General features: G+C 40.5%; 44 protein-coding genes and 1 other RNA gene (2 of these 45 cut by a window edge). 32 read left to right on the forward strand and 13 right to left on the reverse strand.

Annotated features, from left to right (window positions below):
* From oleC to FJ709_RS06025, 4 genes are all read left to right on the forward strand, one after another.
* Window positions 1-582, forward strand: the final stretch of a protein-coding gene (oleC, locus tag FJ709_RS06010; protein WP_226414394.1) for an olefin beta-lactone synthetase. The gene continues 1161 nt to the left of window position 1, outside the view; 582 of the gene's 1743 nt are visible here — the last part of the coding sequence; its start codon lies off the left edge, out of view; it ends in the stop codon at window positions 580-582.
* Window positions 582-1652, forward strand: a complete 1071-nt coding sequence (oleD, locus tag FJ709_RS06015; RefSeq protein ID WP_226414397.1) for a 2-alkyl-3-oxoalkanoate reductase — start codon at window positions 582-584, stop codon at window positions 1650-1652. The genes oleC and oleD overlap by 1 nt, the downstream gene beginning before the upstream one ends.
* A 147-nt stretch (window positions 1653-1799) precedes the next feature.
* On the forward strand, window positions 1800-2315 hold the full coding sequence (locus tag FJ709_RS06020; protein ID WP_226414400.1) for a hypothetical protein: 516 nt from the start codon (window positions 1800-1802) through the stop codon (window positions 2313-2315).
* 293 nt (window positions 2316-2608) lie between these two features.
* Complete coding sequence (locus FJ709_RS06025; protein WP_226414403.1) at window positions 2609-3793, forward strand: trans-sulfuration enzyme family protein; 1185 nt, start codon at window positions 2609-2611, stop codon at window positions 3791-3793.
* A 24-nt stretch (window positions 3794-3817) separates the two neighbouring features.
* On the opposite strand, the gene FJ709_RS06030 is transcribed toward FJ709_RS06025, so the two are convergent.
* On the reverse strand, window positions 3818-4543 hold the full coding sequence (locus FJ709_RS06030) for a tRNA (adenine(22)-N(1))-methyltransferase (RefSeq protein WP_226414406.1): 726 nt from the start codon (window positions 4541-4543) through the stop codon (window positions 3818-3820).
* A gap of 178 nt (window positions 4544-4721) precedes the next feature.
* On the opposite strand from FJ709_RS06030, the gene FJ709_RS06035 reads away from it, so the two are divergent.
* The 3 genes from FJ709_RS06035 to FJ709_RS06045 all read left to right on the forward strand — a co-directional run bounded on the left by FJ709_RS06035 (window position 4722) and on the right by FJ709_RS06045 (window position 8883).
* On the forward strand, window positions 4722-7940 hold the full coding sequence (locus tag FJ709_RS06035) for a DEAD/DEAH box helicase (RefSeq protein WP_226414407.1): 3219 nt from the start codon (window positions 4722-4724) through the stop codon (window positions 7938-7940).
* Window positions 7941-7958: 18 nt separating this feature from the next.
* Window positions 7959-8279 (forward strand): hypothetical protein, encoded by a 321-nt coding sequence (locus tag FJ709_RS06040; RefSeq protein WP_226414409.1) that lies wholly within the window; start codon window positions 7959-7961, stop codon window positions 8277-8279.
* 76 nt (window positions 8280-8355) lie between these two features.
* Complete coding sequence (locus FJ709_RS06045; protein WP_226414412.1) at window positions 8356-8883, forward strand: tRNA-uridine aminocarboxypropyltransferase; 528 nt, start codon at window positions 8356-8358, stop codon at window positions 8881-8883.
* A gap of 202 nt (window positions 8884-9085) precedes the next feature.
* Here FJ709_RS06045 and FJ709_RS06050 read toward each other — a convergent pair whose 3' ends face one another.
* From FJ709_RS06050 to FJ709_RS06070, 5 genes are all read right to left on the reverse strand, one after another.
* Complete coding sequence (locus FJ709_RS06050) at window positions 9086-11173, reverse strand: MtrB/PioB family decaheme-associated outer membrane protein (protein WP_226414414.1); 2088 nt, start codon at window positions 11171-11173, stop codon at window positions 9086-9088.
* A 12-nt stretch (window positions 11174-11185) separates the two neighbouring features.
* Entirely contained in the window at window positions 11186-12172 is a 987-nt protein-coding gene (locus FJ709_RS06055; protein WP_226414417.1) for a DmsE family decaheme c-type cytochrome, read from the reverse strand.
* A 103-nt stretch (window positions 12173-12275) separates the two neighbouring features.
* Entirely contained in the window at window positions 12276-14252 is a 1977-nt protein-coding gene (locus FJ709_RS06060; protein WP_226414419.1) for an OmcA/MtrC family decaheme c-type cytochrome, read from the reverse strand.
* Between the two features lie 278 nt (window positions 14253-14530).
* Window positions 14531-16666, reverse strand: coding sequence for a multiheme c-type cytochrome (locus FJ709_RS06065; RefSeq protein ID WP_226414421.1), 2136 nt, complete (start codon window positions 16664-16666; stop codon window positions 14531-14533).
* A gap of 328 nt (window positions 16667-16994) precedes the next feature.
* Window positions 16995-17795: a hypothetical protein gene (locus FJ709_RS06070; RefSeq protein WP_226414423.1), complete on the reverse strand. Its 801-nt coding sequence runs from the start codon at window positions 17793-17795 to the stop codon at window positions 16995-16997.
* Window positions 17796-18057: 262 nt separating this feature from the next.
* Here FJ709_RS06070 and ffs point away from each other — a divergent pair.
* An RNA gene (gene ffs, locus FJ709_RS06075) (signal recognition particle sRNA small type) lies at window positions 18058-18155 on the forward strand.
* Between the two features lie 116 nt (window positions 18156-18271).
* Here ffs and FJ709_RS06080 read toward each other — a convergent pair.
* From FJ709_RS06080 to dinG, 6 genes are all read right to left on the reverse strand, one after another.
* A complete protein-coding gene (locus tag FJ709_RS06080; RefSeq protein WP_226414425.1) occupies window positions 18272-18592 on the reverse strand; it encodes a late competence development ComFB family protein in 321 nt (106 codons plus the stop codon).
* Between the two features lie 78 nt (window positions 18593-18670).
* Window positions 18671-19579, reverse strand: coding sequence for a histone deacetylase family protein (locus FJ709_RS06085; protein WP_226414427.1), 909 nt, complete (start codon window positions 19577-19579; stop codon window positions 18671-18673).
* Between the two features lie 6 nt (window positions 19580-19585).
* A complete protein-coding gene (locus tag FJ709_RS06090; RefSeq protein WP_226414429.1) occupies window positions 19586-20290 on the reverse strand; it encodes a DUF2057 domain-containing protein in 705 nt (234 codons plus the stop codon).
* Window positions 20291-20299: 9 nt separating this feature from the next.
* Window positions 20300-20962 carry a primosomal replication protein gene (locus FJ709_RS06095; protein ID WP_226414431.1) on the reverse strand — a complete coding sequence of 221 codons (663 nt, stop codon included), beginning with the start codon at window positions 20960-20962 and terminating at the stop codon, window positions 20300-20302.
* On the reverse strand, window positions 20959-21732 hold the full coding sequence (locus FJ709_RS06100; protein WP_226414433.1) for a sulfite exporter TauE/SafE family protein: 774 nt from the start codon (window positions 21730-21732) through the stop codon (window positions 20959-20961). The genes FJ709_RS06095 and FJ709_RS06100 overlap by 4 nt, the downstream gene beginning before the upstream one ends.
* Window positions 21733-21740: 8 nt before the next feature.
* Window positions 21741-23816, reverse strand: a complete 2076-nt coding sequence (gene dinG, locus FJ709_RS06105; protein WP_226414435.1) for an ATP-dependent DNA helicase DinG — start codon at window positions 23814-23816, stop codon at window positions 21741-21743.
* 74 nt (window positions 23817-23890) lie between these two features.
* Between dinG and FJ709_RS06110 the strand changes: the two genes are divergently transcribed.
* The 8 genes from FJ709_RS06110 (at window position 23891) to FJ709_RS06145 (ending at window position 35559) form a co-directional block, all read left to right on the forward strand.
* On the forward strand, window positions 23891-26395 hold the full coding sequence (locus tag FJ709_RS06110; RefSeq protein ID WP_404830046.1) for a DNA polymerase II: 2505 nt from the start codon (window positions 23891-23893) through the stop codon (window positions 26393-26395).
* A 483-nt stretch (window positions 26396-26878) separates the two neighbouring features.
* Window positions 26879-29737: a TonB-dependent receptor domain-containing protein gene (locus tag FJ709_RS06115; protein ID WP_226414439.1), complete on the forward strand. Its 2859-nt coding sequence runs from the start codon at window positions 26879-26881 to the stop codon at window positions 29735-29737.
* A gap of 870 nt (window positions 29738-30607) precedes the next feature.
* Window positions 30608-31390 (forward strand): DUF3450 domain-containing protein, encoded by a 783-nt coding sequence (locus tag FJ709_RS06120; protein WP_226414442.1) that lies wholly within the window; start codon window positions 30608-30610, stop codon window positions 31388-31390.
* Entirely contained in the window at window positions 31390-32745 is a 1356-nt protein-coding gene (locus FJ709_RS06125; protein WP_226414444.1) for a MotA/TolQ/ExbB proton channel family protein, read from the forward strand. Before FJ709_RS06120 ends, FJ709_RS06125 begins: the two co-directional genes overlap by 1 nt.
* The gene (locus tag FJ709_RS06130; protein WP_226414447.1) at window positions 32745-33272 is read left to right on the forward strand and encodes a MotA/TolQ/ExbB proton channel family protein; all 528 of its coding nucleotides are present in this window, start codon (window positions 32745-32747) and stop codon (window positions 33270-33272) included. Before FJ709_RS06125 ends, FJ709_RS06130 begins: the two co-directional genes overlap by 1 nt.
* A gap of 13 nt (window positions 33273-33285) precedes the next feature.
* Window positions 33286-33690 carry an ExbD/TolR family protein gene (locus FJ709_RS06135; protein WP_226414450.1) on the forward strand — a complete coding sequence of 135 codons (405 nt, stop codon included), beginning with the start codon at window positions 33286-33288 and terminating at the stop codon, window positions 33688-33690.
* A gap of 1 nt (window position 33691) precedes the next feature.
* Window positions 33692-34312: an energy transducer TonB gene (locus FJ709_RS06140; RefSeq protein ID WP_226414452.1), complete on the forward strand. Its 621-nt coding sequence runs from the start codon at window positions 33692-33694 to the stop codon at window positions 34310-34312.
* Window positions 34312-35559, forward strand: coding sequence for a tetratricopeptide repeat protein (locus tag FJ709_RS06145; protein WP_226414455.1), 1248 nt, complete (start codon window positions 34312-34314; stop codon window positions 35557-35559). Before FJ709_RS06140 ends, FJ709_RS06145 begins: the two co-directional genes overlap by 1 nt.
* Before the next feature lie 69 nt (window positions 35560-35628).
* On the opposite strand, the gene FJ709_RS06150 is transcribed toward FJ709_RS06145, so the two are convergent.
* A complete protein-coding gene (locus FJ709_RS06150; protein ID WP_226414458.1) occupies window positions 35629-36138 on the reverse strand; it encodes a diguanylate cyclase domain-containing protein in 510 nt (169 codons plus the stop codon).
* Between the two features lie 74 nt (window positions 36139-36212).
* On the opposite strand from FJ709_RS06150, the gene FJ709_RS06155 reads away from it, so the two are divergent.
* The 16 genes from FJ709_RS06155 to FJ709_RS06230 form a co-directional block, all read left to right on the forward strand.
* Window positions 36213-38051 (forward strand): DUF885 domain-containing protein, encoded by a 1839-nt coding sequence (locus FJ709_RS06155; RefSeq protein WP_226414461.1) that lies wholly within the window; start codon window positions 36213-36215, stop codon window positions 38049-38051.
* 76 nt (window positions 38052-38127) lie between these two features.
* A complete protein-coding gene (locus FJ709_RS06160; protein ID WP_226414463.1) occupies window positions 38128-38406 on the forward strand; it encodes a peptidylprolyl isomerase in 279 nt (92 codons plus the stop codon).
* Between the two features lie 84 nt (window positions 38407-38490).
* Window positions 38491-39021 carry a GNAT family N-acetyltransferase gene (locus tag FJ709_RS06165; protein ID WP_226414465.1) on the forward strand — a complete coding sequence of 177 codons (531 nt, stop codon included), beginning with the start codon at window positions 38491-38493 and terminating at the stop codon, window positions 39019-39021.
* A 176-nt stretch (window positions 39022-39197) separates the two neighbouring features.
* Window positions 39198-39431 (forward strand): FeoA family protein, encoded by a 234-nt coding sequence (locus tag FJ709_RS06170; RefSeq protein ID WP_226414467.1) that lies wholly within the window; start codon window positions 39198-39200, stop codon window positions 39429-39431.
* Window positions 39428-41737, forward strand: a complete 2310-nt coding sequence (gene feoB / locus FJ709_RS06175) for a Fe(2+) transporter permease subunit FeoB (RefSeq protein WP_226414469.1) — start codon at window positions 39428-39430, stop codon at window positions 41735-41737. Before FJ709_RS06170 ends, feoB begins: the two co-directional genes overlap by 4 nt.
* Before the next feature lie 154 nt (window positions 41738-41891).
* Window positions 41892-43562, forward strand: coding sequence for a glutamine--tRNA ligase (glnS, locus tag FJ709_RS06180; protein ID WP_226414471.1), 1671 nt, complete (start codon window positions 41892-41894; stop codon window positions 43560-43562).
* Between the two features lie 68 nt (window positions 43563-43630).
* Window positions 43631-44770: a 4-phosphoerythronate dehydrogenase gene (locus FJ709_RS06185; protein ID WP_226414473.1), complete on the forward strand. Its 1140-nt coding sequence runs from the start codon at window positions 43631-43633 to the stop codon at window positions 44768-44770.
* 167 nt (window positions 44771-44937) lie between these two features.
* Window positions 44938-45954, forward strand: coding sequence for an aspartate-semialdehyde dehydrogenase (locus FJ709_RS06190; protein WP_226414475.1), 1017 nt, complete (start codon window positions 44938-44940; stop codon window positions 45952-45954).
* Between the two features lie 267 nt (window positions 45955-46221).
* Entirely contained in the window at window positions 46222-50448 is a 4227-nt protein-coding gene (locus tag FJ709_RS06195) for a FimV/HubP family polar landmark protein (RefSeq protein WP_226414477.1), read from the forward strand.
* Window positions 50449-50542: 94 nt separating this feature from the next.
* Window positions 50543-51328, forward strand: coding sequence for a tRNA pseudouridine(38-40) synthase TruA (truA, locus tag FJ709_RS06200; protein ID WP_226414479.1), 786 nt, complete (start codon window positions 50543-50545; stop codon window positions 51326-51328).
* Window positions 51329-51352: 24 nt separating this feature from the next.
* A complete protein-coding gene (gene folC, locus FJ709_RS06205) occupies window positions 51353-52648 on the forward strand; it encodes a bifunctional tetrahydrofolate synthase/dihydrofolate synthase (protein WP_226414481.1) in 1296 nt (431 codons plus the stop codon).
* A 15-nt stretch (window positions 52649-52663) separates the two neighbouring features.
* Window positions 52664-53329 (forward strand): cell division protein DedD, encoded by a 666-nt coding sequence (gene dedD / locus FJ709_RS06210; RefSeq protein WP_226414483.1) that lies wholly within the window; start codon window positions 52664-52666, stop codon window positions 53327-53329.
* A 202-nt stretch (window positions 53330-53531) separates the two neighbouring features.
* Window positions 53532-54020, forward strand: coding sequence for a CvpA family protein (locus tag FJ709_RS06215; protein ID WP_226414484.1), 489 nt, complete (start codon window positions 53532-53534; stop codon window positions 54018-54020).
* A gap of 35 nt (window positions 54021-54055) precedes the next feature.
* Window positions 54056-55570: an amidophosphoribosyltransferase gene (purF, locus tag FJ709_RS06220; RefSeq protein ID WP_226414486.1), complete on the forward strand. Its 1515-nt coding sequence runs from the start codon at window positions 54056-54058 to the stop codon at window positions 55568-55570.
* A 269-nt stretch (window positions 55571-55839) separates the two neighbouring features.
* Entirely contained in the window at window positions 55840-56385 is a 546-nt protein-coding gene (locus tag FJ709_RS06225) for a hypothetical protein (protein ID WP_226414488.1), read from the forward strand.
* A 384-nt stretch (window positions 56386-56769) separates the two neighbouring features.
* Window positions 56770-57671, forward strand: partial view of a hypothetical protein gene (locus FJ709_RS06230; protein WP_226414490.1) — the 5' end (the start) only. It continues 2605 nt past the right edge of the window; the window shows 902 of its 3507 coding nt (coding positions 1-902); its start codon is at window positions 56770-56772; its stop codon lies off the right edge, out of view.

Genomic DNA, 57671 nt, shown 5'->3' on the forward strand with positions numbered 1-57671 from the left:
ATAATCGATATCGTTGAGGCGCCAATAGCCCATTGGACAGACGATTTAATATTACCCGCTAATCAAATAGGCGAAATTGTGGTGAAAGGTGGCATGGTCAGCCAGGCCTACTATCAACGTGATAGCGCCACCGCAGGGGCAAAAATACAAGACGGCACGCAGATGCGTCACCGAATGGGTGATGTTGGCTACCTTGATGAGAATAACCAACTGTGGATGTGCGGCCGAAAAGCCCACAGAGTAGATGCCAGCGTGAAGGGCCAGTATGAAAAACGGTATTTTTCTATTCCTTGCGAGCGCGTATTTAATACCCATGAGCAAGTGAAACGTTCAGCGTTAGTGCCAGTGACTATTGATGGCAGTATTGTGCCACTCTTATGTATAGAACTGAATAAAGGGGTGGTGTGCTCAACCTCAAAAGTGCTGTATCAAGCCCTACTCGAACTTGCTAATGCTCATCCACATACCCAGGGGATAAGCCGCTTTTTAATTCATCCAGAATTCCCGGTTGATGTGCGTCATAATGCTAAAATATTTCGTGAAAAATTAGCAGTTTGGGCTCAAAAAGAATGGAAAGAATAATGTTTGAACAACACACTATGCTGACAGATTATCCAATTGAAGAGCAAGTTGCACTAAATCAACTCAAGCAAAAGGTGGCGAAGGTTTTTGTCACAGGTGCAGGGGGTTTTTTAGGTTTTGCTATCTGTAAACGACTCATTGCCGCAGGTATTGCCGTGGTGGGTTTTGCAAGAAGTGATTACCCTAAATTAACTCAGATGGGCGTGCACTTAATTCAAGGCGATATTGCTAACCCTGAGCAAGTGACTGAGGCGATGCAAGGCTGTGATCTGGTATTCCATGTGGCGTCTAAGGCTGGAGTTTGGGGCAGTAAACAGAGTTATTTTTCACCTAATGTTGATGGCGCAGATAACATTATTAACGCCTGCCAACGATTAAATATTCAATACTTAATTTATACCAGTACCCCAAGTGTGACCTTTGCCGGTGAGGATGAGAATGGTATCAATGAACAGGCACCCTATGCCAAAAGCTATTTAAATTATTACGGTGAGTCTAAGGCGATTGCTGAAAAAATGATGCTAGCGGCTAATAGTCCACATTTAAAGACTACCGCGTTAAGACCGCATCTTATCTGGGGGCCGAATGATCCCCACCTTGTCCCACGGGTGATTGAACGAGCCAAAGCAGGGCGCTTAAAGCTGGTCGGCAAGCAGGATAAGTTAGTCGATACTATTTATGTCGACAATGCGGCCTATGCGCATCTTCTAGCGGCGGTTGATTTAACCTCAGCGGCAAAATCTGCGGGTAAAGCGTATTTTCTCAGTAATGATCAACCTATTACCATGGCGCAAATGCTCAATAAAATATTAGCCTGTGTTGATTTACCTCCGGTGAGTAAGCGAGTACCAGCGGGATTAGCTTATGGTGTAGGCGCCTTGCTTGAATCTGTTTATTTGGCATTAAATAAAGCCGAAGAACCAATCATGACCAAGTTTGTCGCTAAGCAGTTATCAACCAGTCATTATTTTGATATTAGCGCCGCTAAAAAAGACTTAGGTTACCAACCTCTGGTATCGATTGACGAGGGGATGCTTCGATTAGCTGACTCACTAGTCAGTACGCGGTAATTGATTTACGTTATCAGCTCAAGTCACTTTCATACACAGACTGATATGCAGACTTTAGTGTATTTACTGTTGACGATTTTAAGGTATGCTTTGCGCTAATTTACCTTCACACCCTATTTATGATCAATGCTATAAGGAAGTAGTGTTATGCATATCAAATCCGTTCTCTCATCTTCAAATGTTCTATTATTAGCTTGCCGTTGTAGTTTATTACTGATTCTTGTCAGCCTGACTATAGCTCAAACGGGGCAAGCTATTCCGTTAAATACTCAGCTTGAAGTGTTTTATGCTGAACAGGAACACGTTGAATCTAATCCATTAATCGGTACATGGCAGCTAGTGTCAGGTCAATATCTTGATGACAAGCAGCAATGGATCGATTATAAAAGTCTAGATTTAACTTCGATCAAAATAATATCTAAAAGTCATTTCAGTTTTACCACGATGAAGTCTGTCCAGGGCTCTAAACAATTTTGGGCTGCGGGAACCGGTACTTATCATCTTACCGATAAATATTATATTGAAACCCCGGAGCTTAATTCGTTTGGAGTAGCTGAAGATGTAAGCTTCAAATTTGAATATCAGCTTAAGCAAAACCAACTGCATACAAAGCGCGTTGAAAATGGTGTGTTAAAAGAGACCGAGATTTGGCGACGGATCTAAAATTATTTTATATCTTTTGGCTCAGGCTTTACCCTAAATTGTTTAGTCTAAAGCTTTTAATTTGTTGCTTTTAGTTCAAAGCATCAGATATATGGTTAAGGCTTGAGTTAACTTAGGCTTTAATCAGTAACATGCTCTACTCATATCGCTATCATCTAGGTTATGTAACATTGTATTTACATCTTGCCCGAAACTATTTTGCTTATCCATATTGGTTATATCTTATTCCACTGTATCTTAAATCGGCTCACTACCTTATAACTACTACAACTAAAGTGAGCTAGGAGAACAAGATGCAAGACAACAAGCAAAGCAATTGGGATTTAGCGACACTCACTATTCACGGTGGTCATCAGCGTGAAGCCTTTGGCGCGTTAGTTACCCCGCTTTACCAAAGTGCCACATTTGTATTTGATAACGTAGAACAAGGTGGAGCACGCTTTGCGGGAGATGAAGCTGGCTATATTTATACCCGTTTAGGTAATCCAACCACTTCAGAGCTTGAACGTAAGATGGCACTGCTAGAAGGCGCTGAAGACGCCGCAGCGTGTGCCTCAGGTATGGCGGCGGTATCAAGTGCTTTGCTTACCCATTTGCAAGCTGGTGATCATTTAGTGGCTTCTAAGGCCGTTTACGGTTGTACCTTTGCATTAATGACAATCCAGCTGAACCGTTTAGGCATAAAAGCCACCCTAGTTGATTTTGCTGATTTAGCGGCGATAGAAGCGGCGATTACCCCGCAAACTAAAGTACTTTTTTGTGAAACACCGGTAAATCCGCACTTAGAGGTGTTTGATTTAGCGGCAATGGCTCAAATCGCTAAAAAACATAACTTGGTATCGATTGTTGATAACACTTTTATGACGCCTTTATTGCAGCAACCGCTGGCAATGGGGATCGATATGGTGATCCACAGTGCGACTAAATACCTCAATGGTCATGGTGATGTCATAGCCGGCATTGTGTGTGGCAGTAGTGAGCATTTACATAAACTTAAATATGAAATACTGAAAGACTTTGGCGGGGTGATATCACCGCATGATGCATGGTTAATATTACGCGGTTTAAAAACCTTAGATGTGCGTTTAGCGCGTCATTGTGACAATGCTGAGGTATTAGCTGAGTATTTAGATAAACATCCGGCCTTTGGCAAGGTGTTTTATCCAGGTTTAACCAAACATGCCGGACATAAGTTCATTGGCACTCAAATGAAGCGTGCTGGCGGAGTTATTGCCTTTGAGTTAAAAGGTGACAAGCAAGATGCGATGAAATTTGTTAACCGTTTAGGCCTGTTTACCATTGCCGTTAGCTTGGGCGATGCCGAATCACTTATTCAGCACCCAGCGTCGATGACTCATTCTCCTTATTCTCCCGATGCAAGACTGGCAGCAGGGATCACTGACAATCTGTTACGAATTTCAGTGGGTCTTGAAAATGTGCAAGATCTGATTGATGACATCGAGCAAGCACTGAGTTAATTGCGAGATGTTAACGATTAGTCTTTAGACTTCAGACGCTAGCTGAAGGCTGTCGGCGATGTGCTGATAGCCTTCATATAAGCTGATATCCATTGCCGATTTACTGTTGGCTGTTTTTCTATAATGAATAAGCATATTCTTTAGGTAACGCTCGATAACAACCGATTGCTCAGCGCAATGACTTTGCCAAATCTTATCGCCAAATAAGCTTATCAATGGCGCTAATGTTTGTTTTACCAGGTTAGTTGCCGGCCGACGGACGTAAAGTAACTCATAGTAACGGCGGTTTTCGCTGATAAGTTGCTCATCAATCAATTGGCAATGGTTAGCATTGAGCATTGCCCTGAGTTTTGCGACATTATTAACTGAGCACAGTAAAAAATCTAACGTTAAAGACGGGTGAGCATTAATAATGCCTGCCACCATTTGCGTCATTAAATTGCCTCCTATACCGGCAATAACAATTAAATGCTGTCCCTTAAAACTGTCTAACGGTAGCTCTGCGACATCTAAACAATGTACCTGCCAGTGAGATTCTGTGTGAGGCGTAATCGGATAGAAGTGGCTTAATTTTTGTTCTAACTGTTGCATCAACTCAGGCACAATATCAACAAAGTGAACCTGCTTGGTTAACTGGCGGTTGAGCAACTCAGTGCCTAACAAACCATGATCACAACAACAATCCCAAATATGGTCATAGTGTGATGAGGTCATATTAGCAAGACTGGATAAACGGTGGCTGAGTTTCATATGACCTGTTTCAGTGAGTGTGGCTTTGAAAAATACGATTGTAACGACAAAGATACTTGTTCGCTAGCGCAGATAATCTCGATTTATATAGATATTAGCGTGATTCTTCCATAAAATGGCAAGTTAACTTTTTTGCCGCTATCTTGAGCATTTTCAGCGGCGCACCTGGGTGTAATGAATGTCGGCTAAACTGTTTAATCTTCCTATCAAGTTATCTCATGAATTATTGGCTAAATTGTTTACCGCTATTCAAATTCAAAAAGCGCAAAACTACTTGATCCAGGGGCGTGTGCTGGAAGTGACCGCTAGCCACGACAACCACAATATAGAAGCCTATACCCAAGGTGCTGCGGATGAGCCGTATAGACAAGACATTAGCTTAGTCAATGTGAATCACAAAGTGATTATGCGCTCTTATTGCACGTGTCCCGTTAGGCGAGACTGTAAACATGTTGCAGCAGCCTTGTTAGCACTAATAGATAATAAACCGGTTGAAGAACAAAGGGTTTTCCAGTGGTTAACCCAGCTAGATGGATTAGATAAACTCTACGCTAATTCTGATGAGGAAGCAGTTCTAGATCGTATTATTTACTGTTTATCAAGTGATCCCCAAGGCGTATATGTTGAGTTAAAAAGTAGCAAGCTGAATAAAAAGGGCATGTACAACCGCGGTAGTAAACTCGCCATTAGTGACTTACGTTTGCATCTGCCTTGGTGGGTAGGGCCGGAAGATAAGCAAATTATTGGGTTACTATTTGCCAATAATTTGCAAGGTAACAAGGTTTACCTTGAAGGCGAAATTGGCTATTTAGCCTTAATGAAAATGATGAAAGCTGATGTGGCTTTTTGGGAAGATAACCGGTTCCCGCTAGTTTCCTGTGACGGCATTACCCCTGAGTTTATATGGGCCGATATGGAAAAAAACCACACTCAAATGCAGATGACCATGCCAGGATTAAATAACTGGGAGTTTATTGCAACTGAGCCGCCATTGTTTATCGAACTCGACTATTTAAAGCTAGGGCAAATTGACACTGATTTGTCGGTTAGTCGACTCACTTTATTGCAAAAAATGCCCCCGGTACCCAAAGGTAAGTTGGATGTAATAAGCCATGCTTTATTAAAACATTTCCCGTCTAAAATAGTGCCCATTCCGAGTGAAATTGAATTTCAAGAAATTAGCCAAGCGCTGAAAACCCGGCTGACATTTTGTTTGATTAATCGCACTGATAGCCTGTTAAAGCAGCCTGCAATAAGGGTTGAATTTTGCTATGGGGATCTTCGTTTTGATGCCAGTGAGCAGTTTGAACACATCAGTTTGTTCAAAAAAAGCAATGTGCAATATCAAGTCCATCGCCAGGTTGAGTTTGAAAAGCAGCACTTGAGTGAATTACATCAACTGAATTTACTTCCTGTGTTAAATGAGCTTTTAGATTTAAATCAGGGCAAACGCTATTTTTTAAGCCAAGGTTTATTGCCCGAAGCCATTTTGGCCTGGGCTGAATTATCAACTGAAGGAGCTGAGGACCTTATCGAAAAAGGGTTTGATGTTCGGTTTGATAATGACTTTGACTTACATATTATTGATGCCGAGCTGGCGGTCGATCTTGTCGATGAAGATGAGTCAGGTTGGTTTTCGTTGTCGTTAAATGCCGATATTGATGGCCAGCGTATTTCATTATTAGCGCTGGTAGCAAAATGGTTACAGCAACATGGTGAACCCGATGACGAACAAGAGCTGATATTACCCAGTGATAATGGTCGCTTTATTAAAATTAAAGCCAAATCAATTAAGCCATTGATCTCAGTGATCCAAGAGTTATTTAATCGCAACTCTAACGATACAATTCAAATTCCACGCAATCGTGCTCATTTGTTAAATGATCTTACCGCCAGTGAAGTACGCTTACTCAATGGCGAGCGGATACGTTTACTTGCCAGCAAGTTAGCTTCTTTTAACGGCATTACGCCGATTGAATTACCCCAAGGCTTAAATGCCACTTTACGTGATTATCAAAAGCAGGGAGTGGACTGGTTATGTTTTCTTAAAGAATACCAACTAGGGGGTATTTTGGCTGATGACATGGGGCTAGGTAAAACAGTTCAGGCGTTAGCATTTTTATTGTATGTGAAACAGCATACCGCCGTTAATGATCGTAAACCCAGCTTGATTATTTGTCCTACCAGCCTGGTGGGTAACTGGCAAAAAGAAGCTGAAAAGTTTACTCCTAGTTTGAAAGTTATAGTGATCCATGGCAGTCAACGCCATCAATGGTTAAACAAGCTAGAACAGTACGATGTGATAGTGACCACTTACCCATTAATTATGCGTGATGAAGATATTTACCATGAACATGTTTTTGAGCACATTATATTAGATGAGGCTCAACAGATTAAAAATGCCCAAGCTAAAGTGACTCAAGTGATTAAAACCTTGAAAGGACGTTTTAGATTGTGTTTGTCAGGTACGCCACTGGAAAACCACCTAGGCGAACTAAAATCATTAATGGATTTTTGCTTGCCAGGGCTGCTCGGCCAGCACACTTATTTTAATAAAGAGTTTAGAGGCCCGATTGAAAAACAAGGTGACGCCGATAAGTCGACCTTATTGAGTAAGCGTATTTCACCGTTTATGTTAAGACGGACTAAAAAGCAGGTGGTTGCTGAGCTGCCAGAAAAAACTGAAATTATCCAGTCATTGGAACTTGAAAAAGATCAACGTAATTTGTACGAGTCTATCCGTCTTGTGATGGAGAAAAAACTGCGCGAATTGTTTGCTAAAAAAGGCGTGTCGAGTAGTCATATTGAGTTTTTAGATGCGTTATTAAAGCTGCGTCAGGCCTGTTGTGATCCTAGATTAGTGAAATTAGAACAAGCACAAAAAGTAAAAGATAACGCTAAGCTCAACTGGTTAGTGCAAAACTTGCCAGAAATGTTAGAAGAAGGGCGTAAAGTACTTATTTTTAGCCAATTTACTTCAATGTTAACGCTTATCGAGCAAGAACTTAACGTATTGGGTATTAGTTACAGTAAGTTAACCGGCCAAACCAAACAGCGCCAAAATCAGATTGATGCCTTCCAAGAAGGTGATAACTCAGTATTTTTGATTAGCTTAAAAGCGGGTGGCACAGGGCTTAACTTAACGGCGGCTGATACTGTGATCCATTATGATCCTTGGTGGAACCCAGCAGCAGAGCGCCAGGCAACCGATAGGGCGTATCGTATTGGTCAGCAAAACCCCGTTTTTGTGTATAAGTTAATTGCCGAGGGCACAGTGGAAGAAAAAATCCAAGCTATGCAGCAACATAAGCAAGGACTAGCAGACTCTATTCTTTCCGATGGCCAAAAAGGCCCTTGGAAAGGCAGTGCGGATGATTTATTAGCGCTGTTACGTTAATCAAAACTGGAGTGGCCTATGCGCTATGTTGATAAGGTAACCATTTTAATAGCATTTATGTTGTTGGGGTGTAATGACGCTAACGCGCCTAAAGTGTTAACCATTCCACCAGGTGATCAAAGTGTTAATGCCATTCAAATACTATGTTCAGATGCTTGGTATCAAAAAGTTGAAGCAGTGTTAACGTCGGGTGATGGTCAAGGCCACGGGCCTGATATTGGCGGTAACGAATGGCAAAGTGTTGTTGAATTTAAGTTAGGTGTTAGAGGCGATAAGTCAGTTCCTCAACGCAGTACAGATGAATGGTGCGCCTTTATTGATGAACAACTTCAGCATTAATAACCATTGTACTTTCGATAACAATAACAGTATCAGCGCTTTACTTTCTACGCACCAGAAATACGTAAAGGGTTAAATGAACATTATATTACTCACCCATCAACGAGAGTTAGACCGTAAAACCAATTCGGGTAAGTTGGTTCGCGAGGTGATGTTGGGTCAAGTTAAGGTTGTTGTGTGGGATAGAGTTAACCCCAATCCTTATTTACTCGATAAGTTAGCGACTAAGCAGGTAGGCTTATTATTTCCCAAACAAGAACACTCGGCATTAAATCATATTCAAGCACCGCAGCAACGTTTTATTGATATCGATAATGACAATGCACACAGGTTAGCCGAATTTAGCCATGTGATTATTATTGATTCAACATGGCAAGAAGCACGTAAAATATATAATCGAAGTGATTATTTGCATCAATTGACTAAGATTACCCTAGTGAATGAACTCCCATCGATTTTTAGTTTAAGAAGAAATCAAATTGAAGGAGGCTTGTGTACCGCAGAGTGTGCTTGTTTGCTGTTATCTTATTGTGGATTATCAACAGAAGCGGATGTGTTGCGGGAAAAACTGATTAATTTCAATCCAAAACCTGGGTCGGTTTAAAGGCATAAATAAATCTAGGCAAGTTCCATTTGCCCAAATTTCAATCACAAGATAATTCATTTGTTAATATAATGTTAATTGATAGTGTAATGCAAGAGCTTTACAAAAAAAACGCTAATCTTGATGGTAGATTAGCGTTTTTTAGCTTATTTATTGTTCTAACTTTGGGTTCTAACTTAGTTAGTTGCTATTCCCACAGTCGTTATAGCTTATAGCTCATACTTAGCATGATCATATGTGCTGTATAGTCATGGCTATTACTACCAAAGCCAACGATATTCCAAATAGCATCTGGGGCGATGTCGTTGGCGGCATCATTATCTAGGTACTTTTCAATTTTATAGTCTAAACGTAAACCCATTTTGTCAGTAGCTTGATACTGCGCATAAAGGTTAACATTATGCACTTTGGCAAAGTAATCACCATAGTCGCCGGTTATACCTTGCCTAACCTGTGTGGTGCTATCCGAATCTGAGTAGGTGTAGTCTAGGCCTAGGCGTAAACGGCTATCCATTAAGTTGTTGTAACTTAGCCCAGCACCCATTACATCAACCGCATCTTCAATATTAGCCTGCCAAGTCGCGGTAGCGAAGTTACTGCTACCCGATTGAGCTGACTCGATAACTTGATGATTATAAAATGCATTTAGCATCACATCGGCACTGAACATGTAGCTTAAGTTTGCGTCGTAACTGGTGTCTTTAGATTCAGTTAAACCGATTTCGGTATTGGTGTAATCATCAAGTGCATAACGCGCACCAAAATCGATAGTTAGCTCATCAATTGGCGTATGACTTACACGAACTTCAACCTGACTTCTGTCCCTGTCAGCGAGATAGTATTTACGCAGTAATTGATTCTGCTCTTTTGATGTCCATTCAGAGACTTCATAGTCTGATCCATCTCGTTGACTAAAGCTGCCTTTAACCCACATGTCCCAATTGTCGAAACTATTGACACGAATTCGGGCCCAAAGGTTATTATCGTCAGTGATTTCACGATCTTGATAGCTTCGCTCATCACGTTTGAATTCATAACCCCCGTCTAATTTAATACCGTAGTTGATTCGATAATCGGCAGCTAACTTAGCGCGATGTGAAGTGTGATCATAGGGCGTATTATAAGCCACTTGACCGTTAACATTATTGATACTAATTTGAGTCCACTGCTCAATTTGAGTGTTGTTTTCTCTGTCGTTGTAATCATAACTGCCATTAAATCTTAGCGTACGGCTAATTCTGCTGACTGCTTTTAAGTTTAAGCCTGTTATATCAACGCTGGCATCTAATGACTCAGACGGCAGCTGATATCCGTAACCCGATGTTACAAATTCCTGGTCTTGACTCATTTGCCCCAGCATTAAGCGACCCGATACCGCAGTCACAGAGTCATTGAACTGACCCATAAGTGATACGCTATGGGCTTCATTATCTGGGTCTAATGACATGTAACCACGTGTTTGAGCACCGAAGGTAGGGTTAAAGGTACTGTCATAACTTAATTGGTTGTTAGCATTTTTAAATGATGAACCATTGTAGTTTAAGCTAGTAAACCAATTGTCACCTTTAAGCTTAATACCGGCTTCTAGTGTGTCTGTGGTGTAATCCACTGGCTGCGGTAGCATGATAGATTGGTTGAAAAAACTCCCCGATGCTTGCTTAAGACCCGTTTTATCTTCACGCTGATAATTAACAAAGGTTGTGAACAGTGACTCCGTTTGGTATTCAATGCCTAAACCGGTTTTTTCACGTTTAAGTGATAATTCAAATGGATTTAAGCTTGAGTAAAGCATAGGCATTTGTGAGCTTGAACCCGCGGTTATCCAGTTGTCGGCTAAGGTCAAATCGCTGCTACCAACGCCTTGGTAGGGCGTCTGTGCGGTATTGGTTTTATAGCTAGCAATTGAGCGATAATTGAAATTTAGGTTATAGGTTCCCAGCTTACCCACATTAATATCAGCACGACCATTGTCCATGCCAATATCGGTAGCGTCTAACTGTGCTCGATAACCTTGAGTACCGCGATAATTGATATCGGCATCTAACTTGCCTGCAAATTTATTATCACTTTTGAAGGCATTAGCTGACTTTATGTCGCTTTGACTGTTATGACCCACACCAACGCCAATACTGCCAGTTGTGCTAGTTGCAACAGCACATCCTTTACAAGCCCATGCATCAAATTTTACATTATCAGTATTAGCATTGGCTAAGCCATAACCTCCGGCCATAGCGGTAAAGCTGGCTGGCGCTAATAAGGCTAGGGTAATTAAGTTTAATTTGTACTTCATAGTGTTAACTCCCTAGCGCTGTAATAGCTTACCCGATGGATGGTTAGAACCATGTACCTGGCTGTGACAATTTAAGCAACTGCGTCCGCCTGTAAATGCATTGTCACCCACACTTGAACCCATACCTGTGTTACCTAAATAAGCGTTACTTGCATGGCCATCGCTGGTATGACATTGCTGACAAAGTTGCGGTGCACGGGTTTTAAGCATGGCGTCATTCACGCTGCCGTGAGGATTGTGGCAACTGACGCAATTTTCGGTCACTGGAGCATGTTCCCAAAGTTTAGGGCCACGTTTTTCGGTGTGACACTCGTAACAGGTTTCATTAACGCTTGGTTTAATTAAGTCAGCCTCCGCTAAGCTACCGTGTGGATTATGACAATCACTACAGGTCATTTGATTCCACTTCATTGGGTGGCTAGAGCGTTTATTCATGTCGGTTTTTTGCTTAGTGTGACAGCTTGTACAGACTTCCATTTCCGTTTGCTTAGACAGCACCGGATCTTTGGCTGTATGAACACTGTGACAAGATGCACAAGAAACATCAGCATTATCATGGTGGCTGGTATTCCAGGACATGCGTTTGTCATCTAAGTGACAACTCATACACACACTGTTTTGTTTATCTGCTGGCAGGGTAGAGTTTGGGCCAAAGGCTATCATCGGCTCTTTACCACCCTTGTTATGCGAGCCTTGTGGGCCATGACAGGCTTCACATTGCAAACCCGCCATTGGACTCTTGCTGGAGTCAATCGCACCATGTACGCCTTTAAAAAGATCCATGACCTTTTCTGAACGCTTATGACACATTAAGCAAGAGTCAGCACCTTTAGGTGAGTATTTACCTTCAGCAAATTTTGTATCTAATGTCGCTTCCACTTCGGCAGGCGTCATTTTTTCATCCCATTTTGCTGCACTAGCAGGGCTTGCTAAACCCATTAGCAGCACCAGTGAAAACAAGGCTGATAACAAGATTTGAGATGTTGTTTTGGTCTTCATAAGTAGACTTCCTAATTTGTCCATAAAAGCGCTATATCGCTAAATCATTAAGCGCATTGCCAATAAGTCAGGGAGAAGTGATCAGCTTCTCCCTGTGGGCAATTTAAAACTTCATAGCTGTATGGTTTTCAATGCTGGGGACATGACAACCTAAACAGAATTCAAGTTGCGCAGCGTCATTAGCTTGCTGGTAAGATCCATTAACTACCGCGCCTTGTCCTTCAGCGTGTGCTTTGATTTCATCGAACCCATGACAAGAAGCACAGGTTGCAGTGATTGGAGTTGTGTAGCTATCTCCACCGCCGGCAGTGGCTAATGCGCCTTTAAGCTTGAATGCATCAAGGCTGAAGTCATTATGACATTGGGTACAGTCACTAATGATGTCTTGTTTGCCATGTACACTGTGCAACTTCATTTCAATTGCACCCTGGTTTGCGCCTGAAGCATAAGTCCCATCCGGTGTATGACAAGCAACACAAGCATCGACTCCAATAATCACTTTACCATCGACTTCACGACCTAATTGTTCGGTCATGACAAAACCTGCATGATGGCCTTTATGGATTTCAAAAGTTTCACCATGACAGTTTTGGCAAGTACTGAAGTTAACCGAATTAGTGTGACGATAACTTGGTGCCGCTCCTGATAATGTCCCATGGGTTAGTTCAGCTTTCATTGATGTTGTCGCCACGCCGTCAGCACAATCAATAGCTTGCACTCCGTCATTACACATTTCTAATCCAATCATTGTGAATGCGGTATCAGTATCACCGGCACCAAAAGGAAGTTTGGCGATATTGAAGCGTAACACACCATCAAGGATAGTGACCTTATCTTGAACTAAGCCACTGTTAACTAAGTCTTGAGTGACTTTTTTGTAACCTGTAACAGGATTTGGATTGTAGCCCATGATAGGGAAGTTAGGGCCAACGTTGGTGATAGTTTCAAGGCGCTTAATTTTACTAATTAAGGTGTTAGCATCAATCTTAGCCCCATTAGTATCAAGTATGGTAACTGATAGTGTTGCAGATAAGTCATCTTGGTCAGCTTTGTTTGCAACCAAAGTTGCGCTCATGCCATACATGTCAATAAAAGCGGCTTTTTGGGTGAAGGGACTTGTATGAATTTCTTCAGTCCAGCTAGCGTTATGGCAGGCAATACAGTTTGAATTATCAAGTTGTTGTGAGTGGCCATTACCCGCTTTAAAGTCAATATCAGAGTGACAACTTGTACAAGTTTCCATGGTGGGTATACGAGACCAATTCTGCCACTCAGATAGATTTTCATCTTCTACATGACAAGACTGGCAGTTATTTTCGATTAAATGCTCAGCTGCTGCACCTGTGTATTCTTTACCATTTTTATCAGTAAAGGTTTTTGAGGTATTATGAATATTGTGCACCAAATGATTCCACTGACTTTCCATAGACATCGAGCTGCTATGACATGTTGCACATGTTTCTTGGGTGTAGTAATTGCTATGGCGAGTGGTTAAAGGTTTATCTTCAGCATGGCAACTTGTACAGGTTGCATGCGACACGATATTTTTGGTGTACTGTGCTTGATAGCCATTACCGTCGAAGTCTTCGACTATTTCTTTTCTAGGCACCGCAGTTACACCGTTAAGTAAGGTGGAACCTTGTCCGCCCGCATAAACATTATAACGTTGAGTCAGTGCTTGGTTATAACCAGCTACTTCGAATGTAAAAGTATAATGACCATTTTTCAAGTCGGTATAATTGGCTATGCCAGACACTCTAGCAGTACGCGTCCACTGGGCACTGTTACCTGCTCCTGTGGCGCCAACGGGCGTTAATTGCGCTGCAGTAATGCCTAAATCTTGTAAACCAATAATGGGCATATCTTCTTCGTTAGTCGCAAAGACATCGATAACCGGTTTGCCGTCTACATAAGTGACGTTAGTGACATCTAGGTTAAGTACTTTAATATCAGCAGCTGGCTCGCCGCCGGGTAACCCTGGTGTGCCCGGTTTACCATCATCTCCACCACCACAGCCCGCTAACGTTAATGTTGTTGCGGCTAGTATTAGTGCTATTTTTGAGTATTGTGTGTTCATCATATTTCCCTGCAAAGGTAAAACATATTCTTAACTGTCAGTATTTTCTGCGTTCTACGTCAAAGCGTGTTGTTTTCAGTTAAGTCGATGTTGGAAAACGTTGTTAATAATAAGATTACGTTATTAAATCGAGTAAATCTTCATCGGTCTTTACATTATGTGAAGCCGGTCTTCCTATTTATAAAGAGGTATATTAATTGCTCATATAGACACGCATAAATGTAACCTTAGATAGCAAAGCCGCTCTATCGAGCGGCTTCATTTTATCTTTACGTTAACCGTTAATGACCGCCCCAATTTGAATGAGACTGAAGAATTCTAGTATCCGTGTGACACGTTGAACATGTCTCTTGAACATTCATCGCCCCATAGTCAGCGGCAGGAACACCAAGTTGATTTATAGTGCCAACCACTCCGCCATTACTTTCAATATGGCCAATCGTTGATTCACTTAATCCATAAGGCGGTAAGTGGCAACTTACACAGGCAGCTGTTTGCGGTGACACCACTAATAAGCCACCATTACTGTCTTTACCAAATGCGACTGGCGATGCCGTTGTTTTGATATTTTGGATCGAGAATCCATCATCACCATGACAAGATTGGCATTCGGTTTTTTTGAAGAATAAATCACCGTTTGAGTCATAAACATAGTGCTTAGCGTGTACCTTAATAGCTAAGTTTGAGTTTGACCGAGTACCATTATGGCAAGATGCACATCCATCAAGATCATTAGAATAACGGTGGGTGATTTCTGTGGTATGACATTGTTGGCAGTCAGTCATCTTAGCGTGTTGCATGCGTGGTGATGAGTTAACCGGGCTGCCATCTAGGTTGTAGTAGAAAGTATCAGAGGTAAGATATGGCGCATATTGTTTGCTTCTATCGCCATCTGCTCGGTTTAAGTCATCTACAACACAATCTGCAATAACGCCTTTTTTAGAACAGACATGAAGTTGGCTGCTCAGTGCTATGGTAGATTTAGCATCAATGAGTGTTTTGATATTGAAGCTAGTTGCACTAATTAAAGCATTGATAGAACCATCACTTTGTTGAGTGAAGGTATTAATACCAACTTTTTGATAGTTAACCAAAAAGTCATCGCCTAAAGTACCATTGATAACAATCGCGCTATTAAAACCGCCATATTTGTAAGGACGAGGATCAATTTGCTTAAGGGTAACCAGTTCTGAACCATGTTTAACGGTAAAATTAGCCGTAATAGATGATTCATCAGCTGCAACCGTCATTGAGTTAAAGGTGACTTTTAGTGTCGATGCTAAGTGAGTACTGTTGAGTGAGTAGTGTGCATCTTCTGCACCACGGCCCCGTTCTTCACCACCATGACAAGCAAAGCAGTTTTCGCCTTGATGATGTGAAGCTTTTGCCCCTGCAGCTTCAGCCGCTGGGCTAGGGCTATGACAGCTCCAGCAAGATGTGGTATCTATATCTGCCTTCCAGCTATCAGTTAGGTTGAATTCTTGATTTGGGTTATGGCAGGTTAAACAGTTTGATGTCATTTGCGGGTATACACCCACGGTTGAAGCATGTGAATTAGTGTGAATACTATGAACCATGCCTTTGATTGAACCGTCATATGCATATGCTTCACCAATCACATTACCGGCAGAATCTTTATCTTCTTTGAGGTATCGGTTGTAGTCGGTATGACAAAATGAACATGCTTCTTCAGTATTATGCTTGCTGCCATGCATTGATAACTCGCCAGCCTGTCCTTCTCTATGACAGCTTTGGCAGTCAGCGTTAGCAAGGATTTTTAGTGGTTTGTCAACTTGCACATCGGTTGCGGGTACCCAATAAAAGAAGCTATTGTCGACCATGGTTTTTGATAAGTTATTTATTGTTTTGATTGATAAATAGACACCATTTGTCGTATCGGCAACATAGTCATATTTACCTAATGTATCGATAGCTTTATCTATTTTAATTGAGTAATTGCCGTTATTGTTATCAACAAAACAATCAGTGCACTGACTTTTTGTGCCGTCAAAGTAACTAGATCCTGTAAAGTATCCTTCCCCTTTATCTTTATTGAAGTAACTTAACCAGATTTTACGTTCCGGATTAGGGCTAACAATTTCATTTTCACCCAGTTCAGTAGCCGCTCCTACACGGCCAAAAGAAATTGTAGCAATATCTGTTTGAACAAGACCTAAAATAGCGGCGCCGTTAGCATCGGTAAGATTAAAGCTGAGAGTAAGTCGTTTGTTTTCGTCGACATCTGCTGCAATAATAGTGCTTTTGATATTGGTTGCTGATTTTATTGGTGTGCCTATAGGACCATCAATACCGTTCTCACCATCTTCACCATCGCTACCACAACCCATAAGTGCAAATGAGAGTATCCCCGCACTGAACACAGCTTTTGCTGTGGTATTTAAATTTAATCGTTTCATCATATTTCCCTGCAATATTCTTATCACTTCAAATGCTATTCATTATAAAGTGTATGGTTTTTACCTATGGACAGTGTAGCCAACCTTAAGTACTTGTTCAGCTTGATGATGTAAGAGTTGTGAACTATGTCCATCTATTCCTTTAGTGGTATTTTTTTCATTGTGACAATGGTTACTTATGTGAGTTTTTGAGCAAAAATTATCTATCTTTGCAAACTACAGAACGATTGATGGAAACTTTTTGGTAACAAATATATTACAAAGTTTACACGCTTTAGACGTTTGAAGAGGGGGATTTTTAAGCTATCTTCTCAGAGTGAGATATTAGTCACATTTTGTAACTAACTGATAGTAGGAGTAAGTGAGAATGAATCGTATTGATGTCAATTGGAGTGAGTATGGTAGTTTTTCTGGTATTTAAAAGTGGCGTTAGTGCTTTTTTCTCAGATATGATCCAATTCAAATGTACATTGAGATTATTGTTCACTTCAAAACCTGCGTAGGTATTAATTTGTTGGCGGGGAAAGTCAGTTTGCTGTGTTAGGAAGTTATTTAGTTGATAATTCACACCTATGATCAATTTATTATTCAATAAGTTGTGCATCGAAATTTCACTGCCGATAATACTGTTTTCACTTATGGCTGTATTTTCAAACTCAAATGCAGAGTTTGAGTGTTCAGCTTGCCAGTTTATTGAGTAGGCTCTACGTATTAAAAAACTACTAACCATGAAATCCGAAGTGATTTTCCATTGTGATTTGATACCCGCTTGAGCATTAGCACGTACATAAGTCGGGAAAAGACTGCTTTGTAATTGATGGCTTTGTGATATGTGATTTGGTAATAGATAGTTTTGTAATGGACTGTTCAGTAATGAATCGTAATTATCATCCGGATTTATTTCACTTAGTAAGCTGACAGAAGGGATAAAGCCGAACTCTTCAGCCTCATTCGATATTACTTGTTTAGTTACAAGCGTATTTTCAACTCTGCGGTTATCTATAAATAGCGCGTGGGAGTTGAGGTTGTGGATTGCTGAATAATGTACATTAAACTGAGCTGCTAACACTGGTAATTGGATCAAAAGAGAAATCATAAAACAGAAAGTGATTGATATGAGATTTTGCATTCACTTTCTCCTTAAGATTATCGGTAATGACTTTAAAATTGTTAAGTCAGTATTTTACGGCGAACACTTTATCTACAGAGTATAGAAGATGTTCTTATACCTTGATTGAAAATAGTAAAATTGAGTGATCATTGTGCAAGTAAGCCATTAAAGACAAAAAGACCAGACTTAGGGCTTGATTGCATTGGAGGGTTAAGGGATAATCCTTGGTGTTCTAGATGAGTTTGTTTTTATTTAGCTTATTTAGAAATCTATGGTGACCCTAGGGTCCCCCCGCAATGATAACTTGTGAACTCGGCCAGGCCCGGAAGGGAGCAACCGCAGCAAGTGACTCGTGTGCCGGGGTGTCGGCTCTAGGGGAGCCTCCAACAATACTCCCCGCAAATAATAAGTAAATAAGTCCTATTTTATAAGACTTATTGATATACGTTTCATGCCTATTTAACTGCTGATGTTTTACTCAGCAAGCCTAATTATTACTCATTGTGACCTAACTGTATGACTGGTTCGGTTAATAGCTCATTTTCTTGTATTAATTTATTGTGTAAATTGGCTTTTAAAAAGGCTCTTGAACGCTCTAAAGCGGAGCTTATTTCATTTTTCATCTGTTTAAGTTCGTTGTAGTCTTCGAAAAAGTAAGTATCAACGAGATGTCGAATATAGCGTACTGGTAATTGATTTAAAGTCACACAACAAAGATCCGCAAGATAATCTTCAGGTAATTCATCCATTAAACCTTCATCGCGCAATATTTCCAAAAGTAAGACTTCATAATAATTACGAAATTCTAAATGCATGGTCTTCTCCATTATGTGTCGTGTTGGCTTTATCAGTCATTATAGTAGACAACAAAAACGTTTATCATTAGTTTATTTTTACACCCAAACGTGATTTGCCGCAATCAGCAATTGACTATGTCTTTGTGTTAACTTATCTGCCTGCTGGCTATATCCACCACCGATTACCGCGGCAACAGGAATGTTGTGATGTTTGGCTAGGGTTAATACTAGCTTATCTCTTGCGAGAATGCCCTGCGTAGATATATTTAAGTACCCTAAATCATCATCTTGATGAATATCAACACCAGCATCATAAATAATAAGGTCGGGTTGGTGAAGTTGTATTAAATACCCAAATACACTGTCAATGTATGATAAGTATTCCTCATCGGAGCAGCCCTTATCAAGTTCAATATCATAATCTGAAATAGGTTTTCTGGATGGGAAGTTTTGTTTGCAATGAATTGAGCAACTAATGATATTGGGGTTACCCTGGCAGAGTGTTGCTGTACCGTCACCTTGATGAACATCACAATCAAAAATTAAAACTTTATCAACTTGTTGTGTTTCTATTAGGTGACTAGCCGCAATAACTAAATCATTGAAGATGCAAAATCCACTGCCAAAATCATGATGAGCATGATGGTAGCCACCCGTAAAATGCACCGATATTTGATGGCTAAGGGCTAGTTGGCAGGTTAATAATGTGCCATTCACTGCATGCAAAGTGCGTTTTACTAAACTTTCACTCCAGGGAAAGCCTATTCTGCGTAGCGCTTTAGGGTGAATGGAACCATTGATAAACGCATCAACATAATCAGCATTGTGCACTTGTTTTATTAGACTAATATCAATTCTATTGGCTTGATGATGCATGCTTGGACAAACTAAATTTTGCTCAATAGCATAATCAAACAAGTTTTGATATTTACTTGTTGGAAATCGATGCTGAGAAGGTAACGCCAGCTGTGAGTAACTGGCGTGATAAACAAAGGGGATTTTCATTAACTATTACAGTTGTTTTATTGCCCAGCCCATAAATTCTTTACGGGTTTTGTCATCGGCTTGTAACCACCAATATTGCAACATTTGTTCAGCTTGGGCTGGATTAGTGGCTTTTGGCGAGTGATCTGTATTTAATTTATTCACTGTGACAGCGGTTGCGGCTACCGTTGGTGAAACTGGGACTGAAGTCGTTGCTGTATAATTAACAGCAGGATGACTACTTGTTGCATGTGCAGACATGGCATCGATGTCCGCGACTTTGTTGCCGCCAAACAAATTTGCAATAAAAGAGGCCTCTTCAAGTTGAGTATTTTCAACCGAATAACTGACTGTGCCTTTGTCTTGACGAGTAATGATAATGTCAGGTTTTTTGGCAAAAGATTTTGGCCGTTTTACGACTCCACCTTCGGCAGGGGAAAGAGTGTAATTAAAATCGCCATCAACATTAAGGGTGACAATAAAAGGCGCTGATTTTATGAAGCTTTGGCTATCACTGAAGTCATCTTGAACCATGTCGTGATATCTAATGGCAATTTTATGGCTGCCAGTGGTTAAATTTAAATCAGATTTATGTTTAAACGAATTTGTTTCTATCTGCTGACCATCTAAAGCCAAATATTCAAATGACATTGGAATGGTAAGATTAGCTGCCATCAGTGAGGATGATGAAAGTAATGCCAAAATTGCACTGGTGGATACGAATGATTTCATTGTAGCTCCTTAACGATTTAAACTTTGGCGTGGTCGCTCAAAGTGTTGTATCCGCTCTTCAATATAGCTAATGGCTTGGCGGCACTTACCTAAACGACGATGCATTAAAAGAATGTCATTTTGCAATGTAATTTTTTCAGCAGCATGACACACCTCAAGGTTTGATTCCATCTGTTGAATTTTAAATTCAATTTTATTAGCCCAAGCAAAATGTTTATTCAACTCTTGATAAAGTTGATGACTGTTTTGCATGATGTTATTTGCTATCCAACCAAAGCCACTATCCTGTACCGACTGCTGTTGTTTTTTAGCATATCGCGCACGATTACTGGCTTTTTTCTGCTCAGCAGATTTTAAGTTTAATCCTGTCGTCAGCAAAGCACGCCTTAATGCGGTAAACCTATCTTGAATGCGCTGGCAGCTAAGTTCAATAGTGTTTTTAGCTAAGTTAAGCGTTAACTGTTTTTCTAACTGAGCAATATCCTTTCTAAGTTGCACAATGCAAGGGCTTAATTGAGCACCTTCTTGGATAAAAACGCTATGATTAAAGCGTTCAACATGTTGCAGTGTTTTCTTCTGCTGGTCGCCTAATTGATTATCATGCTGCAGTGCTTCTTGTTCTATATGAGCAAGTTGTTGCTTCAGCATTAGGATTAATTGCTGAGTGTTCATGCCCAGGCACTCCAGGCTAAATGGGTGGCAATAGATACCACAGAGATAATAAACAACGGCTTGATAAAAGGAATGCCAAAACGGATAGCGCTTCGCGCCCCAATAAATGATCCTGCCATCATGCAAACTCCCATCCATAGGCCTAATATCCAATTAACTTGCCCCAAGCTAGCAAAAATAATTAGCGCAGTAATGTTACTGATTAGTGTCATGATTCTTGCTAAAGCACAACTTTCTAGTAACGGTAATTTATGTAAAGAAATAGAGGAAACAGTCCAAAATGCACCGATACCGGGCCCTGCAAATCCATCGTAACCGCCCAGTATTAATCCTTGAGTTGCTTGGCGTTTATTAGTTGGAGCTTTGGTAGGCGCGACATAATGTGCACTGCCCATGGCTTTAGGGCTGAATAAAGTATAAATCGCAATACTGATAATAAGCAGTGGAAGTAACTTTTCAAGCCAATTCGAGTTAATTAAAAATACCAGTCCGCTACCGAGTATCGCACCGACAAAAGTGGCAATAGCGCAGGTCTTCCAGAATGCTGGTACAAATAATTGCTGTTTATAATAGGTATAGCTAGAGGTAATTGAACCAAAACATGCCGCTAATTTATTGGTCCCCAGGGCTAAATGTGGTGGTATACCCATGGTGAGCAAGGCGGGAATAGACAAAAGGCCACCGCCACCGACTATAGCGTCAATAAAGCCTGCGATAATTCCAATAACCGCCAATGCCGCTAAGTGGCTTGGGTCTAACATTAATTCCAAGGGTATACCTACTCAATCACCCGCCGAAAGGGCGGTAATGCATCAATTAACGATTTGCCATAACGTTTAGTCACCAAACGGCGATCTAAGATTGTCACGCGACCATAATCTTGTTCTTTTCGCAGTAATCTACCACAACTTTGGACTAACTTGCGCGAAGCATCTGGAATGGTGAGTTGTAAAAATGGATTACCGCCTTTTACTTTTATATATTCGGCATGGGCCTGTTCAACTGGTGATGTCGGCACGGCAAAGGGCAGTTTGGTAATAATCAGGTTGGTGAGGTAATCGCCTGGCAAATCTAATCCTTCAGAAAAGCTACCTGTGCCGAAAATAATGCTTGGTTTGTCATCATCACAACGTTGTTTATGCTGGCTTAAAATTTGTTGCCTTGGCATTGAACCTTGAATAAAAAGTTGCTCACTAGGGATTTTACCTTCAACTAATTCTACCACTTTGTCCATTTGCCAGTACGATGCAAATAATACCAAAGAGGCCATTTCCCCTTCAATTAAGGCGACTATTTGGGTGGCCAGCTCTGCGGTGTAATCATCATCTGTTGGCTCATTATCCATATGGGGAATAAAAAGCGTGGCATTATTTTCATAATCAAATGGCGATTGCAGGGCTAAAAAGCGACTGCCATCATTGATACTTAAACCAACCTGATGGGCAAAGTGATTGAAGTTATTCAGTGCTCTGAGTGTGGCACTGCACAGCACTACTCCAGCGGCTTTTTGCCATAGCATGGACTCAAGCATAAAACCGACTTCAATGGGGGAGGCACTGACTAAATAATCTTGTTGTTTACCGGTAATTAACTCAATCCATCTGGCAGTAGGCGCGCCTTTTTTATTGTCTTCTTTGGCGATCATTTTCCACACTTTATGCAGATTCTCTAATCGTTGCAGAATAAAACCTGTTTCAGACAGCAATCCTTCAGATTGGTGCTTTGGCACCTCACCATCTTTAATCGCTTCAGATAAAACCGAAACCACCTTATTAAACTGTTTTAAGCCGCTACCCGTTGCTGTGGCGATGTTTTCAGCTTGAATGGTTAACGATTGAGGTAATTGACCGTGCTCAAAACGCCATCTGGTTTCTGGGTTGGCAAAAAACTGTGGCTGCGTATCACAAAACTGAGCCACCTGATTAAGTAAGCTGATAATGTCGGTGATGTGATCAAGCATGGCTTGAACTGGGGCAATAATATTATTAGTTTTTAACTGGTTTTGCAGTTTGCTACAGGTTTTATTCGCCTTGTCTAACCAATCACATGCACCACGTATCGTCGCCTGCCCGCTGGAAAAGTCCCTTGCGACAATCGGTAAGTGATGGGCTTCATCTATGATGTAAAACATATCTTCAGGTTCAGGCAAAATAACCCCACCGCCTAATTCTAAGTCAGCAAATAATAAACTGTGATTAGCAATAAGCACATCCCATGTGTCAACATCTTCACGGGCTTTATGGAAAGGGCAGTTATGGTGTGCAGAAACCTGACGATGACAGCTGTGTTTGTCGCAGCATATTTGTTGCCATAAAAAGTCAGGAATAGGCTCTTTTAAACTATCAAGTTCACCATTCCATTTTTTCTGATGATAATCTTGATGAATTTTTTGCAGTTGCTCAACCTGGCTTTGGTCAGGCTTTGTTTGCCACATCGCCATTTGCGAACTGTCTTGGGAACCCATCATTCCCTCTAGCTTTGCTAAGCAAACGTACCGCTGACGCCCTTTAACTAAACCAAATTTAAAATTTAAACCAGAATGCTGCAAGAAAAAGGGTAAGTCTTTATGCAGTAGTTGCTCTTGCAGTGCCACTGTTGCGGTGGCAATGCAGACTTTTTTCTTACTCGCGATGCCTAAGGGGATAGCGCCTAAAAGGTAGGACAGTGATTTACCAATACCCGTACCTGCTTCAACAACAATGATAGGTCGTTGTTTGTCATATTCACCGGCTAAAGTTTTAGAAATTTCTGCCACCATATAATTTTGTTCACGGCGTGAACGAAATTGAGGCATTGCCGAAGCAATGTCTTTATAGATGGTGCGAATTTGCGTTTTTACCTGGTCAGTGAGCATGAGTAGTTTTTATTCTGCGGTGACTGATTTATGCTGTACATAATAACAGTGAATCTTTGTGCTTAAAACAGATAATAAAATTGAACTCAAATCTCTTACCGGTAAATAAAGCCTTAACCCGTATTGAAGGGCAGGTACTTACTCGTCATGCCAACTATCGGCAGGGCCAGTTAGTGCTGCAATATTATATTAAAACGGCTAATGGACCTGTGCTCGTTGAACTTCATAACGAGGATGTTGTGTGCTTTTGCCGTCAAGCTGATGTGGCCAAGTTAACACCTTACTTAACCCAAGCCCGTGTGGCTGTTTTAGCAATGACCAATTTTGACCATCACATTGTTTGTGGCATTTATTTAAAAACCAGTTCTGCGCTTAAGCAATTGCAGCGCATTGCCAATGATATCGGGGTGCCTTTATATGAAACCGATATTCGTGCCGAGCAACGTTATTTGATTGAGCGATTTATCGCATTTGATATCGAATGTGAGGGCACTATTGAGTCTAGTGTAAAAAGTCTGCCAGTACTTACCGCGCATCGTGCAAGAAGAGGTAGCGTAAGAACAACCAAGGTAGACAATGTAAACGATGATTTTTTGCACGCTGCAGCCAGCGGTACTGCTTTGGCTGATGGCGCGCGTGATAAACAAAATGTGTTATCAACAAGAAGTGATTTAAAAGTTGTTTCACTCGATTTTGAATGCAGTATGCAAGGCGAGTTGTATTCGGTTGGCCTTTACGGGACTGATTATCAATGCGTTATTATGGTGGGTGAACAAGCATCATACCCTGATGCCGAAGATTACATTGTGTGGGTTAAAGATGAGGTTGCTTTACTGCACCGATTAATCAATTGGTTTAGTCAGTATGATCCCGACGTTATTATTGGGTGGGCTGTGGTGGTGTTTGATTTAGCATTGCTATTTAAGCGTTGTAAACATCATCATATTCCACTCAGAATTGGCCGAGGCCACAGTGAGTTAAGCTGGAAAGTCGAAGATAAATATCGCCCTGAAACCTTAAATTTGCCCGGACGAGTGGTATTAGATGGCATTGATTGGCTTAAAGCTGCATTTTATAACTTTGATCGATTTTCGCTTGAGTTTGTGTCGCGTGCTTTATTAAATGAGGGTAAAGCGATTGACCATGTTGAAAATCGAGGTAATGAAATAAGCCAAATGTTCGTTGAGGATAAGCTCAAACTAGCGCACTACAATTTAACTGATTGTCGCTTGGTGTGGGATATTTTTGACAAGACTCAGCTACTTGATTTTGCCATAGAACGCGCTAAGTTAACCGGGCTTGAGTTTGGTCGAGTCGGGGCATCTGTCGCCGCTTTTTATCACTTATATCTTCCGCATTTACACCGCAGCGGTTTTGTTGCCCCCCAAATGCCCGCAAGTAATGGGCTGGAAAGTCCTGGTGGTTATGTGATGGATTCTATGCCAGGACATTATAAAAATGTGTTGGTACTTGATTTTAAAAGTTTGTATCCCTCAATTATCCGCACTTTTTTGATTGATCCTAAAGGTTTAGTAGAAGGCTTAAAGTTAGCTGAGTCAAATTTAGATACCAGTGAAGTGCTGGTTGATGGCTTTCTCGGGGCAAAGTTTAATCGCCATAATCCAATTCTGCCCAAGTTGATAGCCAGCTTAGCTGAGCAGCGTGAGCAGGCTAAAAAAGATCACAACGCTCCATTGTCGCAAGCCATCAAAATTATCATGAACTCACTATACGGCGTATTAGGGTCAAAGGGGTGCGTATTTCATGATGCAAAGCTCGCCAGCTCTATTACGATGCGCGGTCACCAGATAATGAAAATGACCAAGATTTGGATAGAAGAAATGGGTTATCAAGTCATTTATGGTGATACCGACTCTACATTTGTTTGGCTAGGTAATGATATCCAATTAAATGCGTCAGAAATTGGCTTGCAAATGGCAAAAATCATTACCGATAAATGGGCTGATTGGTGTGCGACAGAATTTAATTTACCAAGTTATCTTGAATTAGAATTTGAAAGCCATTTTCAGCAATTTATTATGCCCACTTTACGCGGAAGTGAAATTGGCAGTAAAAAACGCTATGTTGGCTTGAAATTAGATAAACATGAAAAGCCTGAAATGGTCTTTAAAGGAATGGAGCAGGTCAGAAGCGATTGGACACCGCTTTCTAAACGCATTCAATATCAGCTGTATCAGCGATTCTTTAATCAGCAAGATATTAGCGAGTTTTTAGAGTCCCAAGTTGCGCTGTTAAAGCAAGGAGCATTCGATCAAGAACTAGTGTTCAAAAAACGCTTAAAGCGAAATGTTGAAGACTACACCGCTAAGTCGACCCCACATGTTAGGGCGGCAAAGTTGATGGCCGAGTATCAGCAAAATAGCGACTGGTTAAAAAGGGGAGCGGTTATTGAGTATGTGATCACCACCGCAGGCGTTCAACCTGTGTGTGATAAAGACTGGTTAATGGATTATGACTATTACATCGAAAAACAAATTCAACCTATTGCAGAGCCGATATTGTCATTACTTGGGTTAAGTTATGGCGATTTTTCTAACGGTCAAATGTCATTGATCTAATGTTGTTAATTTGATTTTATCTATGCAAAACCTGCAAATTTCAAGTTTATCTTAAGTATATAAATGTTTGCTCATCTAACCTCGTTTTTTATCTCTTAACCCGAGTAGAGTTTAAATAATAAGCGTCTAATAACTAAACCATAATTAACTGTTGTGAAATATTTTTTTGCATTTGTTGTTTTAGTGTTAAATAAATATTATTAATAATAATTTTAAGAGGTGTTTTTTTAAGTGTCTGATTTTTAGTTTTAATATTATCTATTTATCTCTCTTTGTTCATAAAAGTGAACGGATATCAAAAATACACTTGATTAACTTTTGTCCTTACAGTGTATCAATTGTTGATTACTTGTTTCAAATGTGATTTTATTGCGGTGTAAATGTGATTTTGTAGCGCAAAGTGTTATGATATCTCAACACCAATACTTCATGTGATGAAGATTGGAATTATAAGAAAGACAAATATATCCAGGGAGATAGACAATGCATAAGAACGTATTAGCCAAATCAGTGCGCTTAGCTTTGATCGGCGGTGCAGCAGCAGCTGCGTTAAGCGTGCCAGCAGTATTTGCAGCTGAAGATGATGGTGCAAAAGTTGAGCGTATAGAAGTAACAGGTTCTCGTATTAAAAGAACTGATATAGAAACTTCTAGCCCAGTTACTGTTATGGACGCAACAGAAATTAAAGCATCAGGCTACGATCGTATTGAAGATGTTTTAAACCAATTACCACAAATCGAAGCAGCTGAAACCGCTTTCCTTGCAAACGGTGCAACTGGTACAGCAACAGTTGACTTACGTGGACTAGGTTCAAACAGAACGCTTGTTTTGATCAATGGTCGTCGTATGCAAGCTGGTAGTATTACTTCACAGGTAGCTGACGTTAACCAAATCCCTGCTTCATTAATTAAACGAGTTGAAGTGTTAACTGGTGGTGCTGGCGCTGTTTATGGTGCTGATGCTGTAGCTGGTGTTGTTAACTTCGTAATGAATGATGATTTTGAAGGTTTTGCATTCAATGCAGGCGCTTCTGGTTACCAACATGACAACAGCAATGGCTATATCCAAAGCTTAATGGATAAGAGATCATTTGATTACGAAACTGGTAACACAGGTGTTGACGGTAAAACTTACACCATGGATATTACCATGGGTAGTGAATTTGATGGTGGTAAAGGCCATGCAGTAGCTTATGCTGTTTGGCGTAGAAACGATGAGTTATTACAAGGTTCTCGCGATTATGCATCTTGTGCATTAAATGGCGGCGGCACAGCTTGTGGTGGTTCTGGTACTACTCCTAACCCTTTCTTTGATATCTTCCCTGTCGTTGATGGTGAAGTTGATTATTCAAACGAGTTTTATGGATATTTAAATCCAAATGGTGAAGGTTTTGTTCCAGACGATGGTTATCGCTATAACTATGCTCCAGTAAACCACTTTATGCGTCCGAACGAGCGTTTTACCACTGGTGCATTTATTAACTATGAAATTAACGAACATTTCCGTCCTTATATGGAATTGTCGTTCATGCACAACAGAACAGCTGGCCAAATTGCAGAATCTGGTACTTTCTATAACCAAGAACTGTTATTTGATTATAACAACCCGCTAATCAGTGATTTCCAAAAAGCTCAACTACAAGAACTTTTCGGACAAACAGCTGATGACCAATTTGTTGCCTATATTGGTAAGCGAAATGTTGAAGGTGGTCCACGTTCTAACAATCTAGAGCATTCTTCTTACCGCATACTAACAGGTATGGAAGGTGAGCTTTCTGATGCTTGGTCTTATGACGTAAGTTTTGCTTATTCAGCAACAGCTTCAAACTCTGTATACCAGAACGATTTGTTAGCAACTAAAATTCCTGACCGTGTTGGTGCTGTAGGCACTGAGTGTAATGTAGAAGATGGTTGTTTATACTACAACGTGTTTACTCTAGGTGGCGTAACCCAAGAGCAAGCGGCTCAGTTAGCTGGTGTTGGTATTCAAACTGGTTTAGTGACTCAAACTATTTATAACGGTTATGTTAGTGGTGAATTCGATTTTGGATTACCGTCAGCGTCATCTAACATAGGTGCAGTATTTGGTTTAGAGCGTCGTGAACAGGAATACGAACGTATTTCTGATACCATCTATGCAGAAGGTACATTACTTGGTCAAGGCGGTCCTAACCCAAGTTTGAACGGTGAGATAATCGTTAACGAAGTGTTTGGTGAATTTGCTATACCAGTGCTTGATGAGTGGAACGTAAACTTAGCGGCTCGTGCGTCTGACTATTCAACTTCAGGTACTGATTATACTTATTCATTAGGTACAGATTATACTATTGCTGACGCTTATAAGTTACGCATGAGCTACGCTCAAGCTATCCGTGCTCCTAACATCGGCGAATTATTTGATGCACAAACGATAGGTTTGTGGAGTGGTGATGATCCGTGTTCAGGTTCTGCTGCAGACATTACTGCTGCCGGCTTTACACAAGCTATGTGTGCTAATACTGGTATGACTGCTGCGCAATTTGGTAATGTCTCTACATCACCTGCTGGTCAATACAACCAATTCTCTGGTGGTAATACTGAACTACAACCTGAACAAGCTAAAACGCTTACTGTTGGTTTAGTGGCTAACCCATTTGATAACTTCAACTTCTCTTTGGATTATTTCAATATTCAAATGGAAGAAGTAGTGGGTACAATTGGCGCTGAGCGTATATTAACTAACTGTGCCGAAACTGGCGATGCTTTGTTCTGTGACAGTGTTAAACGTAGCGCTTCAGGTAGCTTATGGCTTGGACAAGAAGGTTATGTATCTAACCTAGGTTCTAACATTGGCGGCCGTACTTGGGAAGGTGTTGATGCTACCGCTGGCTACAAAATTGATTTAGGTGCAGGTACTTTAGATTTCGCACTAAACGGTTTCTACAGCATGAAAAAAGAAGTTGAACCTATTTTAGGTGATGCTGGCCTAGCTTATGACTGTTCTGGTGTGATTAGTACTTCTTGTTTCGCGTCACCAAAATGGCGTCATAACTTCACTACTACTTACAGTGGTGATGACTATAGCGTAGCGTTAAAATGGCGTTATTTTGACAAAGTTGACTATGAAGGCACTGCAGATACTAAGTTAATTGAAAATGGCGGTATCGATTCATACAGCTACTTCGATTTATCAGGTAATTATGCTGTGAGCGATAATGTCACCTTTACAGCTGGTGTGAACAACATTTTTGACAAAGAGCCTCCAATGGTTGGTAATACTGTAGCTAGCAACGCTAATACAGTAGCTGGCTTCTACGATACTCTAGGTCGATTCCTATTTGTTAGCGCTGGCGTTAAGTTCTAAGAATAGTTGCTATAACATATAAGCTTAAATTTAGCTTATAAACACAATAGCTAATTAAAAAGCACTGGACAGTAATTTGTTCAGTGCTTTTTTGCTTTTGTCACATGCGAGTTATTGAAAAGTATTGTGATTAGCGTGAATCTTTTCATCTATTCTATGGTGAATTATCATTGTTTAATTTCTCCCCTATCAATGATTGAGCTCACTGAGCGGCCTCCGTCAATTGAAAGCGTTACAAGCGTTAAAGTCTCTTTCAGCATTCCAATTCATTAAATATGAGCCAGTCTGAGTTATTCAGGCTTTTAGGCTTGAGGCACGTTTTAAAGAGAGTTGTTAATTTGTATCAAACCTACCACAAAAGAGCGTAAGCCTAAGTGGCTTCACAGCAACAGAGCTGCACTTGCCGTGTTATATAATGAGAATTTGTCGTAAAAGGTAAAGGCATATACCTTATTGATTGCCTAAAAAGCGTATAGTCCAAGCTGATCAGCTAGGTGGTTAATGGCATCTGCGCAGAGGTAACAAATTGCAGCGCTTAACACCAATTGTAATAAGAATTGATATTTAATTTAGAAATAAGATATATCCCATGACTGCATAGTGCTTACAAATTAAGCGACTACACATAATCTCAATCTTTCGTGTTCTTTTCACTCATTTTTGATGTTCCCAAATGTTGACATAGGTCAACATTTTGTGAAATGATGCGAGCGGGTCTATGCCTTAACAGGCATAGAAAAGGGAAGAAAAACTAACAATCACAAGAGAAAGATAGGCTTAGCGTTGTTGACGTTTTGCTAACATTGTTATCAAGCTATTACAATTGCACTGTCTACACTTTTTTAATTCACTTCAAATTGGTTGGGAACTATGTCCAAGGTAAGCAATAGAACAAAAATCGCTACTGCACTTGTTGGCGCACTGGCTTTAGCTAGTAGCAACCTGGTAGTTGCAAATCCTCTTGCCGATGTGCAAAAGGCTGACAGCAGAATTCATGCTGAAACTGCAGCGTCACAACAAAAAGTTGACAAATACTTTGACCAAGCTCAAGACATGTTGTTTGAGTATGGCAGTGTTGCTGATGAACGCGAATCACTAAAGTCTTACAATGACTACGTAGCTGGTTTAGTGGCAGATCAACAAAAAACACTGGATTCAATACAAACAGACATCAATGGCGTTGACAAGTTACGTCAAGGTGTTGTGCCGTTAATGTTTAAAATGGTTGATGCATTAGAGCAGTTTGTTCAATTAGATCTTCCTTTTAATACTGAAGTACGTACTGAACGTGTACAAAATCTAAAAAACATTCTAGATACAGCAGAAGTCACTTTAGCTGAAAAATATCGTCTTATTCTTGATGCATACAGCATTGAACGTGAATACGGTAACTTTGTATCAGTTCATACTGGTAAATTAAGCTTAGATGGTAAAGAAGTACTTGTTGATTTCTTTAACCTAGGTCGCGTAGCGCTTTACGCTCAAAGCTTAGATCAAAAAATTGCGTGGATGTACGATGCTGAAGCTAAAACTTGGAACAAGTTAGAAGACAGCTATTTACGTGACATCACAAAGGGTATTCGCATTGCTCGTAAGCAAGGTGCTCTAGATCTATTCGCATTACCAATTCCTGCTGCGGAGACTGCTCAATAATGAAGAAGTTAATTACTACAGCTGTATTAGCTGCAAGTTTGTCTTTAACTGCTGGCATGGTTTCTGCTGCTGACGCACCAAAAACTATCGACCAATTATTGCAACAAGTTAAAGTTGAACGCGCTAATGAAGGCAAAAACAGCGCTAAACGTGAAAGAGAATTCCAAAACGAACGTGGTGACAAAGCGTCACTATTAAAACGTGAAAAAGATGCTTTAGCTTCAGAGAAGCAACGTGGTAAAGACCTTAACCAAGCGTTTTTAGATAACGAGCGTAAAATTGCTCAGTTAGAAGAAGATTTAAAAACAGCCCAAGGCGACTTAGGCGAAATGTTTGGTGTTGTTAAAGGTGAAGCTGGCGATTTCGCTGGTAAACTTGCAGCATCAAATATTTCTGCTCAATACCCAGGCCGTGATGCATTTATTGCAGAATTAGGCTCACGTAAATCATTACCGAAAATTGAAGAACTAGAGCAATTCTGGGAAGCGCAATTATTTGAAATGGTTCAGTCTGGTAAAGTGGTTAAATTCACCGGTGATGTGACTGCAATCGACGGTAACGTTGTTAGCACTTCTATCTACCGTGTTGGTGCATTCAACTTAACAGCTGATGGTCAATATGTTGTTTATAAGCCTGAGTTAAGCTTAATTCAAGAGCTTTCACAACAACCTGAAGGTTATCAAGTTTCTGCAGTAGGTAACTGGGAAAATACAACTTCTGGTTTCTCTGAGTTCTATATTGATCCAGCCCGTGGTGTGTTACTAAACATCTTCACTAACAAAGCTAGTATCGAAGACCGTTTAGAAGCTGGTGGACCAATTGGTTATATTATTCTAGTACTACTTGCATTAGGTGGTTTAATCGCATTAGAGCGTTTAGTCACGTTAACAGTTACTTCTGGTAAAGTTAAAAGCCAACGTAAAAATATCAATAACCCAGGTAAGAACCCACTTGGTCGTATCTTGAAAGTATATCAAGACAACAAAGATGTTGATGTTGAAACGTTAGAGCTGAAACTTGATGAAGCTATTTTGAAAGAAACGCCTGCTTTAGAAGCACGTATTTCAATCATTAAGGTACTAGCAGCTATCGCGCCAATGATGGGTCTTCTAGGTACAGTAACCGGTATGATTGCAACTTTCCAATCAATCCAGTTATTCGGTACAGGCGATCCAAAGTTAATGGCTGGCGGTATTTCTATGGCACTTGTTACTACAGTACAAGGTCTAATTGCAGCGTTACCATTAATGTTATTACACGCAATTGTTGTTGCACGTAGTAAATCAATCGTTCAAGTTCTTGAAGAACAAAGCGCTGGTATCATTGCAGAACATGCTGAGAAGAGGGCTGACTAATGATGCTATTCCTGATGGATATATGGGATTCCGTCAGGGGCTTCATGGCCTCCGGGGGAGATGTCCTCTGGTTGGTAGCAGCTGTGCTTTTCCTAATGTGGGTATTAATGCTTGAACGTTACTGGTATCTAAACTGGATATCACCAAAGCAACATCAAGCTGTTATATCTGCATGGGAAGCAAGAGATGAAACACACTCTTGGCACGCACACCGTATCCGTGAAGCTTGGGTGTCCCAAGCTAAGCAAGATTTGAATGCACGTATGCTGTTAATCAAAACCCTAGTAGCAATCTGTCCAATGATTGGTTTACTTGGTACCGTAACCGGTATGATTTCAGTATTCGATGTGATGGCAGTTCAGGGGACGAGTAATGCTCGTCTAATGGCAGCTGGTATCTCAATGGCCACAATGCCAACAATGGCAGGAATGGTAGCAGCGCTATCGGGTGTGTTTTTCAGCACTCGTTTAGACTCGAAAATGAGAATCAGATTAGAAATGCTAAAAGACAGCATGCCTCACCACTAAAGAGAGATTGAACATGGCACGTAAGAAGCATTCCAGTATAGATGAGGAAGCGCAAATTGATATGACCCCGATGCTAGACATCGTATTTATCATGCTGATCTTCTTTATTGTAACAACATCATTTGTTAAGCCATCTGGCTTAGACTATAACAAGCCAAAAGCGTCACAGGCTACGTCTAAACCTTCGGCAAACATCTTTATTGGCATCAGTAAATCTGGCGTCATTATGATGGAAAATCGTCAGGTTGATATTGAACGTGTAACTGCTAACGTAGAACGTATGTTAGCTGAAGCACCGGAAGCGGCTGTTCTGATTCAAGCAGATAAAGACACTACTCATGGTTTAGTAGTTAAAGTGCTTGATAACGTAAAAGCTGCTGGTATCGACAAAATTTCTGTATCAGCGGGGAATGACTAATATGCTAAGAGCACTCGTATCAATCATAATTGGTGCCGCAGTGACTTTTGGTCTGTTTGCCTTCATGGCATTCTTGGTCGGCGGCGGTGCACAACGCAACGATGAGTCGACTGAGACCCCTGTTATTGAAATTACGATGGATAAGCAGGATTCGAAGGCACAGAAGAAACCAAGGGTAACTCCTAAGCCACCACCACCACCAGAGCAGCCACCGAAGCCGGATACTACTCCGCCAGATGCTGCAAATAATATTGACACTAATATGGCGTTCAATATGGGTGGAGTTGAAGCGGGTTCAGCATCAACAGGCTTTAAGCTTGGTAATATGATGACCCGTGATGGTGATGCTACACCGATTGTTCGTATCGAGCCTCAATATCCTATTGCTGCTGCTCGTGATGGTAAAGAAGGTTGGGTGCAACTTTCTTTTACAATCAATGAACTTGGTGGTGTAGATGACGTTGAAGTTATCAAAGCAGAACCAAAACGCTTATTTGACCGCGAAGCAATTCGTGCTCTTAAGAAGTGGAAATATAAGCCTAAAATTGTTGATGGCAAAGCGCTTAAACAAACAGGTATGGCTGTACAACTTGATTTCACTTTAGAGAAAGGAGGTAGATAATGCGCAAAATTACGACTATTGCAACAGCACTACTTCTTTCCGTTTGTGGAAGTGCAATGTTGAGCAGTGCCGCAATTGCAGCTGAAAAGTGTGAGATTGACAAGCGTCAGTCACGTGCAGTTGGCGACAGTGCTGCTAAGAAAGTACAAAAGTCTTTCGAAGCATATACTGAAGGCAATTTAGATGCAGCGATCTCTATGTTACTAGAAGCTAATCCTAAAAATGATTTTGACAAAGCTTATGTCGATCGCATGTTAGGTAACTTTTATGCTGAGAAAGGTCAAATGCAAACGGCGATCAAGTACTTGAAGACTGCCGTCGAAGCTGACATTCTTGGTGGTACTGATCACGCGGCAACAATGCGTTTGTATGCGGATTTGCTACTACAAGAGAGAAAATTTAAGGAAGCTATTCCATATTATTACAAATGGATGGACTTTACCTGTAAGGCTGATTCTCAAATGTATCGCCGTGTGGGTATTGCACACTCAGAGTTAAAAGAATGGAATAAAGTACTTGAAGTTGCTGATAAAGGTTTAGCATTAGCAGAAGAGCCTGATAAAAACTTATATCAAATGAAATTGACCGCATACTTTAATCAGAAAAAGTATAAAGATGCAGTTAAAATTCTAGAAACTATGGTGCCTTTATTCCAAGACGATAAGCGTCTATGGGTTCAGTTAGCACAGTTTTATTTGATGACTGAAGATTATGATCGTTCTTTAGCAACTTATGACTTAGCTTATAAAGCTGGTTTCTTAGATACTGATGGAAACATCACTCGTTTAGCACAACTTTTAGCGCAAAAAGGTTCGCCTTATCAAGCTGCTAAAATTTATGAAAAACACTTGAAATCAGGGTTGATTCCAGAAAGTCAGAAAACATTTAATGTTCTCGCTGGATTCTACCATAATGCTAAAGAGTTTAAGCTAGCCGCTAATTACTATGGTAAAGCAGCTGTCGCAGGTAATGATGGTGAATTATATTTAAAGCAAGGGCGTTTATTGTCCCTTGACCAAAATTATAAAGAAGCAATTGTTGCCCTTGAAAAAGCACTCGACTTGGGTATTGATAACCCAGGTGAAGCGCATTTCGAGCTAGCATTAGTGCATTTAACTTTGAAACAATATAAGTCAGCTTATAATCGTGCTGTTCAAGCATCGAAAGATAAAAAGACTGCTAGAAGTGCTAATAGTTACATTTCTTATATTAAAGAAAAAGCCCGTATTCATAACGTGGCCCTGTAGTTAATAGTTATTTCTAGACATTAAAAAAGCCCCGCGAGGGGCTTTTTTATTATGTGTAGTTTGTATGAATTACTGTAAGTGGGTCAAAGCTTGATGACGCGAATGGTCTAGCGCTAATTCATTTGAAAGTGATTCTACTTTGACAAATAGTCCTTCAATATTTTTATCATTACTGGGCAGACATATTCCTCCTGCGAGTTTGTAATTAATACTGAAATTATGGTCTTTACCGTACTTGGTGAGAAATTGATTTATTTGTTCATCAATTCTTTGTAAAACGACTTTAGCGCCTTCCTCATCGACATTGAATAAGCCAAGGGCAAAATGATTTGTGTCTAATCTTGCGATGAGATCCGTTGCTCGTAAAAGTGCTTCTTGCACCTGATTAGTGAATAATTCCAGTAAATGAGGTTGTTTAACTGTTTCATGTATGTGTGGGCAAAGATACAATAACGCTAAGCTTTGCTTTTCTCGTTGATGGCGGTGCCATTCACGGTTAAACACTTCCATAAAGTATATTTGATTATAGACACCCGTTTCAGGATCTCTAAAGCTTGAATTGCGAAAAGAATAGGTCATTGAGGAACTCCATTGAATATTCTTACTTAATTATAGATATGTTTTTTGATTCATGTGTAAAAGGATTAATAAAAATGAAGAAAACCCTCCTAGCAGCCAGCATATCGTTATTGTTTGCGATCCAAGGTTGTAGCGATAATACGCCACAAGCATCTTTGGCTTCGACTGAAGCCGCAGCTCAATCAATTTCGCAATCAACTAAAGAGTCAGCTGAACAGGCTTACTTAACTATGGTTGATAGCTTTTTTAAAGAGCAATTAAAACTTGAGCCGATTTACGCAACTTTTGTTGGCGTGAATGAATACAATGATCAATTTGGTAAATCATTAACTGAGGAATATTTAAAGGCTCGCCATGATCTTAATGCCAAGTACTTTTCACAGGCTAAAGATATTGATGCAGATGCTTTACCTGCTGATTTGAAAATTAGCTACAGCATGTTTATTTATGATCGTGATATGGAATTGATGGCGGAAACTTATCCTGAGCATTTCTTGCCCATGAATCAGTTTTATAACACCGTTTTCACTATGGTTCAGTTAGGTGCCGGTGAAAGCGCACAACCTTTTAAAACGGTTGATGACTATCAAAACTGGCTTTCTCGTTTAGATGGGTTCGTTAATTGGCTACAGTTGGCCCAAGTGAGAATGGACGAGGGTATTAATAGCAAAGTGGTTCTACCTAAAGTATTGGTAGATAGAATGATCCCTCAACTAACTGCCCAGGTGGTTGCTAACCCTGAAGATAGTCTGTTTTATTCGCCAATAAAATTGATGCCTGATTCATTCACGGCCGAACAAAAGGCTGAACTGACACAGGAGTATAAATCTTTTATAAGCGTTAAATTAATTCCTGCACTGGCTACTCTGCGTGATTATGTTCAAGGTACTTATTTGGCTAACGCAAGGGCTTCTGACGGTTGGTGGGGATTACCTAATGGTAAAGTGTGGTATCAACATTTAGCGAATAGCCATACAACGACCAAAATGCCCGTTGATGAAATTCATCAGATTGGTTTATCTGAGGTGAAGCGTATTTTAACTGAAATGGATAAGGTCAGAGAACAAGTTAAATTCGAAGGTGATTTAACGGCATTTTTTGCTTCTTTATCATCAGAGCCGCAATATTTCTTCACTGACAAGAAAGACTTGATTGATGGCTATATGGAATTAAAAGATACCATTAACCAAGTACTACCTAAATATTTTAATGTTATGCCTAAAGCTGATTATGTAGTGAAACCAGTAGAAAGTTTCCGTGAGCAATCTGCAGCAGGCGCATCATATGAATCACCCGCTGTTGACGGTTCTCGTCCCGGTGTTTTTTATATCAATACGTTTAACTTAAAAGCCCAGCCTAAATGGGGGATGACCACGTTATCGTTACACGAAGCAGCTCCTGGTCACCATTTTCAAATAGCGATTAAACAAGAGTTAACAGAGGTTCCTGAATTTCAACGTTTCCAAGGTTATACCGCTTTTGAAGAGGGTTGGGCACTCTATGCTGAGTATTTAGGTATTGAGATGGGCTTGTTCACTGACCCGTATCAGTATTTTGGCAAGCTGTCTGATGAAATGCTACGCGCTATGCGCTTAGTTGTTGATACCGGTCTTCACGCCAAAGGCTGGAGCCGCGAGCAAGCTATTCAATACATGAAAGATAATTCGCCAATGGCGGAGTCTGATATTGTTGCAGAGGTTGAGCGTTACATGGCCATTCCTGGTCAAGCCTTATCTTATAAGGTAGGCCAGTTAACAATTCTAAAACTACGCGCAGATGCTGAAAAGCAATTGGATGATAAATTTGATATTAAAGGTTTCCATGATCAAATTCTCACTACAGGTTCATTACCTATGGCGGTAATGGAAAGAAAAGTGTCTGATTGGGTTGATGCTGAATTAGCAAAACATTAATTTTCATGCGTGTGTCGCACATCTTATTTATGCTAAGGTATGCGGCACATTTATTTCAAGTTAGGTAGGAGTTAGAATGGTACAAGCAACGGCAAGACATTTGTTAGTCAGTACTGAAGAGCAATGTAACGAATTAAAGCAACAAATTGAAAATGGAGCTGAATTTGCTGAAATAGCAAAATCTTACTCTTCATGCCCTTCAGGTTCTCAAGGCGGTGACTTAGGTGCTTTTGGTCCAGGCATGATGGTAAAAGAGTTTGATGAAGTCGTATTTAACGCGCCATTAAACCAAGTTCAAGGTCCAGTGAAAACTCAGTTTGGATACCATTTATTAGAAGTGACTAGCCGAGGTTAGTCTCTTTGTTAATAATGATGTTAAAGGCGACTAAGTGTCGCCTTTTTTGTCAGATTTTTTGTTGTTATTGTCGGTGAGAGTAATATGGATATAGCACTGTATAGCGATAGATTAGTGATTAGAAGTTTGCAATATCAAGACTGGGATAATTTTTTATCTATCAACCAAGATCCTCAAGTTAACCAGTATATTCGTGAACCTGCGACTGAAGTAGTGCTACTGGCAAAGTTTGAGTCAAGATTGTTGCCTTGGTCTATTGAAAGTGGTGACTGGCTAACGTTACTGATTGAAACCATTGATGGCGAGTTTGTTGGTTTAATGGGCTTTTATTGTCAGGACTTTTATTCAAAGCGTGTTGAGGTGGGTTACTTATTGTCTTCAAGCATGCAGGGTATGGGCTATGGAACAGAAAGCCTGCAAACTTTAGTTGACTGGGGCCGCTTACAATTTGATATTCATAAGTATGTTGCTGTTTGTGCTCAAACGAATTTACCTTCAATTAAAGTATTACAAAAAGTAGGTTTTAGTTTAGAGGGCACTTTTTTGCAGCACACTTACTTAGCGGGAAAGTGGATAGATGACTACCAATTCGGCTTAGTATTAGCTCCACTATAAAGATGTTTCAAAATTCATAAAAAAACCCTTTTTTTAGTAAGAGGTTTGTCACATAATACTAAATACAATTGAAAACAATTCTCGTTAACACTAAAAACTTTGATCTAGATAAAGTTTTAACTGCCTAACCTTCGCTAGAATTGTCTGGTCATCAATGATGTAAAAGGCGTACCTTAATGAAACTTAGCGAGCTAAGTCCTGGCGACAAGGCAATGATTTGTCAAATCGGCCATCTTTCTCTTCCGCAAACCGTAAAGCGTAAATTACTCTCAATGGGGATTACTCCTAATACTCATTTTAGTTTAGTACGTCGAGCGCCAATGGGTTCCGGTGTAGAACTTAATCTTCGAGGTAGCCATATTTGTATGCGTAAAGATTTAGCTGAAGTTATTGAGGTGGTTAAATCATGACTAAACAATTCCATTGCGTCACTGTAGGTAACCCTAACGCAGGTAAGTCTACGCTTTTTAACGCCCTAACCGGCTCAAATCAACAGGTGGGTAATTGGTCTGGTGTCACGGTTGAAAAGAAAACTGGCCAGTTTAGTCTTGCCGATACCGAGGTTTTTTTAACAGACTTACCCGGTATCTATGATTTATTACCCGCAGGTAACAGCTGTGACTGCTCGCTAGATGAGCAAATTGCTCAACAGTATTTAGCAGATGAAAAAGTTGATGCAATCATTAATCTGGTTGATGCCACTAACATTGAACGCCATTTGTACTTAACGGTGCAATTACGTGAACTTGGCATCCCTATGGTCGTTGTACTTAACAAAACTGATGCGGCTAAAAAACTTAAAATCGACATAGATATTGAACAAATGTCTGCTGCACTAGGCTGTCCTGTTATAGGTGTATGTTCTCGAGATTTGAACGATGTTGAACGCGTTAAGTCCGCTATATTATCGATTGTTGATAAAGAAATAGCAGAAAAACCACTTGAGCTCAATTATCACGCTTCAATTGAGCAAAGTGTTATTACATTGCAACAACAAAGTAATTTACATCATTTGCCTCAGTTAAGCCGAGGCCGTGCTTTAGCCATGTTAGGTAATGGCAATGGTTGCGGTAGCTGTGACAGCAGTCAACTCAAAGATATTGTTAGCGCTTGTACCAAAACCGCAGAACAAAGCGGTGAAGATATAGAAGTGATGGTAGCTACAACACGATACGATTTCGTTGAAAAAATCTTTAACGCTTCTGTTAATGTCGGCGAACATCTTAGTATGACAGATAGGTTAGACCGTTTTGTTCTGCACCCATTTTTAGGCATTCCGGTATTCTTATTCGTCATGTATTTGATGTTTATGTTCAGTATCAATGTTGGTAGCTCTTTTATTGATTTTTTTGACATGACAGCCGGTGCCATTTTTGTCGATCATTTTGGTGCTATGTTAAGTTCAATAGGCTCCCCAGATTGGCTAGTGACAATTCTCGCCGGTGGTGTTGGTCAAGGTGTTCAAACCGTTGCGACTTTTATTCCGGTTATTGCAGCGCTATTTTTAGTCTTGTCTGTACTTGAAGCATCGGGCTATATGGCCAGGGCGGCATTTGTTGTTGACGGTTTAATGCGTCGAATTGGTTTGCCCGGAAAAGCCTTTGTGCCAATGATAGTTGGTTTCGGCTGTTCTGTTCCGGCCATTATGGCAACTCGTACGTTAGGCAGTGAGCGTGAGCGTATCGTAACCGGTATGATGGCTCCTTTTATGTCTTGCGGTGCCCGCTTACCCGTTTACGCATTATTTGCAGCAGCTTTTTTCCCTGACTCGGGTCAGAATTTAGTCTTCATGCTGTATATTATTGGTATCTTTGCTGCTGTTGGTACAGGGCTTCTATTACGTCATACTGTTCTACCTGGAACTAGTAGTGCGGTAGTGATGGAATTACCAAGCTATGAAATGCCAAGAGTCAAAGCGGTACTATCTCGTACGGCCAAACGCACTAAAAGCTTTATTCTTGGTGCGGGTAAAACGATTGTAATCGTAGTGACGCTACTTAACTTTATTAATGCTATTGGCATAGATGGTAGTTTTGGTCATGAGGATAGCCAGGAGTCACTACTCAGTGTAGCCAGTCAACAAGTGACGCCTTTATTTTCTCCTATGGGTATTGAACAAGATAATTGGCCAGCAACTGTAGGTATTATTACTGGCATATTTGCTAAGGAAGCCGTAGTTGGTACCTTGAATAGTTTATATAGCACACCTAGTGTTGGTGCTGATGAGTTGGCATCGTTAGCTGATACATTCCATGCGGCATGGTTAACAATACCTGAAAACTTACTTGGTATCGCCCCTGATGACCCATTATCGATTGATGTTGGGAGTGTTGATAATATTGACACCGCAGCAGAAGAGTTAGCTGTTGATAAATCAACATTCAGTGCCTTACAATCTGGCTTTAGTGGACAAGTTGCTGCTTTTTCATATCTATTATTTATTCTACTTTACACGCCATGTGTTGCAGCTATGGGCGCGTTGGTTAATGAATTTGGTATTAAATGGGCGCGGTTTGCCGCGTTATGGACATTTGCTTTAGCTTATGGAACAGCCACTGTTGTTTATCAAGGTGCCACATTCAGTGAGCACCCTGTGCAATCAATGGCATGGATAAGTTTCTTTATGTTTGCATTGGTCATCTTCTATGTTTGGTTAAAGAAGAAAGGCCTCAAAGCTCAACAGATTATTCCCGGGATAAAAATTATTACTGGTTAAGCTAATTAATAGATGAATATTGAACAATAAACCCAGCTTTAGCTGGGTTTATTGTTTTTTTTACGCTTTTTGTAGTGCAATAGTTGTAACTGCTACAGTTCTGTAGGATCATCTTATTTTTAACAATATTGCCATGTGTGCCGAGAGGATTTTCATGAGTCAAGTGGACACCGAAGTACGTCCAAGTAACTTCATTCGTAATATCATTGACGAAGACCTAAAAAGTGGTAAGCACAATCATGTGCACACTCGTTTTCCACCAGAGCCGAACGGCTTTTTACATATTGGTCATGCCAAGTCTATTTGCTTAAACTTTGGTATAGCTAAAGATTATCAAGGCCAGTGTAACTTACGTTTTGATGATACTAACCCTGAGAAAGAAGATATTAACTATGTTAAATCTATTCAGGAAGACGTGCGCTGGTTGGGATTTGAATGGTCTGGCGATATTCGTTATTCATCGAACTATTTTGACCAATTGCATCAATATGCGATTGAGTTAATCAAAAAAGGGTTAGCTTACGTTTGTTTCTTAAACGGCGAACAAACCCGTGAATATCGTGGCACCTTAAAAGAACCAGGTAAAAACAGTCCCCATCGTGATTCATCTGTTGAAGAAAACCTCGCATTATTTGAAAAAATGCGTAATGGTGAATTCAAGGAAGGTGAGTGTGCCCTGCGGGCTAAAATTGATATGGCTTCGCCATTTATGTGTATGCGCGATCCAATCATTTATCGCATTCGATTTGCACATCATCACCAAACAGGTGATAAATGGTGCATATATCCAATGTATGATTTTACCCATTGTATTTCTGATGCGCTCGAAAATATTACTCATTCAGTCTGTACATTAGAGTTTCAAGATAATCGTCGTTTATATGACTGGGTATTAGATCATTTAGATGATTTTCAAGCGCCAAATCGAACTCGTCAATATGAGTTTTCGCGCTTAAATCTTGAATATACCTTAATGTCTAAGCGAAAATTGAATGATTTAGTCACTCGTAAGCTTGTTAACGGTTGGGACGACCCGCGTATGCCTACCATTGCTGGTTTGCGTCGTAGAGGTTATACACCGGGTTCAATTCGTGAGTTTTGTCAGCGTATCGGTGTGACTAAACAAGATAACTTAATTGAAGTGGGTATGTTAGATGCTTGCATTCGTGAAGAGTTAAACGAACATGCACCGCGTGCCATGGCAGTACTTCGGCCAATTAAAGTGGTTATTGAAAATTATCCACATGCTGAGCCTGAAAGTATTCAAGCTGCGGCGCATCCTTCTAATGAAGCGATGGGCACCCGTGAGTTATTTTTTGGTCGAGATTTATTTATCGATGCTGAAGATTTTAAAGAAGAAGCTAATAAGCACTTTAAACGTTTAGTGTTAGGTAAAGAAGTACGTTTACGTAATGCCTATGTGATTAAAGCAGAGCGCTGTGACAAAGACGCAGATGGCAACGTGACCACGGTTTACTGTAGTTATGACGATGAAACTTTAGGTAAAAACCCAGCTGATGGTCGCAAAGTAAAAGGCGTGATCCATTGGGTTGAAGCATCTTCTGCAAAACCTGCTGAGTTTCGTTTGTATGAACGTTTATTTACTGAAGCTAATCCAGCAACATTTGATACCGTGGATGAGGTGATTAATCCTAATTCATTGGTAGTATTAAATGGTTTGGTCGAGCCGAGCCTGGTGAATGCACCAGCTGAAAAAGCATATCAATTTGAGCGCGAAGGTTACTACTGTGCTGATAATAAAGACTCAAGTGCCGATCGCTTAGTATTTAACTTAACAGTACCGTTAAGAGATTCTTTCGCTTAACTCGTATTGTTTTACAAAAGGCGCTATATGCGCCTTTTTTATTATTTTTCAACTATGTAGAAAAGCTGATGAAAATAATTGCTGATGAAAACATGCCTTTTGTTGAGGCATTATTTGCAGAACTTGGCCAAATAGAGTTCGTCAATGGTAGAACCCTAACTGCTGAGCAAGTCAACGATGCTGATGTGCTATTAGTGCGCTCTGTTACCAAGGTTAATCAAGCTTTGTTGCAGCATGCCCATAAATTGAAATTTGTTGGTAGCGCCACCATTGGCACTGATCACATTGATATCGAGTATTTAAATCAGCGTGGCATTATGTTTTCAAACGCCCCAGGCTGTAACGCCACTGCGGTGGGTGAATTCGTTTTTATTGCACTTTTAGAGCTAGCTAAAAGGTTACAAACCTCATTAAAAGGTAAAGTGGTAGGGATTGTTGGAGCCGGTAATACTGGCACCGCTGCAGCCAAGTGTTTGCAAGCATATGGCTTGCAAGTTTTGTTATGCGATCCGCTTAAGCAAGCAGAAGGCGATAGCCGTCATTTTATCTCCCTTGATGAGTTGCTTGAACGTGCAGATATTGTGTCTTTACATGTACCCATTACTAAAGTCGGCCCACATAAAACCTGGTATTTATTTGATGAGCAAAAGCTCAAGTCATTAAAACCAAACATCTGGTTAATAAATTGCTGTCGTGGTGAGGTGATTGATAATCGGGCATTAATAAAGATTAAACAAACGCGAACAGATTTAAGAGTGATTCTCGATGTATGGGAAGGTGAGCCCAATCCAATGGCTGAACTGGTTCCTTTAGTTGAATTTGCTACCCCCCATATTGCTGGATATAGCTTAGAAGGTAAGGCTAGGGGCACTTTTATATTATATCAACAGCTCTGCCAACACTTGAATATTGCCGTTAATCAATCATTGAATTACTTATTACCAGAATTTGAGTTTAGTCAGTTACTGAATGTCGCCAACTTAGATGAAACCAGCTTACTTAAAATGTGCCGTTTAGTGTTTGATTTACGCGATGATGATGCGCTATTCAGGCAGCACTTTGGCAGCGCGGCAGGGTTTGACTTGCTGCGTAAGCAACATACCCACAGACGAGAGTTTAGTGCCTTAGCGGTTAAATATCCTGTGAATGATGCAAATACTGCAATTATAGATTGCAGAAATACCTTGTCATCATTGGGTTTTTCTTAATAAAAGTCTCGTTTAGTTAGCCATTCGTGACCTATTTTGTCATAAGGTTAGTCAGTTGAGAAAAAATCAACCTAATCGAACCATTTTTAACTAATCAGGCCTAGTATAAGCGCGGTAAACTAGGTAAATTGTTAGTCCAATAAGATTATTAGGAGTCGAGCGTTTATATGTCTCAGGAATTTAATGTTGTCGTTTTAGGTGCATCGGGCGCAGTGGGTCAAACAATGATTGAGATCCTTGAAGAGCGTAATTTTCCGGTTGCTAAGTTATTTCCTTTAGCGAGTAGTCGCAGTGCCGGCGAAACCGTGAGTTTTCATGGTAAACAGGTTGAAATTCTTGATGTAGAAAAATTCGACTGGACTCAAGCTCAAATTGGATTTTTCTCTGCAGGTGGAGATGTTTCTGAAAAGTGGGCACCAATAGCAGGTGAAGCCGGTTGTGTTGTTATCGATAATACCTCACATTTCAGATATGACATTGATGTACCATTAGTGATCCCTGAAGTGAATCCTGAAGCGATTGCAGATTTCCGTAACCGTAACATAATTGCTAACCCTAACTGTTCAACGATTCAGATGCTGGTTGCATTAAAGCCGATTTATGATGCTTTTGGTATTACGCGTATTAACGTGGCTACGTATCAATCGGTTTCTGGAACAGGTAAAAAAGCCATTGATGAGCTAGCGGGGCAATGCACTAAACTACTGCAAGGTTTACCTTCAGAGCCTAGCGTTTATCCAAAGCAGATAGCATTCAATGTGTTGCCACAAATTGATAAGTTTATGGAAAATGGCTACACCAAAGAAGAAATGAAAATGGTGTGGGAAACACAAAAAATATTTGGTGATGACGAAATCGTAGTTAATCCAACAGCGGTTCGTGTGCCGGTATTTTATGGTCATTCAGAAGCTATTCACCTTGAAACCCGTGAGCCTGTTGATGCAGAAGCTGTTAAAGCGGTACTTCGTGGCGCGCCAGGTGTGGTGTTATTTGAAAGTGATGATGAATACCCTACAGCGGTAACTGACTCAGCAGGTCATGATCCTGTTTTTGTTGGACGTGTCAGAAAAGATATTTCTCATTCTCATGGTATAAATTTATGGGTAACGGCCGATAACATTCGTAAGGGTGCGGCCTTAAACAGTGTTCAAATTGCTGAAATTTTAATTCGGGATTATTACTAAATATCCGATGAGTTAAATTTATCTTAGGTAATTGAGTTGTTTAGTCTAAAAAGCCCGCATTTTGTGGGCTTTTTTAGTTTTAGGCTTGTCGCTATAGTAGCAGGGCTGACAAACTTAGTTTATAGTCGTAAAAATGCCAAAATTTCATTAATCATCAATAATGTTAATAACAGTTAACGAAATTTTATAGCAAATAATTAACGATAAAAATGACCTAAAGCCAATTGTCACTATGACAAATGTTTCGTGCTAAAAGGGAAGGATTGAATGACATCTCGTACTTCATATTGGGTGGGCTTACTTTTATGTGCCGCCACAGCAGTCTCAGGAATTCAACTTTTTGCTTCGGCTCAAGCCGATACGCTTAAAATAACTGGCCCTAATGGCGAAGTTAAACAGGCAAACCGGCAATATGGCCCAACTACCTCAGCCGATACTTTTTGGAGTATTGCTCAGAAGGTTCGCCCTAATGATCAAGTTACCATTTATCAAGTTATGGCAGCATTATTTGATGCCAATCCCCAAGCATTTAGCGGAAATAATTTTAATACCTTAGAAAGAGGCATGATCCTAACTGTGCCTTCTGCAGAGGTAATGGCCTCTATTTCAAAGGAACAAGCTAAACTACGTGCAGAGCGCGACGATAGTGCAGTGAAACCTGTTGTTAAACAAACGCCGCGTCCAGTTGTTACGCCTGTAAAAGTAGAACAAGCACCAGTACCTGAAAAACCACTGCAAATAATTGCTCAAGCACCTGCCAAAATTAGCCAAACAGAGCCCCTTAGCGCAGCTAAACAGAGTGAGATTATTACCCTAAATAACCAACTTGATAACGCAAATAATAAAACATTGATGCTGACAGATGAGCTTGCTAGAGCACAAGATCAGCTGATGGCTACACGCAGTGATAATCAAATTTTAAAGCAAAAGTTAGCTGAACTAACTCAAAGTATTGGCCGTCTTGAAGAAGATTTACAGCTTTCGGGTGAAAAGCAAGCACAGCTGATTGCTGAAAATGAAGCGCTGGTTATTGAACTTGAAGAGGCTAATAAACCACCTGTAGAGCAACCCACTGATTTCTGGCGAAACTTAACCAGTAACACTGGGTTATTAATTGCTGCAGCAAGCTTGCCAATTTTATTAATTTTTGGCGTTATTGCTTTAATCATGCGTCGCCGTTCAAGTGCAAATACTGTTGCACCTGTTCAAACAGAAAATAAATCAGCCTCTAAGACTGATTTAAGCCGCACAGATGATGAAAATGGAGATGATCTTGAAGATCTTGCCATTCATCTTGATGGTGACGATGAAGAGTCCATCGATGATTTATTAGATTTAGATAGCTTAGAGATGCAGTCAGACACTGATTTAGTGATTGATGATGACCAGATGGACATGGCATCTGAAATGTTTTTAACACAAGCTGAAGATGAAATTGATGTCACGCCTGAAGTCGAAGAGGAAGATGAAGGAACTTCACTTGATGATCTGTGGGCTGAAGCCATGGAAGAGCAGGATTCTGAGCTTGAACCACTTGAAACTGATGAAGATTTAGACAGTTTGTTGGCAGGCCTTGACGATGAAGAAATTGATGAGGCTTCTCCAGCAGCGCTAGAAGATGATTTAGACGCATTGCTTGCTAATCTTGATGGTGAAACTGATGAAGTCGATGCACCTGCCGAAATGCTACAAGATGATTTAGACGCATTGCTTGCTAATCTCGATGGTGAAACTGATGCGACTGCTCCCGCAGTGCCAGAAGATGATTTAGACGCATTACTCGCAAATCTTGATGCTGAACCTGAAAGCAGTTCTGTTGAAGATCCCCTTGCTGAACAACAAGACAACATTGATGAATTATTAGCAGGATTCGACTTACCTGATGAGGATGCTTCAAATGAGACTGCCTCTGAACTTGAAACAAAGAATGACGTTAATAATAGTATCGTCGATGAAAATACAGCTGACGAAGATGATATCGACTCGCTACTAGCCAGTTTTGATCTTGATAATAAAACAGCAGATAAAGCTGATTTATCTGCCGAAATTGATAATGAAGATAACGATGCATTGCTAGCCAGTTTTGAGGCTGATGATGCCCCAGCAGAAACAGAAGCAACTCAAACTGAAAAAGAAACAGAAGATCTGACAGATGCTATTGCCGCTGAACTTGAGTCAGATAATGAAGCTGATGTAACTGAAGTTAATACTGATGACGATGATATCGATGCACTGCTAGCCAGTTTTGAGGCTGATGATGCCCCTGCAGAAACAGAAGCTACTGAAACTGAAATAGAAGATCTAGTAAATGAAATTGCCGTTGAACTTGAGTCAGATGATGAAGTTGATGCAAATGAAGTTAATACTAATGACGATGATATCGATGCACTGCTAGCCAGTTTTGAGGCTGATGATGCCCCAGCAGAAACTGAGGCAACTCAAACTGAAACAGAAACAGAAGATCTGACAGATGCTATTGCCGCTGAACTTGAGTCAGATAATGAAGTTGATGCAAATGAAGTTAATACAGATGACGATGATATCGATGCACTGCTAGCCAGTTTTGAGGCTGAAGATGCCCCAGCAGAAACTGAGGCCGAAGCTACTGAAACCAAAATAGAAGATCTGACAGATGCTATTGCCGCTGAACTTGAGTCAGATAATGAAGTTGATGCAAATGAAGTTAATACAGATGACGATGATATCGATGCACTGCTAGCCAGTTTTGAGGCTGAAGATGCCCCAGCAGAAACTGAGGCCGAAGCTACTGAAACCGAAATAGAAGATCTGGCAAATGAAATTGCCGCAGAACTTGAGTCAGATGATGAAGTAGATGCAAATGAAATTAATACAGATGACGATGATATAAACGCACTGCTAGCCAGTTTTGAGGCTGATGATGCCCCAGCAGAAACAGAAGCAACTGAAAAAGAAACAGAAGATCTAGCTGATGCTATTGCCGCTGAACTTGAGTCAGATGATGAAGTAAATGCAAATGAAATTAATACAGATGACGATGATATAAACGCACTGCTAGCCAGTTTTGAGGCTGATGATGCCCCAGCAGAAACTGAGGCCGAAGCTACTGAAACCGAAATAGAAGATCTGGCAAATGAAATTGCCGCAGAACTTGAGTCAGATGATGAAGTTGATGCAAATGAAGTTAATACAGATGACGATGATATAAATGCACTGCTAGCCAGTTTTGAGGCTGAGGATGCTAAAACAGATCAAGACGCTGACGTTGTCGATGAGCTTGCTATAAACACAGCAGCAAGCACAGCAGAAATTACATCAGAAGCTGCTGAAACTGAAACAGAAGATATGGTTGATGCTATCGCCGCTGGATCTGAGTCTGATAAAGGTGACGTTAGTCTTACTGAAGATGAATTTCTTGAATTTGATGAGCTGCCAGAAAATACCCCACATTTAGACTCACTATTAGCCGAGCTCGAATCAGCAACCCTTCAAGATGAAGCGGAAGAATTTCTATCTTTTGATGAAGATGATGAGCTAGACGATGATGATTTATCAAACCTAATTAATGAACTTGAGCTGGCGAACGAAACCACTGAACAAGATGACTTGAGTTTTGATGCATTAGAATCAGAGCTTAATCAAGCTGCGTCTGCCGAGGTTAATAGTGACAAAAATCTAACAAAAAGCGATGACATTGATGATTCAATTTTATCCGACGCCGAAAATGAGCTCGATGCTCTTTTAGCAGGAATGAGCGCTGAAGATGAGACGTTAAACGATGAGTTGAGCAATGATGCTCAAGAGTTAGATTTTTATGAGTCTGCGTTTGACAATACATCAGCACAAGTGAATAGTCCTGCAGAGCAGGTCACAGCTAAAGCTGAAAAAGACTCAGGATTTTTCAATGACTTAAAAGCAGCTAAAAAAGCACCTGCAGATTTATTGGATTGGGAAACTGATTTATTTAATCCTCCAGTCAAACCTGCAGCACCAACTGATAACCTTATTGATAACAGTAAGGACTTTTTAGTCGATGATGAAGATGTCGATTTCAGTGTAAATGACGATATTGATTTTAATATAGATGAAGACGAATTTGTCTTGTCAGATGATGGCTTGACCGTTGATGAGGCAATAGCGGCACTTGATGCAAAAGAGTCTAAATTAGCATCGCCACATATTACAGAGGCCGAACTAAGCAACTTTGAACGCGAGAATGGCTTTATTGATATCAATAAATTACTCAATGACGCAGATGAAGACGATAGCGTTGCCAGTGATAGATATAAAGAAATTGATGTTGATATGGGTGAGTTTGAATCACTTATTGGTAATGCCGATATGATCGATGTTGATGATGAAGAAAACTCCGTTAGCGCCAAGTTAGACTTGGCGCGTGCATACATCGAAATTGACGATGAAGATAATGCCAAAGCTTTATTAAAAGAAGTTCAAGCGAATGGAAATGATCGCCAACAAGCTGAAGCAAGTTCGTTGATGAAAAAGCTAACCTAAGCCTAAAATTACTATTTAAAACGGCGCTTAGACATGCGTCGTTTTTTTTATGCTAGAATGCGCGCCATTTTGATTTAAAGTGAAAGGTCAAGTTATGCGGATAGCGTTAGGTGTCGAATATGATGGCAGCAATTTTTTTGGTTGGCAGCGACAGGCCGAAGTCGATTCTGTACAGGAACAACTGGAAACAGCGCTTTCGTATATAGCCAATGCCCCGATTAGATTGCATTGCGCGGGTCGAACTGACTCGGGCGTTCATGGCACTGGTCAAGTAGTGCATTTTGATACTGACGTGATACGTCAAATGTCAGCGTGGACTTTAGGGGTAAATACTAAACTGCCTAACACTATTGCTGTGCGCTGGGCAAAAGAAGTCGATGACAGCTTTCATGCTCGCTATAGCGCCACGGCTAGACGCTATCGTTACATTATTTATAACCATTCACTACGCGCTGGAGTACTGTCTCAAGGTGTTAGCCATTACCGTGGTGAAATTAACGAAACCTTAATGCACCAAGCTGCACAAACATTGCTAGGTGAACATGATTTTACCAGCTTTAGAGCGCTGCACTGTCAGTCTAAAACCCCTTATCGCACAGTGCATCATGTCAGCGTGACTCGTCAAGGGATGTATATTCTGGTTGATATTAAAGCTAATGCCTTTTTACATCATATGGTCAGAAATATTGTTGGATCTTTGATTGAAGTGGGCTTAGGTCATCAACCTATTAACTGGTTAGCGCAGTTATTACTCGAGAAAAATCGAAAATTAGCAGCGCCAACAGCCAAACCTAATGGTTTATACCTGGTTGACGTTTCTTACCCTGAACAATATGATTTGCCTAAACTGGCTTTAGGGCCATTGTTTATGCTCGATTAATCAAGACAAAGGCTGCCAACCGTGATGCACACAGATACAATTACTGCACCCAATAAAGATGCTCATTTAGATGAGTGGCTACACTATCTACTTGCGATACATCCCAGCGAAATTGATATGGGACTTGCCAGAGTTTCTGCTGTCGCCGAGCGTTTAGCCTTAATTAATTTACAACCTGCACAGGTGATCACGGTAGCGGGAACCAATGGCAAAGGCACTACCTGCGCCATGTTAGAGTCGATATTAATTCAAAGTGGCAAAACAGTTGGTGTATACAGCTCGCCGCATTTACTCCGTTATAATGAGCGGGTCAGAATTAATCAGCAAGATTGCAGTGATGACCAATTCATTGCCGCATTTCAAGCCATTGAACAAGCTAGGGCAGAGATATCACTGACATTCTTTGAGTACGCCACTTTGGCTGGTTTATATTTATTTAAACACGCTCAGCTAGACGTGATTATTTTAGAGGTAGGTTTAGGCGGCCGTTTAGATGCTACCAATATGATTGACTCAACCGCGACCATAATTACTTCCATAGATTTAGACCATCAAGAATACTTAGGTGATACCCGAGAGTTAGTCGGGCGTGAAAAAGCGGGCGTGTGTCGCAGTGAGTGTATCAGCATAATAGGTGAACCTAATTTACCGCAGTCGGTAGTTGATTATGCACAACAAATTAGTTGCCAGCTTATCAGGGTAGGGCACGAGTTTGATTATCAGCTTAATAATGATAGCTGGACGTTCTCTACTCATACAACACAATCTCCAGCATTGACATTGCCTACATTGCCATTAGCGAATGCGGCATGCGTGGTTGCACTTATGGATAAGCTTTGGCCCGAAATCAACTCTGCAACGATTAACAAAGGTCTTGAGTTGGCAAGTTTACCGGGCCGGTTGGAGTGCGTTAACCAAACACCGTTAGTCTTGGTTGATGTTGCACATAATCCACACGCGGCAAAATATCTTGCTGAACAGTTACGCAAAAAAATAGCCATATCAGGCAAAATTGTCGCCATTTGTGGCATGTTAAAAGATAAAGATATATCAGGCGTTTTTGCAGAACTTGTTGATGTAGTGAATCACTGGAATATGGTGACACTATCGACAGATCGTGGTGCTAGTTCAGCGCAATTGATTGCTTTGATGGAGCCCATTGCACAAAATCAGCTAAATCATGATGGTGTTTTTCAATTGAATGCTTTTAATAATATGAATGAGGCCTGGACAGCGGTAAATGCTACTATTGAGTCTAATGATGTGGTAATTGTATTTGGCTCTTTTTATACTGTCGCTGCTTTTAAATTGTTAATGTAACACTGGGATAAAATCTTGAAACTTCAATTTCAAAACCGTTTGGTTGGAACTATAGTGCTTGTTGCCCTTGGGGTAATTTTCTTACCTGATCTTTTAGATGGAAAAAAAGCCAAAGTAGTCGAAGAGTTTACTGAAATACCTTTACGTTCAGCGCCTCTAGTTCAGAGCAAGCCATTAACACCAGATGATTTTGAAGTCCTTGATGTTGCCAGTGTCGATATTGTTGGTGACGATGATGAATCTCGAGTGGATCCTGATGTGGTTCCTTTAGGTAATAATGCAGCAGAACCTTTAGCCAAAGAGCCAGTGGCAAAAAAAGTGATTGAGACCGCAAAAGCTCAACCTAAATCTGTTCCAAGTAAACCTGTAGTCGAAAAAGTCGTGCCCAAGCCTGCTCCTAAGCCAGTTGTTAAAGCAGCATCAAGCCCAATTAAGTCCGGTTATACCTTACAATTAGGTGGGTTTAATAGTGCGACTAATGTTAATGCGTTAATCGCTAAACTCAGATTGTCAGGATATACCGCCTATACACTACCTGAAAAACCGGTAGAGGGAACACTGACTCGCGTATTTGTTGGCCCTGAAGTGTCAATGGACAAGCTCGAAGCACGTCAAGCCTCGATAGCGAAACTAACCGGGTTAAAAGGTAAAATTATCGCTTATGATCCAATGGACAATTAATCTTAGTCAACATACATACTAAGTTGTTATATGCGGCCATTCATTGATTGCATAGATTTTTTTACTTAGATTGATAATTTATCTGTTGTAGAAATTGATTGTTCTGATTCATGTATGATTAATTTAGTCGATCGGGGGTGAGAAAAGTCTTCACCTCTGTTAGAATCGCGCCGTCTTAGTGTTTACCCGGATCCCCATCTCAATGGTTTGGATTGATTACGCAATTATTATTGTTATTAGCTTATCTACCATCATTAGTTTAGTGCGTGGATTTGCCAAAGAAGCCATGTCGTTAGTGGTATGGTTTGCGGCTTTTTTTATCGCCAGTCAATTTTATCTCGACCTTGCTGTTCATCTAACGCAAATGCAAGATGCAATGGTGCGTAATGGTGTCGCAATTGCCATTCTTTTCATTGCGACGCTTATTATTGGTGCACTTGTTAATTATCTTTTAGGTCAACTCGTTGCTAAAACTGGACTGTCAGGTACCGATAGAGTACTTGGTTTGTGTTTTGGTGCTATTCGCGGGGCGTTAATCGTCAGCGCGTTACTCTTTTTTATGGATGCGTTTACTGGTTTTCCTTCAACCGATTGGTGGAAGGCATCAGTGCTCGTGCCCGAATTTGGTGTGGTTATTCAATGGTTTTTTGACTACTTGGAAAACACATCAAGCTTTGTACCCAAAATCTAAAACAATAAAACACCTTACAGTAAGGAACCTTACCCATGTGTGGTATCGTCGGAATAGTAGGCAAGTCTACAGTTAATCAAACGATTTATGATGCGCTGACAGTGCTTCAACATCGTGGACAAGACGCAGCAGGTATTGTAACCGTTGACGTAAATGCATTTCGTTTACGCAAAGCAAATGGTTTGGTTAAAGATGTATTTGAACCAAAACATATGCAACGTTTACAAGGCAATGCTGGTATCGGCCACGTACGTTACCCAACTGCAGGTAGCTCAAGCGCGTCTGAAGCTCAACCGTTTTACGTTAACTCACCGTTTGGTATTTCATTGGCTCACAATGGTAATTTAACCAATACTACTGAATTAGCTGCAAGCTTAATAACCAAACGTCGTCATATCAATACCACTTCAGATTCTGAAATTTTATTGAATTTGTTAGCCGATGAGTTGCAAGAAACCCGCAGCTTAACGCTATCAGCAGACGAAGTTTTTGACGCTATTAGTAAAGTTCATGCTCAAACCCGCGGTGCTTATGCGGTTGCAGCAATGATCATCGGCCAGGGCTTAGTGGCATTTCGTGATCCTTTTGGCATTCGCCCATTGGTATTAGGTAAGCATGAAACCGCATCTGGCACTGAATACATGGTTGCATCTGAAAGCGTTGCTTTAGACGCAGTTGGTTTTGAAGTGATGCGTGACGTTGCTCCTGGTGAAGCGATTTACGTAACTCTTGATGGTCAATTATTTACTCGTCAATGTGCTGTTAACCCAAGTTATTCGCCATGTATTTTCGAGTTTGTTTATTTTGCGCGTCCTGACTCGACTATCGATAATATTTCGGTATATGCAAGTCGCGTGAATATGGGCACCAAGTTAGGCGAAAAAATCAAAAAAGAATGGGACGAACACGACATTGACGTGGTTATTCCTATTCCTGAAACCTCATGTGATGTGGCATTAGAAATCGCTCGCCATATGAACTTACCGTATCGCCAAGGTTTTGTTAAAAACCGTTATATTGGCCGTACGTTCATCATGCCAGGTCAACAAGAGCGTAAGAAATCAGTACGCCGTAAACTGAACGCTATTAATGCCGAGTTTAAAGGTAAGAATGTGTTATTGGTTGATGATTCTATTGTGCGTGGTACGACTTCAGAACAGATTATCGAAATGGCACGTGATGCAGGGGCTAAGAAAGTGTATTTTGCTTCGGCAGCACCTGAAATTCGTTTCCCGAACGTTTATGGTATTGATATGCCAACCACCAATGAGCTAATTGCCCATGGTCGTGATGCGGATGAAATTGCCAAGCTTATCGGTGCCGACGGTATTATTTTCCAGGATTTAACTGACTTGATTGAAGCTGTTAGAATGGAAAACCCAGAAATTAAACGTTTTGAAACATCGGTATTTGATGGTCATTATATTACTAATGATGTTGATCAAGCATATTTAGATCACATTATGCAGTTACGTAATGATGATGCTAAAGCGAATCGAACCAAAGATATCGGCACTAATTTAGAAATGCACAATGAGTGTCATCCTTAAGTTAAATCGTTAGTCGATGTAATGACAAAAGCCTGCTAAATGCAGGCTTTTTTGTTTTTCAAACACTTAACTAGCAATTTAAAGTTGATTTGAGATGTTACTGTTTATTTTTTGTTACTTGTTGTTTGTTGTTTGTTGTTTGTTGTTAATTTGCTGTATGGTTGCTGTGTGCTGGTTGTTATTCGTTGCTGTCGGCTAACATATCAATATTTTGAATCAATCATTGTCTACTAGAGCTATTTACCTATCTTGGCAGCAAAGGATACATCATGTTTAAAAGTGCAAAAATTCTGCAGTTGGCCTTCTTTATATTTTCATTATTCTTATTGAGTTCTTGTGGTCATGTGAATGATGACCCATCTGAGTTAACGTATTCAGGAAGCACAATTAGGGTTCAGTACTCAAAAGGTCCCGTCGTCGGTGCAACAGCTCTGCTTAAAGATGGGATCGGTACAACGATAGCGGGTCCAGTAACAACAGATGACGATGGCAAAGCAACATTTGATGACATCACGTATTTAGGACTTGTTTATACAGTTTTCAGCGGCGGAACCTACGTCGATGAAACCACAGGAATGATTGTAGTTTTAGATAGCAGTTTTCAAATGCGTTCAGGAGTTATTGATAATACGGGGGCTGGGACGCTTGAATTAACCGCAACACCTTTGACCGAAATAGGTTTTAAACGTGCAATCTCAAATAACAATGGGGCAATTGTTCTTAATACCGTAAATGATGAAATCGATCGAGTTGCTAACGACTTCGGACTCGATGGTATCGATTTAACGACTGTAATACCAAGCAAAATTGACTAGATAACTAGTGATAGTCAAGAAGATCTCTACGGTATAGTTCTGGCGGCTATTAGTCAGCAACTTCTTAACAATAACCAAATTGCTAATACCAATACCCTCCGAAATTATATTGATAATAATGCTATCAGTTTTAATCAGGTTGCCTATAGCATAGCGTTATCTGATTTACTTACAAATCCAATTACCCAAATTTATATAAATTCTCAAGCACTAGATAGTATAACTTCACTAGCGGGCAGTTCTTCAAAATACTCAATTGGCGGTTATGTCACAGGCCTATCAGGTAGCATAATAGTTCAAGCAAATAATGCTCATGATCTAAAAATTACGACCAAAGGGCCTTTCACTTTTTACTTCCTACAATCCGAAAATACAGATTATAACGTGGCCGTATCGGTACACCCTGCAGGGCAAACCTGTAGCGTAGCGAATGGCAGTGGCACGATAGGTGCGGTTAACGTCACCAATGTCGCGATCAGTTGTGTTGATAATCCGCCGTCGACGTACACTCTTGGTGGTGTGATAAGCGGATTAACCGGCACAGTGGTGCTACTCAATAATGGCGGTGATGCATATACCGCAACCAGCAGTGGCAGCTTTACTTTTGCGACCAGTTTGCTTGAAAAGGCTGCTTATAGCGTGACCGTATCGGCTCAACCAGCGGGTCAAACCTGTAGTGTGGACAATGGCAGTGGCAGCATTGGTTCAGCCAATATTGATGATATTGAGATCAATTGTGCTGCTAATTTGAATTTTGTCTGGTTTGCATCAAATGGCAGTCCAATTGGAACATTTTGGCATCTTGGTGATAACCGATGGGAAAGAGAAACTCAAGGGGCTTGTGCTAGTTTTACGCAAAATGGCGGTAACACATCATCACTATTTTTAAGTAATAGCAGTGGACTTGAAAATATTGTTATTAATTTAGATGAAAACAGCATTACCTCTGATATTAACTCAGAAATTCTTGAAATATTTGCCTTTGGTATTCAAGAGCGAGCGGAGTCTTATGATGCATTGTTATGCCCAAGTACCAGTAATGATAAAACACCAGAGTTTACTTCCGCCGATGCAGCAGAGGTAAATGGTGGTAGAACTATGGTGCTGACGTTAGAAGCCCGTGATGCAGATATTCCTTTGGATACGTTAAGCTTTTCACTCAGTGATAACCTTCAATTTGATAATCATTTATTTGAATTGCGAAACTTTACTGAAAAAAGAGCGGCCGCTTGCCGTGCCGGATATCAAAACCAAGGAAATCCAACTGACCCGAATAATGACAATTA

This window comes from Shewanella glacialimarina (assembly GCF_020511155.1).
Lineage (GTDB): Bacteria > Pseudomonadota > Gammaproteobacteria > Enterobacterales > Shewanellaceae > Shewanella > Shewanella glacialimarina.

What these genes read in the sequence shown, in the direction of transcription:
- oleD (WP_226414397.1), top strand. Translation starts at nt 582, where the DNA reads ATGTTTGAACAACACACTATGCTGACAGATTATCCAATTGAAGAGCAA.
- FJ709_RS06020 (WP_226414400.1), top strand. Translation starts at nt 1,800, where the DNA reads ATGCATATCAAATCCGTTCTCTCATCTTCAAATGTTCTATTATTAGCT.
- FJ709_RS06025 (WP_226414403.1), top strand. Translation starts at nt 2,609, where the DNA reads ATGCAAGACAACAAGCAAAGCAATTGGGATTTAGCGACACTCACTATT.
- FJ709_RS06030 (WP_226414406.1), bottom strand. Translation starts at nt 4,543, where the DNA reads ATGAAACTCAGCCACCGTTTATCCAGTCTTGCTAATATGACCTCATCA.
- FJ709_RS06035 (WP_226414407.1), top strand. Translation starts at nt 4,722, where the DNA reads ATGTCGGCTAAACTGTTTAATCTTCCTATCAAGTTATCTCATGAATTA.
- FJ709_RS06040 (WP_226414409.1), top strand. Translation starts at nt 7,959, where the DNA reads ATGCGCTATGTTGATAAGGTAACCATTTTAATAGCATTTATGTTGTTG.
- FJ709_RS06045 (WP_226414412.1), top strand. Translation starts at nt 8,356, where the DNA reads ATGAACATTATATTACTCACCCATCAACGAGAGTTAGACCGTAAAACC.
- FJ709_RS06050 (WP_226414414.1), bottom strand. Translation starts at nt 11,173, where the DNA reads ATGAAGTACAAATTAAACTTAATTACCCTAGCCTTATTAGCGCCAGCC.
- FJ709_RS06055 (WP_226414417.1), bottom strand. Translation starts at nt 12,172, where the DNA reads ATGAAGACCAAAACAACATCTCAAATCTTGTTATCAGCCTTGTTTTCA.
- FJ709_RS06060 (WP_226414419.1), bottom strand. Translation starts at nt 14,252, where the DNA reads ATGATGAACACACAATACTCAAAAATAGCACTAATACTAGCCGCAACA.
- FJ709_RS06065 (WP_226414421.1), bottom strand. Translation starts at nt 16,666, where the DNA reads ATGAAACGATTAAATTTAAATACCACAGCAAAAGCTGTGTTCAGTGCG.
- FJ709_RS06070 (WP_226414423.1), bottom strand. Translation starts at nt 17,795, where the DNA reads ATGCAAAATCTCATATCAATCACTTTCTGTTTTATGATTTCTCTTTTG.
- FJ709_RS06080 (WP_226414425.1), bottom strand. Translation starts at nt 18,592, where the DNA reads ATGCATTTAGAATTTCGTAATTATTATGAAGTCTTACTTTTGGAAATA.
- FJ709_RS06085 (WP_226414427.1), bottom strand. Translation starts at nt 19,579, where the DNA reads ATGAAAATCCCCTTTGTTTATCACGCCAGTTACTCACAGCTGGCGTTA.
- FJ709_RS06090 (WP_226414429.1), bottom strand. Translation starts at nt 20,290, where the DNA reads ATGAAATCATTCGTATCCACCAGTGCAATTTTGGCATTACTTTCATCA.
- FJ709_RS06095 (WP_226414431.1), bottom strand. Translation starts at nt 20,962, where the DNA reads ATGAACACTCAGCAATTAATCCTAATGCTGAAGCAACAACTTGCTCAT.
- dinG (WP_226414435.1), bottom strand. Translation starts at nt 23,816, where the DNA reads ATGCTCACTGACCAGGTAAAAACGCAAATTCGCACCATCTATAAAGAC.
- FJ709_RS06115 (WP_226414439.1), top strand. Translation starts at nt 26,879, where the DNA reads ATGCATAAGAACGTATTAGCCAAATCAGTGCGCTTAGCTTTGATCGGC.
- FJ709_RS06120 (WP_226414442.1), top strand. Translation starts at nt 30,608, where the DNA reads ATGTCCAAGGTAAGCAATAGAACAAAAATCGCTACTGCACTTGTTGGC.
- FJ709_RS06125 (WP_226414444.1), top strand. Translation starts at nt 31,390, where the DNA reads ATGAAGAAGTTAATTACTACAGCTGTATTAGCTGCAAGTTTGTCTTTA.
- FJ709_RS06130 (WP_226414447.1), top strand. Translation starts at nt 32,745, where the DNA reads ATGATGCTATTCCTGATGGATATATGGGATTCCGTCAGGGGCTTCATG.
- FJ709_RS06135 (WP_226414450.1), top strand. Translation starts at nt 33,286, where the DNA reads ATGGCACGTAAGAAGCATTCCAGTATAGATGAGGAAGCGCAAATTGAT.
- FJ709_RS06140 (WP_226414452.1), top strand. Translation starts at nt 33,692, where the DNA reads ATGCTAAGAGCACTCGTATCAATCATAATTGGTGCCGCAGTGACTTTT.
- FJ709_RS06145 (WP_226414455.1), top strand. Translation starts at nt 34,312, where the DNA reads ATGCGCAAAATTACGACTATTGCAACAGCACTACTTCTTTCCGTTTGT.
- FJ709_RS06150 (WP_226414458.1), bottom strand. Translation starts at nt 36,138, where the DNA reads ATGACCTATTCTTTTCGCAATTCAAGCTTTAGAGATCCTGAAACGGGT.
- FJ709_RS06155 (WP_226414461.1), top strand. Translation starts at nt 36,213, where the DNA reads ATGAAGAAAACCCTCCTAGCAGCCAGCATATCGTTATTGTTTGCGATC.
- FJ709_RS06160 (WP_226414463.1), top strand. Translation starts at nt 38,128, where the DNA reads ATGGTACAAGCAACGGCAAGACATTTGTTAGTCAGTACTGAAGAGCAA.
- FJ709_RS06165 (WP_226414465.1), top strand. Translation starts at nt 38,491, where the DNA reads ATGGATATAGCACTGTATAGCGATAGATTAGTGATTAGAAGTTTGCAA.
- FJ709_RS06170 (WP_226414467.1), top strand. Translation starts at nt 39,198, where the DNA reads ATGAAACTTAGCGAGCTAAGTCCTGGCGACAAGGCAATGATTTGTCAA.
- feoB (WP_226414469.1), top strand. Translation starts at nt 39,428, where the DNA reads ATGACTAAACAATTCCATTGCGTCACTGTAGGTAACCCTAACGCAGGT.
- glnS (WP_226414471.1), top strand. Translation starts at nt 41,892, where the DNA reads ATGAGTCAAGTGGACACCGAAGTACGTCCAAGTAACTTCATTCGTAAT.
- FJ709_RS06185 (WP_226414473.1), top strand. Translation starts at nt 43,631, where the DNA reads ATGAAAATAATTGCTGATGAAAACATGCCTTTTGTTGAGGCATTATTT.
- FJ709_RS06190 (WP_226414475.1), top strand. Translation starts at nt 44,938, where the DNA reads ATGTCTCAGGAATTTAATGTTGTCGTTTTAGGTGCATCGGGCGCAGTG.
- FJ709_RS06195 (WP_226414477.1), top strand. Translation starts at nt 46,222, where the DNA reads ATGACATCTCGTACTTCATATTGGGTGGGCTTACTTTTATGTGCCGCC.
- truA (WP_226414479.1), top strand. Translation starts at nt 50,543, where the DNA reads ATGCGGATAGCGTTAGGTGTCGAATATGATGGCAGCAATTTTTTTGGT.
- folC (WP_226414481.1), top strand. Translation starts at nt 51,353, where the DNA reads ATGCACACAGATACAATTACTGCACCCAATAAAGATGCTCATTTAGAT.
- FJ709_RS06215 (WP_226414484.1), top strand. Translation starts at nt 53,532, where the DNA reads ATGGTTTGGATTGATTACGCAATTATTATTGTTATTAGCTTATCTACC.
- purF (WP_226414486.1), top strand. Translation starts at nt 54,056, where the DNA reads ATGTGTGGTATCGTCGGAATAGTAGGCAAGTCTACAGTTAATCAAACG.
- FJ709_RS06225 (WP_226414488.1), top strand. Translation starts at nt 55,840, where the DNA reads ATGTTTAAAAGTGCAAAAATTCTGCAGTTGGCCTTCTTTATATTTTCA.